This window comes from bacterium, assembly GCA_026708015.1.
In the GTDB taxonomy this organism is placed as follows: domain Bacteria; phylum Actinomycetota; class Acidimicrobiia; order Acidimicrobiales; family Bin134; genus Poriferisocius.
The window spans coordinates 1-56,662 of the sequence record JAPOVT010000057.1 but is presented as its reverse complement, the minus strand read 5'-3'; the positions used below and the strand labels follow the sequence as shown (position 1 = coordinate 56,662).

Here is a 56,662-nt window from a genome sequence, read left to right as displayed (position 1 = left end):
TTGGGGTGCAGGCTCGGGGGTTTGCGGACGCTGGGGAATGGCGGGAGTTGGCTCGACGGGCGGAGGGGTTGGGGTATGACGTCTTCAGCTTGCCTGACCATTTCGACCAGGGGCCGGCGCCGATGGTGGCACTGGCCTTTGCCGCTGAGGCCACCACCACGCTGCGGCTGGACGCCGACCAGGCACTGGCGTCGCCCCACAGCATGATCGGAACCGTGGAAGAGGTGGTGGACAAACTGGTTCGCCAGCGAGAGGAGCTGGATATCAGCTACATCGGCCTGTCGATCGAGTCCATGGAAGACATGGCCCCAGTTGTGGCCCGCCTAGCCGGAACCTGAGTTTGCCTTATCGGTGTTCCGGTCCAGCCCATTAGTGTTACTTCCCCTATGTCTGAGGTAGAGGCCACTGCCGAGGAACTTGTGGACGAGCCTGAACCTGCCGCGGAGCTAGATACCGAAACCGAAGCCGTCACCGAAGAAGCCGAGGCCGAGCCAACCCCCGAAGTCGCCGAAGAACCCGAGGCCGAAGAACCACAAGTGCCCGCCGCGGGTGCAGAGGAACCGAAACCAGAGGCGCCACCGGGGGAGCCAGCATCGCCGACGGTGGACGGGCTAACCGGCGGGACCATCGTGTCCGGGACGGTCAAGACCAAAGCTCCCCACGAAATCGAGCTGGATCTGGGCGGGGACCGCACTGGGGTCATCAGTCAGCGCTACTGGGGCGACGATCCGGCCGCCGATCTAACCCGGGAGTGCGTGCTGGGCGAGGTGGTCAACGCCGCCGTGCTGGTGCGGGAGGACCACAAGGGCCGCATCGTGCTGTCTCGGCTGTGGGCCATGCAGCAGATTGCCTGGGTGGATATCGCGCGAGCTGCCGCCGCCAACGAGGCCGTCACCGGCACTATCACCGCCGTAGTCAAAGGCGGCCTCTCATGCGACGTGGGGGTGCGAGGGTTCATTCCGTCGTCGCTGATCGATGTGGAGCCGGTGGAGAACCTCCAGGCGCTGGTTGGCCGGGAGGTGCAGTGCAAGGTGGTTGAAGCCGATCAGGTGTCGGGCCGCCTGGTGCTGTCCCGCAAAGCGGTGGTCCGAGCCGAGCAGCGCAAGGCGGCCAAAGCCTTCATGGAGACCATGTCGGCAGGCGACGAGTACACCGGCAAGGTGGTGGACATCCAGGACTTCGGTGCGTTCGTGGACATCAACGGCGTGCGGGGCCTGGTCCACACCACCGAGATGGGCTGGAAACGGGTGCAGCATCCCAACGAGGTGGTGAGCGTGGGCGATGAGGTGCAGGTGAAGGTCAAGTCGATCCAAAAACCCAAGCAGCGGGTGAACCTCACCATGAAGCTCACCCCCGACCCGCTGACTGCTCTCGAGGTGGGCGGTCTGATGACCGGCCGGGTGACCCGATTGGCCGACTTCGGCGCCTTCGTAGCCGTCAACGACGAGATCGAGGGCCTAGTCCACATCACCGAGATGGCCGAGTACCGGGTGTATCACCCCGAGGAGATCGTCCTCCCCGGCGAAGAGGTCTGGGTCAAAGTCCTAGCCGTCGATCGCAAGCGCCGCCGAGTAGACCTCTCCATCTCCCAAGCCATCGCCGGCTAGAGGCGCTTCCCTGGCGAATAATCGAAAAGATTTCGTTTTTTCGAATAATTTTTGGAGTATCCTGCCGACGCTGGCCATTGAGGGAGGACACCAAACATGTCTGGAGCAGTCGGAGTACGCCACTGGTCGCACGTGATCATTCATCCGGTGGACGTGGATGCCTCGCTGGAGTTCTACACCAAACTGCTGGGCTACGAAGTCTTGTCCGACGAGACCATCTCAGGACCGGGACTTGACGCCATCGTGGGCCGAGAGAGGGTCCAGGGGCGGGTCGTGGTCGGCCTGGTCGGAGGCCAGAAGGTGGAGTTCGTTTATCTCGGCGACCCAGACCTGGGCGGCTTTCAAGACAATGAGCGCGGCTTGCGGGGCTTCACCGTCCGAGTGGCCGATATCCACGAAGCAGCAGACGCCTGCACCGCCCACGGTGTTCCGATCCTCAGCGGGCCGTCGGAGATCAAGGGATTCTGGCAGTTCATGATCATGGACCCCGACGGCGTTGCGATCGAGATCTCCCAACCGCCGCCCGGCGTTGAATTGTCTGGACCGCTGTCATGAGCGAGCAGAGCCAGCAAGGGTCTAGCCCCGTTGCGCTGGTTACCGGAGCCAGCCGGGGAATCGGTCGGGCCAGCGCACTAGCCCTGGCTGACGCCGGTTTCGACGTCGCCATCACCGCCCGGACGGTGCGGGAAGGCGAGGGAACGGTCGCGCCGCCCACGTCGGATGGCGGAGGCGACGTGACCGTTCCCGGAAGCCTGGAGACGACTGCCGCGGAGATCACTGAGCGGGGCCAGCGATCCCTGCCCATCACCATGGATCTGCTGTCTGAGGAGTCGGTGCGGGCCGCGGCTGAAACAGCCCTCGATGCCTGGGGCCGGGTCGACGTTCTGGTGAACAACGCCATCTGGAGCGGCCCGGGCCTCCTCGACCCGGTAGGAGTACTCGATCTCGAAGCCCTCGACACCGCGTTTACCGCCAATGTGCTGCGCCAGGTGCTTCTCACGCAACTCATCCTGCCGTCGATGATCGAGCGGGGATCGGGGCTCATTCTGAATCTGACCTCGTCGGCCGGCCAGGTTGACGATCCCCCCTATCAGGTGGTCGAGCTGAAGATGCTCGGCTTTGCCCATTGCGCCTCCAAGGGCGCCTTCCACCGCATGGTGCCGCTGCTGCAAGCCGAGCACGAGTCTGACGGGATCACCGCGGTCAACATCGACCCCGGCTTCACCTGGACCGAGACCATGGCCGCGCTCGACCTGCACAATTTCGGCGGTGCGCCCCCCGAGGCCACTGGGAAGGTGGTGGCCTGGCTGGCCGAGGAACCCGAGCGAGCAGCCCAATGGCGGGGACGCACCCTGAACTCCCTGGAGTTATGCGCCGAACTCGGCCTAGTCGAGGGTTGGCCGCCGGGGAATGGACCATGAGGGACTGTTACCTTGAATTCTGACCCGACCGAAAGAGTCCTCGGTTTGGACGAATCTGAGAACCCTGAAATCCCGCCGACGATTCACCTCCGGAGCCTTCTTCCGAGCCTGACGCCGAAGCTGGCGGTGGTGGCCGAGGAGATCCTGGCCGACCCGGCCATCGTGGTCCGCCAATCGGTGTCGGAGCTGGCCCAGCGCACCGGGACTTCGATGTCGACCATTGTGCGCCTGTGCCAAGAGCTCGGGCTTCGGGGATTCCAGGATCTGAAGCTTCGACTAGCCGCCGAAGTATCGACGACTGGCGTCACCGACCCGTCAGAAAGCGACGACCGCGAGTCGATTCTCTCCAAGGTGCTCTCCTCAACCGTCGACGCCATCAGCCACACGCAACACACGCTGGACAGGGCCAGCTTCCACCAAGTCTCCGAATTGCTGGTCAACGCCCGCTCGATCATCTTCCTCGGTGCGGGAGCCAGTGCCGCGGTGGCGTTCGACGCCGCATTTCGATTCCGTACGCTGGGTCACCGAGCCGAGTTCCACAACGACTCGCATATGCAGCTCACCGCGGCCCGTTTCCTTCGACCGGGAGACGTGACGCTGGCAATCAGCCACTCTGGGTCTACCAGCGAGACACTGACCGCACTCGAAGCGGCCTCAAGTGGGGGGGCCCATACCGTGGCCGTCACGACGTTCGCCCGATCGCCGCTGTCAGAACTCGCCGACCACGTCTTGCTGGCCGGCGGAACTGAGTCGGAGTTTCGAATTGCCGCCGTTTCCAGTCGGCTGGCCCACCTGGCCGTGGTCGACGCCTTGTTCGTTGCCGTGGCACGACTGCGGCCCGAGCGAGCCCGCGCCGCTCAGGAGCTGTGGAGTGACATGATCGCCGAACACCGGCTGAGCCCTCCGTGGGCCACCCGGCGAGATTCTGCCGACTGACTCACGCTTCCAACAGCAGCTCCCGTAGAGCATCGACCTCGGCCAAGGAGAGTGAGAGCTGGTCCTGGGCGTAGGCCTCGATGCCCCCGAACTCACCGTCGATCACGTCGAGCGCCAGCTCGATGTAGTCAGATTTTGCCAATCCCAAGGCCAAGAGCACATCGCGTGACTCCTCGGGGTATTCGGCCAGCCGAAGCTGGAACGTGCTGGACTGCTCAGTCAGCCGATCATTGGTCAGCAAGTAGTCCTCGACTATCTGATCGCGGTCGACTCCGAGGATCGACAAGATGACCGCAGCCGCCACACCAGTCCGGTCTTTGCCCCCCGCGCAATGAAACAGGACCGGGGAACGGCCAAGGATCGAGCGGATCAGCGTGGTGAACGCCGGAATGCCGGCTTCAGCACTGCGCCCATAGGAATCGAGGAGAATCTGGTGAGCGTGCTCCCGGGTCAGCTCCCCGGCAACCAGCGACTCCATCACCTCGCCCGCAGTTTGGTCCCCTCGAGCGAAGGGAGCCGATACAACAGCAGCCCCTCGGGGGACCCTCGAAGGTCGAGCGTCGGCTTCTTTGGGATCTCGGAAGTCAACGATGGTCTGAACCGACCGCTTTTCAAGTTCAGCCAGGTCGAGGGCGCTGAGATCGGCAAGGTCGTCGGATCGATAGACGAGGCCGAATCTCACTTGCTGGCCGTTCGCGGTGCTCATACCGCCGAGGTCTCGGACATTGAGAGCGCCGTCGAAGTGAAGAATCCGGCGAAGCTGTAGCGGCGTCTGACTGGCAGCGCCATCGGGTTTGCTGGAGGCAGGGGGCATGGTCCTCACCAAATTCAAAGGTTGGATCGGGTGATGGCCCGATTATCTGTTCCCAGATAGCTGGCAATGACAAGGGGGTCGGAACGCACCTGTTCGGGGGTTCCGTCGGCGATCACCTGGCCCGCTTCCAAGCAGTAGACATGGTCGCTCACGCTCATGATCAGCGGCATGTCGTGCTCGATGATGAGCATCGACGACTGAAGCTCGTGGTTGATGCTCACCAGCAGCGGGCCGAACGCCTCGGCCTCACGCTGTGCGACCCCGGCGGTTGGCTCATCGAGGCACAGCAGGTGAGCGTCGAGGGCCAGGAGGCCGCCGACCTCCACGATTCGCCGCGTCCCGGTCGACAGATCGCCCACATAGGAGTCGCCGTAGCGGCCCAAACCCAAGAAGTCGATAATCTCGTCGGCGGCCGCCCTTTGCGCCCGGGAGATCCTGGCCGAAGGCGGCAGGCCTGCGGCGGCGGCCAGAATCGGAGTGCGATCCCGGGCTTCGAGGGCGACTTGCACGGTCTCGCGCACGGTGAGCTCGGGGAACAGCGTCGCCCCCTGGAACGTCCGCCCCAATCCGAGCAGTGCCCGGCGGTGTGGAGCCAGGCGGCTGATCTCCGTTCCGTTGAGACGCACTTCGCCGCCAGACGGCACGAATCCTCCGACGGCGTTCATGAACGTCGACTTGCCCGCGCCGTTGGTGCCGATGAGCCCGACGATGCGGTTGTGGGGAACAGATAGCGATGCGCCACTCAAGGCCTGGTTTCCCCCGAACGCCACGCTCAAGTTGTGCGTTTCGAGAACCGCCTCGCCGGTGTCGGCGCTAACCCGATGCGATGCCGGGAGCTGAACCGAGCCCCGGGCCCCCTTCGGCGGCCTCGACAGGCCGTAGCGGTTCTCCGCCCATCTCAGCCCCGACGACCGCCACGAATAGAGGATCTGGACGAAGCCGCCAGGGAAGTACATCACCACCAGCAAGAGCCCGATACTGGATGTGAACAGCGCCACCACACTGCTGTCGTCGAACAGCGACGGGAGTCCCTCGATCCAAAGGGCGCCAAGCACCGGCCCGATGATCGTGCCAAGACCTCCGATAACCACGATGCCGACCAGCCTGATCGAGTCGTCGACGGTGAAGAACCGCTCGGAAAGCGGGATGCTTTGGACCAAACCGGCGAGCACCGCCCCGCCGAGGCCCACGATACCGCCGGCCAGTGCGAAGGCCGACAGCTTCATGCGAGTGGGGCTAACGGTGTAGGCCGACGCGGCCTCGACGTTGTCTCGAATGGCAATGGTCCCCCGCCCGACTCCGGATCGGCGAAGCCGCGCCAAGATGAAGAGGACAACAGTGAGAAGTACCAGGCAGAAGTAGTAGTAGTTGCGCTGGCTGGCCAGGTTGATGCCGAACAAGTCGCCCCGCAAGAACGGGACGGTGCGAGCGTTGCCGTCGGTAAAAATCGGTCGCCGGAATATGTAGAGCGACGCGGCCAAGGCCAGCACCAGGGTGGTGACGGCCAGCATGAGTCCTTGCACCCGAAGAGCGCCCACGCCCACTACCGCGGCCAGCAACGCAGTAAGCAGGGGCGCGATGAACACGGCCAGCGCAAACGGTATGGGGTCGGCGTTGAAATCGATGAACCAGAAGTCCATCTCGATGCCGCGGGTTAACGCGGCGGCGGTCAGCGCGCCGATTCCGGCGAAGCTCATCTGGGCCAGCGAGACCTGGCCCGACCATCCGGTGACGACGGTGAGCGAACTGGCGCACAGCGCAAAGGCCAGAACCGACGCGTAGGCCAGATTCCGGCTCGGCTGGGTGATGATTAGCGGCAGCACAATCAACGCCAAGAGCCCGACTCCGAACCCGATCCGACTCATGTGGCGTATCCACCAGATTTGGCGGAGATGGTCGGGTACAGAGGGGACTTTCGGGGTGAACGAGAACGACTCGGTCGACAGGCGCTGGCTTCGCTGCAAAGCCACCGCGCCCAACACGGCCAGCAGCAGCAGGAATTCGAACAACCCCGGCTGCTCAAGGAAGTTGAACTGAATCGTGAACTCGATGATGCCCAGATACATGCCGGCCGCCATGGCCCGGGGAAACGAGGTCATCCCTGCGATCGCGGCGGCAACCAGGGCCCGAGCCAGAGTGGAAGCGCCAAGCCCCCCGAGGTTAGCCACGCTGCCGCTCTGCCCCGACAGCAGAACGATGGCAATCGTGGAGATGAGTCCGGCTATCACCCACACGAACGTTGAGACCACTTTCGGGTTGACGCCCGCGAGCCGGGAAAGGTCGGGGTCTTCGGCCGCGGCGGCCACGTTCTTGCCGAACCATGTGCGGTTGAGCACCAAATAGAGGCCAAGCGCCACAAGCGGGACCGCAACGAGGATGGTGAGCTGGGTACCGGAAACACGGATCCCCTTGGGCTCGCCCCCCCCCGATACCAGCGCGAGCACCCCGAAGGTCACCGCCAACCCGACGACCCATGTACTCAGCCAAGTGTTTCGCCGGCTCGAGCGGTCTTTGTGGGTACGGAGCGCCAGCAGCCCCCAGCCCACCGCGGCGATCACCGCCGGGGCAGCAAGCACCGTCCAGAGCTGGACTTCGCTCACCCCCAGTGCTTCGAACGGCCGCCAACTGGCCGAGGTCACCACCGGATAGCGTCGAATTCCCTTGACGTCGAGCTCGGGGTACGTCAGCGGGATCACCTGGCATAGCTGGGCGACCCCCACCGTGGCCACCAGCAAAATGACCCTGGGCGAGCGGAACAGCCGCCGGATGACGATGAGCTCGACGATTCCCCCGAATACCGCGCCCATCACCAGAACCAGGGCCACCGCCACCCAAAACGGGAAGTTGTATTGAAGCACGAGCAGCGGCAACAGCATTCCGCCGATCAGTCCCATGTTCCCTACTGCGAAGTTGATCACCTTCGTCGATCGAAACGTCAGCACGATCCCCATGGCCAACAGCCCAATGACGATGCCGGTGACCGCGCCGTTGAACATCACCTGGGGGTTGATTCGGCTGGCGGCGAGAACGGCCGAGAACATCGCTAGCCGCCCTCCTCTCCCAAGAACACCGCCCGGGCAATGTCGTCGCGCTCGGCCAATTCGGCGGTTCGCCCCTCGAACCGCACCTCGCCCTTCTCCAAGAAGACAGCCCGCTCGGCAATGGACAGAGCCACGTTCAAAGACTGCTCGACGATGATCATCGTCTGGCCCGTCTCCTTCAATGTCTCGACCAGCTCGAGAAGCTCAGCCACCACCCCCGGCGCCAGCCCGAGCGACAGCTCATCGATGAGCAGGATCTCGGGCTGGTGAAGCATCACCCGGGCCAGGGCCAGCATCTGCTGCTGGCCGCCGGACAGGTCGCCGGCCAACTCCTGTTGCCGGTTCTTCAGCATGGGGAACAGCTCGTACACGTAGTCGAGCCTCTGCTCCAGGGCAGCCCGATCCTGGCGGTAGTGGCCGGCGCCCACCAGGATGTTGTCGGCGATCGTCATCGACCGAAACACCCCGCCACCGCCGGGGAGCATCTGGATGCCCATGGCCACTCGCTGCTCTGGAGTGGCGAAGGTGATGGTGCGGCCGTTGAAGCGGACGATGCCCCTCTCCGGCGTGTTCAATCCGGTGACCACCTTGAGAGCGGTCGACTTGCCCGCTCCGTTGGTTCCCAAAAGGGCCAGGGTCTCGCCCTGTTGCACCTCGAAGCTGAGGTCGAACAGCACTTGCACTTGGCCATAGCTGAAGTCGACGTTGTGGAGTTGCAGCGCGGGTATGGTGGCGCCATCGGTGGCCCGACGCTGCTGCTCTTCCTCTTCTTCTTTGAGCTCGGACACCACCAGCGACAAGTCCCGCCGCATCCGGCTCGCCCCCCGCATGATGTAGAAGGCGCCGAGGGGCATGGCGATCACCGTGATCGTGATGATCGTGGACCGCTCCCCGATCTCGTCTTGCAAAAGGGAGGCGAGGAGACCACCGCCCACCGCGCCGATGGCGAACATGAAGAACAAGATGATGGCCATCCCCATGCCGCGCAGCCGGTAGGGAAGAACCGTCTGCACCGCGGGTCCGATCATCGAGAACGACGCCCCCAGAAGCGTCCCGTTCACCACTGCCCAAGCCACGAACAGATAGACGTTGGGCATGAAGTACTGGATGGGCACCGTTACCGTCAGCGGGAACAGCAGTAAGCCGAGAATGCGCAGAGCCCGGTTGGGATCGCGTTTGAACGTCTGGTCGAACCGCTTGCCGATGAACGGCAGGAACAGCAGCAGGCCGAAGGCGGTCGGCGATATGGCCAACCCCCGCTCAAAGGCGTCCAAGCCGAACTCCTCCTCCAGGAAGAAGCTCTCAATGGAACTGGCCGGAAAGAGCGCGAAGCCCAGCGCTGCCAGCGCGATGGTCATGTACCGGATGGTGTCGATACGCCAGATCCGGGTAAAGGCAGCTTCTACGGAGATCTCGATGCCGTCGTCGGTGTCGAGGCCCTTGCCGAGAACCTCGCGCTTTTCCCATTGGCCCCGCTCGGGCTCGGGTAGGCGCAGGGCATAGAACCCCATCACTGCTATGGGGATGCTGAGAACCAGATAGGCCCAGCGCCATCCCTCATCGCCCCCGGCAACTGTGGCCACCGCGCCCACCAGGATCGGACTGATCGTTCCGGCCACGCGGGAGATGCCCTTCTCCAAGGCGTACATGCGGCCCCGGATGGCAATCGGGTAGGCATCGGCCAGCAACGTAGGGTGGATGGTGAGGCTATTGGCCTTGGCGATGCCGGCGCCGAAGCGCAGCCAGAACAGCATGAATGCGCTCACCGCCAGCCCGGTGGCGAAGGAGAAGAACGAGAACACGATGGTGGCGATGGCCACGATGGGGGTTCGCCGCATGCGGTCGGCCAGCCAGCCCATGGGGGCGGCGCCAAGCATCAAGAAGGCAGCCGCCGCCACCGAGATGAAGGTGATGGTGCCGTCGGAGACGTCGAATGTTTCGGCAATGTCGGGGCCCAGAACGCTGAGCGCGACACCCTCCAGTTCGTCGAAGGCTTCGATGGCGGCCAGGGTGCCGAACGTGATCATCCCGCCCCGGCGGAGGCCGTCCCGCAGGCCCATCTCCTCAACGCCAACGCCGGGCAGCGCGGCATCCTCATACACCACATCTCGCTTGGCAGCCTGCGCGGCGTACAGCCGGGTCTCTTCGTTGTCAAGGATGGTGGAGCTCAGAAGGGAGGCGGCATCCTGATTCGGGTTGTCTGGGGCATTCCCTTCGACGGCCACGACAGATGGTTAGCACCTAAATCCGCATCGCGAAAGACAGACTTTCGATTTTTGTCTACACTCATCGAAAATATTGCGAAATTCGGGTGGACCGCGACGAGGAGTCGCCGTTTTTCGCTACGTTGTGACCACCACAGTGACTTTGGAGGTTCAAGTGTTCAAACGGCTTCTTGGAGTGCTCGTCGCTCTTTCGCTCATACTCACCGCCTGCGGGGGGGACTCCGACACCGACTCCGCCGACGACGCGCCGGCCGCGCCGGCCACTAGCGCACCCGAACCCGAAGCCGACGAGCCGGCCCCCGCGCCCGAGCCCGACGACGACGAACCCGCCCCCGAACCCGAAGCCGACGGGCCGGCCCTCGCGCCTGAGCCCGACGACGAGGAACCAGCCCCCGAACCCGAGCCCGAGGCGACTCCAGTGCCGCTGACCGCCTCATTCCGAGGGGTGACCGAAACAGAGATCCGCATCGGCATGACCTCCCTCGATGCCGAAATGTTCGGATTCGACCAGGGCGACCTGGCCTCCAAGTGGCAAGTTGCAGTAGACGCGGTGAACGCGAAGGGTGGCATCAACGGCCGGATGCTCGTTCCCTACATTGATGTCCTCAACGTCATCGGAACAGTGGAGGCCGACGCCACCTGCGTGAAGTTCGTGGAAGACAAGATGGTCTTCGCCTTCGTCGGTTGGCTTCGCGAGGACAACGAGCTCTGCTACACCGAGCGCAACAACACCATCGCCGTCAACGGCAACGATGTGACACCGGAGGCCATCAACCGCTCCAATGGCCTGCTCTTCGCCACCGAGGCCACCAAGTTGGGAATCCAGCTTAACTTGATCGCCGCTGCCGCGGCCGACGGGCTCATCGATGGCAAGAGGGTCCACTTCAGCATCTTGGCCAGCGAAGACTCTCTCACCGACCCCCTCATCGAAACGCTGGAGGCTCACGGCGCCACCATCACCTCGGTGAGCAGGGTGACCGCGGTTGACGACGTGCAGGCCGCCGAGGCCAACCACGACGTGATCGTCCAGCGGATCGCCGATGAGGATGCTGATTTGGTGTATTCGCTGGAGCCTGCGCTCATGTCTGGGGCCATGATCAGGGCGGGGATCGACATCCCGCAGATCACCAGCGAGTCTAACGAAGACATCTACCTGAACTTGGGCGTCGATCCCACCGCCATCCAGCTTCACGTGTACGCACCCGCGCAGATTAAGACGTTCTGGGACCGGGGGAACGATCCCCTGCTCAATGAGTGCGTCGAGAATTACAACAACGCTCAGATCACCGACGAGGACGGGAATGTCGAACTGGTCAACGTGACCGAAGATCCCAGCCAGCCCATCAACCTCGATCTGGTGGTCAGGGCCTGTCAGACGGTCTGGCTGTTCGCGGCCATTGCCACCGCCGCTGGCCCCAACCTCACCAACGAGACATTCCTGGAGGCGGCGGCCAACCTCGGGTCGTTCGACCTGCCGGGCATGTCTGCGGCTTCAATGAGCGAGGGCAAGATAGGCGCCGACGACTCCCCGCTGGTCAAGGTGATATGGGATGCCGAAGAAGAGGAGTTTGTGCCAGCCGGCTGATGGGCATCGACGTCTTCAAGCAGCTCGTTCCCGTTGGGGGCACCAAAAACCTGCGCGACCTCGGTGGCCTGCGAACCGCCGAGGGCCGCGTGGTTCGCAGCGGAGTCCTCTTCCGCTCCGACACCCTCCACGAGGCCGATAGCGACGACCTGGCCCGGCTCGGCTTGGCGTGCGTGGTCGATTTCCGCAGCGAGGCGGAGGTTCAGCGCCGTCCCGACCGACTCAATGGCCTCGACGTACGGTGGGTGAACCTGCCTATCGACAACCCCAGGAGCGCTAATTCGCTCTTCCTCGACCAGGAAGAGCTGTCGGAGTTGAGGGCCGAGATCATTCATCTTTGGCTCAAACGGGACTTCGACGCGGTGGTCAAGCTGGCCGATTCGCAGGGTCTCGACATCGCGGTCGACCGTGTGGGCCGGTATGTGAGCTTCGCCACCGATTTCGCCCCGACATTCGCGGAGTTCTTCGCCGAGTTGGTGGCGGCTTCGGACCGGCCCTTCCTGTACCACTGTGAAGGGGGCACCGACCGGACAGGAGTGGCCACCGCCTTGCTGCTGGGTGTGCTCGGTGTAGATCGCGAAACGGTGGTGGACGACTACCTGGCCACCAACACCGTGGTCGCCGACGAGATAGAGGAACTCCGCCGCTTAGCCCCGCCCTCACTCTGGCCGATTCTCGGCGCCCACGAACGCCAGATCCAAGCCTTCCTCGACCACATTGAGCTTGAGCTGGGTGGCATCGACCGCTACGCCCGAACTCACCTGAAACTCACCGACGAGACCATCGCCCTGCTCAGGTCGACCTACCTCAGCCCCGCCTAGTCAACCTCGAGGGATTCTCTAGTGGGTCTCCCGCCGGTGGCGGTGGGCGGCCAGTTGGGCGGTGAGCTCGTCGGGGGGTGTCTTGTTGGCCAGGGCCTCGAGCACCAGGTCTTGCTGTGATGGAGGGGTGAGGCCGCCGATGGGCACGTCGCGGTCGAGGTTGGTGGGGAAGGCATAGCCCTCGGCGCTAGCCGCCACCGCATAGGCAATGACCGAGGGATCAAGCCCCTCCTCCTGGCGGCGCAGCAGCACGGGGTAGATGGCGTTGACGATGCGCTCCCGGTCCACGGCCTCGGTGGCCCGGCCCATGGCCGAGGAGATCTGCAACAAGTTGGCCATCCGCCGCACGTCGTTGGTGCGGTTGTGGCCTCCGGCGTGGAACACCGCTGGGCTGAAGAACACCAGATCGCCCTTGTTCAGCTCGATCTGCACATGGTGCTCGGCGAAGTACTCGATCAATTCGGGGCGCCGCCACGCCAAATAGCCGAGCTCGTACTTGTGGGAGTGAGGCAACAGCATGGTGGCCCCCGTTTCCGGCGGCATGTGGCAGTGGGCTATGCCCCCTTGCAGGGTCAGAAGCGGCGACAGGCGGTGGGCGTGGATGGGATAGCGCTCGGCCACGTCGTCGGTCATGAACCCCACGTGGTAGTCCCGATGGGGCATCTGGGCGGCACCGCCGGGGTTGATGGCGTTCACCTGGGCAGTGATCTGGTAACCGGGGCCGAGCCAGGCCAACGAGGCCAGGTCGATCATGTCGCTCCCGTGGTAGTCCACAAAGGTCTCGGGGTCGGCCACGGCCAGCTTCTCCAGCGCATTCCAAAGCCGGTCGTTGGCCCCGGGCTCGGCGTAGTGGTCGCCCCCGCCGGTTCCGGCCTCACGCTCGTCGGCGATGATCTGCTCGAATTCCTCGGTGGCCCGGTCGACCACTGCGGGCTCGATGGCCCCGGTGATCACAATCACCCCTGGACCGTCGTGCAGCGCCCGGGTCAACTCACTGCGAACGGCGGCGGCCTGGTCCAGATCGCGTAGACCTCCCCGCAAATCCTCGGTGCGGTACACCAGCGCCCGATCCACCACCGCGTCGGCCAGGGGATAGTCGGGCAAGGCGACTTCAACCTCCACGATGGAGCGCAATTCGCCGAGGTCAAACCCCTCTCGGCTCGTGACCGCAGCCTCGCCCGCGGGACCTTGACGAGCTCCTAGAGGGGTGGGGGTCATTGTTGTGAAAACCTCATATCCGTTTTCTGGCAACGCTACTTCCGCTCTGTTAGCGTCGGCTCGGAAACCATCTCATCACAACAGGCAGTGACCTTGCAGGGGGATGTCATGAATCGCACAAAGTGGCGCAATCTCGTATTCGTCCTGGTCGCGGTATTTGCGCTGGTCGCAGCATCGTGCAGCAGTTCGGAGGATCCCGACGACGCTCCGGCTGCCGGACCGGCGCCCACCAGCGCTCCGGCCCCGGCCGAGGAACCCGCCGACGAACCTGAGCCTGCCGACGAGCCGGCCCCCGAACCCGCGGATGAGCCCGCTCCAGAACCGGCCGACGAGCCCGCCGATGAGCCCGCGGATGAGCCGGCCCCCGAACCCGAGCCGACGGAAGCTCCCACCCCAATCCCGGTGCCCGAGGGATCCACAGTGGGCATCACCGACAACTCCATCAAGGTCGCCATCTTGCGCAGCGATAGCAAGCAGCTTGAAGAAGCGGGCATCCTCCCCGACACCGGCGACATACCTCGCAACTACGAGGTCTTTGCCGAGCAGGTCAACGCCCGAGGAGGCGCGGGCGAACGCAACATCGAAATCGTGTTCCACCCCTATCCGCCGGGGGCGTCGGCCACCGACCAGCAGGCCGCCTGCATCGCCGCCACCGAGGACGACCAGGTGGCCATTGTCCACTTCGTGGGCGGGGTGACGGCCGAGACTGTGCTCTGCGCCACCGAGGGCCATGAGCGGATCGCCTACATGCTGTCGGGCATCCTGCCCCAGGAGATATACGACCGGTCCAACGGGCGGCTGTTCTCCCAGGCCATGACCACCGAGCGGCTGGTCGGGGCTTGGCCTGCCGTGGCCGAAACCCAGGGCCTGCTCGAGGGCCGCACGCTCGGCTTGATGCGAGGCGACATCGGCGAGCACGAGGTGGCTGCTGACGTGCTCAGAGCGGCATTGGCCAACGCCGGATACGAGCTGGCCGACGAAGTAGCCCTGCCCTGCCAAGGCACTACTTGTTCTCAGGTGGACATCGGCTTGGAGCGCATGCAAGCCGCCGACGTGGACACCTTGTTCTCCCTGGTGCCTCCCTCGCCGTTCGGGATCGCGGTTTACCTGGGAGCTCAGGATGACTACAGGCCACAGTGGCTGGTCAGCGATATCGAAAATCTGGTGTTTGCCTCAGTAGCCCAGGCGGTGTATCAGCGGAACCCCGACCCCACCGTTTTCTACGGCCTGTACGGGCTGAGCTACGGACTCGACCGACTGAGCCCCGACGAGCACACTATCGAGTGCAATGCCGTATTCACCGAGGTCACCGGCATCTCCTACGACCCTGAGGAAAACGAAGACGCCTGGAGTGCGGTGGGCAGCACCTGCCTGTTCATCAAGAACTTGGAGGCGGCGGCCAACTGGTCTCAGGAGACTTACGGCACCGTGAACCAGACCACGCTCATCCAGGGCTTCGAGTCGCTCACCGATTACCGTCTCGGCGACATCACCGGCTCTTGGAGCCCCACAAAGCACGACGCCCCTGATACAGTCACGCTCAAGGAGTATCGAGCCGACTGCGCCTGTTGGGTGGAGGTCGACGGCGCTCGCATGATGCTCGACCAATAGGCCAACTGCATTGAACTGACGGCGCGGTTGGCCCATCTGACGGGATGACCGAATCCCCAAGGTCGGAGACTCCGGCGGACCTGGTCGCCAGGGTCTTCGACGAAGAGGAGCGCCGCCAACGAGAGATCGCCGCCGCTGAGGCCGCCCAGCGCGGCCCGGAGGGCAGCTTCGACGCCGAACAGCTCACGCTGCGCCAAGGCCTGCGCCGGGGCGGTAAGGGGTTGATCGGGTTCATCGGCCTGCTCGGGTTCGTGGAGACGCTGGAAACGTCGGCCTTTGCGGTGATCGCGCCCGACATCCAGAAGTCACTCGACGTGTCCGACGGAACCATCGGCGCCATCGGGGGCGCCTTCGGCATCTTGTTCCTGCTGGGTTCCATCCCGCTGAGCTCGCTGGCCGACCGCATACCCCGCAAGCTGGTGGTAGGAGCAGCGATGTCGCTGTGGTCTATGGTGGTTATGGTCACCAGTGCCATCTCGAACGCGTTCTTGCTGTTCATCGCCCGCATGGGCGCGGGGCTCGGGCAGTCGTACTACATCCCGGTGGCCGGACCCATGCTGATGGACGGCTACCCGATCGGAGCCCGGGCCAAGGTGTTCGCCCTGAACGGCTGGTTCCAGATGGCCGGCCAAGCCCTAGGCCCCCTGGTGGCCGGGCTGGTGGTGCTGATCGCCACCGGCGACGAGGGCTGGCGGTGGGTGTTCCTCACCATGGGGATCATGGGTGTTCCCTTGGCCATCAGCGCCTTCTTTGTGCGCGAGCCCCGGCGGGGCAGCCACGAGATGCAGGCCGTGCTCGGCAAGGAGCTGGAGCAATCCGAAGACGAGCTGCCCATCTCGCTGTCGGTGGCCTTTGAACGGCTCCGCAAGATCAAGTCGTTCTACTACTACCTCACCGGGATGGCGGCCATCGGCTTCGCCATCTTCACCACCATCATCTTCATCAACCTCCATCTGGAGGACCACTTCGGGCTGACCGCGTTCGAGCGGGGCGTGTTCGGATCGCTGACCGTGCTGCCCGGCTTTGTGGGGGCCGCGGCGTCGGGTAAGCGAGCCGACGCCCTGTTCAAAGAGCACCCCTCCCGGGCCATGATCTTCATCGGCGCCCTGGTCGTCACCTTCGGCGCCATCCAGGTGGTGGGGATATGGATGCCCGCGGTGTGGCTGCTCGGGATATTCCTGGGCGCCTCCAATGCCTTTGCCCGGGCCGCCTTCGCCATCCTGCCCGGGGTGATCGCCTCGGTCATCCCCTACCGGCTCAGGTCCCGGGGCACCGCACTGGTGGGCATCTACATGTTCTTGTTCGGGGCGTTTCTGGGCGCAGTGATCACCGGCATGCTCAGCGATGCCCACGGCGAGCAGACCGCGATCACCGTCGTGATCCTGCCGGCCACGCTGGTGGGGGGAACGCTCATGGCCTATGGCTCCCGGTTCATCGAGGGTGACATCGCACTGGTCATCGAGGAGTTGCACGAGGAGCAAGACGAGGCCGAGCGCCTGAAGGGGGCCGATGCCGCCGACATCCCGGTGCTGCAAGTGCGCAACCTGGATTTCTCCTACGGCAAGGTGCAGGTGCTGTTCGACATCGGCTTCGAGGTGCGCCAGGGGGAGTCGCTGGCGCTGTTGGGGACCAATGGCGCGGGCAAGTCCACGGTGCTGAGGGTGGTCAGCGGACTGGGGGTGCCCCAGAGAGGAGTGGTACGGCTCCACGGGCGCACCATCACCTATGCCGACCCGGGGATGCGGGCCAAGATCGGGATCGTGCAGTTGGCCGGGGGCAAGGCCATCTTTCCCGGCTTGTCGGTGGAGGAGAACCTGCGCATGGCCGGGTTCCGCTACGGCCAAGCCGAACTAGAGCCCCGCCTGGAGCGGGCCTACGACCTGTTCCCGGTTGTCGCCGAGCGCCGGTCGGCCACTGCGGGAGAATTCTCCGGTGGGCAGCAGCAGATGTTGTCGCTGGCCATGGCGTTGATGCACGACCCGGAGATCCTGATGATCGACGAGCTGTCGCTCGGCTTGGCTCCCGTCACCGTGCAGTCGCTGTTGGAAGTGGTGGAGCGGCTCCGCGCCGACGGGCAGACCATGATCATCGTGGAGCAGTCGCTGAACGTGGCGCTGGCCGTGGCCGACCGGGCCATCTTCTTGGAGAAGGGGCAGATCCGCTTTGAGGGACCGGCCCAAGAACTGGCCGAGCGAGATGACTTGGCCCGAGCTGTCTTCCTCGGACAGTCGGGATCGGGCGGCTGAGCGTGCTGGCAGCCGCGCACGCTGTGTTGGGCACCGTGGACGGTGTTTTGGCCTTCACCGTCAGCCGCCAGCTCGTGTTCAACGGACTGGTCAAAGGCCTCACCTACGGGGTGATGGCCGTGGGCCTGGTGCTGATCTTCCGATCCTCGCGGGTGATCAACATCGCTCATGCCGAAGTCGGAGCGTTCGGCGGCGCGCTACTGGGGCTGCTGGTGGCCAAGTATGGCGTGCCCTATCCGATCGCGCTCATTGCCGGTTTGGCCGCGGGGGCCGCATTCGGCGGCATCATCGAACTCACCGTGGTGCGGCGCCTGGCCAATGCCCCCAAGGTGATCTTGTTCGTAGCCACCATGGGCGCCGCCCAAGTGGTGTTCCTCGCCGGCTTCTGGCTGCCCAACTACACCGCTATCGCCAGCTTCCCCACCCCGTTCGAGGGCCGCTGGGAGCTGTTCGACATCAGTATCCGCAGCGCGCAGTTGCTGGTACTGATCGTGGTGCCGGTGATCGTCGCCGCGCTGGCGCTGTTCTTGGAGCACACCAAGTACGGGACGGCCATCCGGGCCTCGGCTGAGAATCCCGACGCTGCCCGACTGTCGGCCATCAGCACCAAGGCCATGTCCACCGCGGTGTGGACCATCGCCGGGCTGTTGTCGGCCATCACCGCGGTGCTGGTCGCCCCGCTCAAGGGCCAGGGCACTGTCATAGAGGCAGCCACCCTGGGGCCGGGGCTGTTGCTGCGGGCCCTTGCCGCTGCCCTGATCGCCCGGATGCATTCGCTACCGGTGGCGCTTGTGGCCGGAGCGGTGATCGGCGGGGTCGAGACGGTGGTGCTGTTCAACTACTTGCAGGAACCTGGGCTGATGGACGCGGGGCTTTTTGTGGCCATGCTGGTGGCGGTGCTGTTGTACCACCGCCGACAGCGAGACAGCGAGGGGGCCCAGTCGATGTCGTTCGCCCCCCGGGTGCGGCCGGTGCCCCGCCAGCTGCAACAGCTCTGGTGGGTGCGCTATCTGCCCCAGATCACCGTCACCGTTGCGCTGGCGGTGGCCATTGTGCTCCCGCTGATTGTGACCCGCCCGTCGCGCCACTTCCTCTGGTCCCTCATGCTGTTGTTGGCCATCGTGGGGATGTCGCTCACCTTGCTCACCGGTTGGGCCGGTCAGCTCTCCCTGGGGCAGTTTGCCTTCGCCGGCCTCGGGGCCATGCTCACCACCGCCATGGTGCGGGGGGTGAACTTCTCCATCGGCGACAGCGAGTTCGAGCTGCCGGTGGTCCCGTTCGAGGGGGCGGTATTTCTGGCCGCCTTCGCCTGCTTGGTGACCGCGGTGGTGGTGGGTTTGCCCGCGCTGCGCGTCCGGGGGCTGTTTTTGGCCGTCATCACGCTGGGCTTTGCGATAATGGCCCAAAACTGGCTCCTCGAGCGCGATGTGCTCACCGGGGGCGACCTGGTGGTGCGACTGCCCCGGGCCCGGTGGGGCGATACCTTCGACCTTCGGTCGCAGCGCACCTACTACTACGTGTGCTTGGGGGTGCTGTGTCTGTGCGCCATCTTGGTGAGCCGCATCCGCCGCAGCGGGGTGGGGCGGTCGCTTATCGCGGTGCGCGACAACGAGCAGAGCGCGGCGGCGTTCACCGTGTCGCCCACCCGGATGAAGCTGGTGGCGTTCGCCATCTCCGGGGCGCTGGCCGGGTTGGCCGGCGGCCTCCTCGCCGGGCTGCGGGTGCAATTCGGGCCCACCGCCTTCTCCCCCGACGAGTCGCTGCGGGTGGTGGCCATCGCCGTCATCGGCGGACTGTCGTCGATCTGGGGGGTAGTCCTGGGCGCGTTGTGGGTGGTGGGCATCCCGTCGTTGTTCGCCGAGTCCGAGCAGGTACGCTTGCTCACTTCGGGAGCGGGCGTCCTGATCCTGCTCATGTATCTGCCCGGCGGGTTGATCCAGGTGGCCTATTCGATACGCGACGCCATCTTCGCCGCTGCGGCCAAGCGCATTCCCGACACCACCGTGGAGCGGGAACCCGCGCCCATCCCCGCCCGCGCCGTGTCGGCCGCTCTGGCCGACCGGTCTTCACCATCAGGGATTCCCGCGCTGGCCGCCACCGGGGTGTCGGTGCAATTCGGCGGAGTGCACGCGGTGGAAGACGTCGATCTCAGCATGCAGCCGGGGGAGGTGGTGGGACTCATCGGCACCAACGGCGCGGGCAAGACCACGCTGATGAACGCCGTTGGCGGTTTCGTGCCGTCGGTCGGCCAAGTGGAGATATTCGGCACCAACGTGACCAGGTTCTCCCCCAGCCGGCGGGCCAGCCTGGGGCTGGGTCGCACGTTCCAGCGGGCCGACCTGTTCCCCGATCTCAGCGTGCGGGAGACCATCCAGGTGGCACTTGAAGCCCGAGGCCGCTCCCAGGTCATCCCCACGTTGTTGGGGCTGCCCAGCGCCCGACGTCAGGAGCGAACCCGGCAGACTGAGGGCAATGAGCTCATCAGCTTCTTCGGTTTGGGGCGTTACGCCAACTCCTTCATCAGCGAGCTGTCCACCGGCACCCGCCGCATCGTGGAGCTGTCGTGCCTGATCGCGCTGGAGGCCCGGGTGCTGTGCCTGGATGAGCCCACTGCCGGGGTGGCCCAGCGGGAGACGGAGGCATTCGCCCCGCTGGTGCTGCGGATCCGTGAGGAGCTGGGAGCGTCGCTCTTGGTGATCGAGCACGATATGCCATTCATCATGGGCATCAGCGACCGGGTGTACTGCCTAGAAGCCGGGGCCATCATCGCCGAGGGAACGCCCGACGAGGTGCGCAACGACCCGCTGGTGATCGCCAGCTACCTGGGCACCGACGAGCGGGCCATTGCCCGAAGCGGCGCGGCCGCGTCCCGTGACAGACTCGATTCCCCACAGGAGACGAGCCATGACTGAGCTGGACAGCCGGAACTTCTTCACCGACCCCGAATTGGTGGCCGACCCCTACGGGTACTTCGACCACCTGCGCTCCCAGTGCCCGGTGCATCCCGAGCCCCACCACAACGTGATGATGATTACCGGCTACCGCGAGGCCATCGAGGTCTACAACGACAACCACGGCTTCTCAGCCTGCAACGCAGTGTCGGGGCCCTTCCCCGGATTCCCGGTGCCGTTGGAGGGCGACGACATAAGCGGTCTCATCGCCGAGCACCGCGACAAGCTGCCCATGTCGGATCAGCTCCCCACCATGGATCCGCCGGCCCACACCGCCCACCGGTCTCTGCTCATGCGGCTCATCACCCCCAAGCGCCTGAGCGAGAACGAGGAGTTCATGTGGCGGCTGGCCGACCGTCAGCTCGACGCCTTTATCGAGCAGGGCCAGTGCGAGTTCATCCGCGATTTCGCCCAGCCGTTCGCCCTTTTGGTGGTGGCCGATCTGCTGGGGGTGCCCGACGACGATCGGGACAACTTCACCCGGCAGCTCCTGCACCGACCCGAGGACCACGGCATCGGCTCGACCGACGAGCACGCCATGGCCCACAACCCCCTCGAGTTTCTCTACAACCAGTTCAGCGACTACATCGAGGACCGCCGGGCCAACCCCCGCGACGACGTGCTCACTGGCTTGGCCACCGCAACCTTCCCCGACGGCTCCACCCCCGAGGTGCTCGACGCAGTGCGTATCGCCGCCAACCTTTTCGCGGCCGGCACCGAGACCACCGTGCGGCTGCTCAGCACCATGCTGTATTTCTTGGCCGAGGATCCCGAGCTCCAGAGCCGAATCCGCAGCGACCGCTCGCTGATCCCCAACTTCGTGGAAGAGGCGCTGCGCATCGAGAGCCCGATCAAGGGCGACTTCCGCCTGACCCAGCGCCCGGTGACCGTCGGCGGGGTCGCTCTAGCGGCAGGCACCACGGTCATGGTGATCAACGGGGCGGCCAACCGCGATCCCCACCAGTTCCCCGATCCCCACACCCTCGACATCGAGCGGGACAACGCACGGTTGCACCTGGCCTTCGGCCGGGGCATCCACACCTGCCCTGGCGCCCCCTTGGCCCGGGCCGAGGCCCGGGTGAGCCTCAATCGCATCCTCGACCGCATGGCCGACATCCGAATGTCCGAGGCGACGCACGGTCCGCCCGGCGAGCGGCGCTTCGTCTACGTGCCCACCCACATCCTGCGGGGACTGGCCTTCCTCGGCCTCGAGTTCAACCCGGTGGGCGCCGATTCCTGATGAGGGTGTCGGTGGACGATGACGTTTGCGGTGGCCACGGCGTGTGTACAGCGCTGTGCCCCGAGGTCTTCGTGCTGGAGGACGCGGGCTATGCCCGAGCCGTGATGGAAGAAGTGCCCGCGGAGCATGAGGCCGCGGTGCGGGAGGCAGAAGTGCGGTGCCCCACCCGGGCTATCCGGGTGGATTGAGAGGCTTGGCGCGCTTGGAGGGACTCGAACCCCCGGCCTTCTGATCCGTAGTCAGACGCTCTAATCCAACTGAGCTACAAGCGCGGGCAGCAGCCAGTGTACCCGGCCCTTTGGACGTGGTTGCTACCGGATTGGCGCGATCACGCCTGTCGGATCGAGCGGGTGATTCATGACCCCACCCACCAGAGCAACCAGTGGACCAGAACCGAATGCGAAGAACCCCAACAACAGTGAGCCCAACACATTGGCGCCGGCGACTTGCCTAGTACCCATTTTTCGAAGGTTGCTAGCGGTGGTACCATATATAGCGTGATCAAAACAACCGTCTATCTGCCCGATTCTTTGAAGAAAGACGTGGAGCGCCAAGCTCAGCAGCGTTCGTGCTCTGAGGCTGAGGTAATTCGCCAGGCAATCCAAGACGCCGTATCGCGGCCCAAGCCACGGCCCGGCATAATCAGCGGCGACAGCGACTGGGCTGAACGAGTCGACGAACTCTTGGAAAGCTTCGGCGAACGGTGATAATCGCCGATACCAGCGGACTGATCGCCTTCTACAGCCAATCAGGGCAACAGCACGAACAAGTAGCGTCGTGGCTCGACAAGAATGACGACATCATGGTGGTCTCCCCCTACGTCATGGCCGAGCTGGACTACCTGGTCGCCACTCGCAAGAGCGTCGACGCTGAACTGGCCGTACTGGCCGAACTGACTGGCGGCGCTTACGAGCTGGCAGCAATGAGCGCAGATGATGTCGCCACAGCCAGGGACGTGATTGCCCGCTACCACGACCTCGGAGTCGGCCTGGCGGACGCCTCAATGGTGGTGCTGGCTGAGCGCTACCGGACGCGCACCATCCTCACCCTCGACCACAAGCACTTCAGCGTCATGCGCCCCCTCGGAGGCGGCCTCTTCAAGATCGCTCCCTAAAGGCAACTAGCCGGTCGAAGGGGACTACTCGGGCATCGGGCATCGCCTGGCAGTACGCCCACCAAGCCTCTATCGAAGGATCCACGCCAGCAGCCGCCCACCCGTTCGATCCCGTACCGTAGAGGAGCGTCCTCCTAGTACACGCCGGGGAAGATGCGGTAGGGCACCTTCTCCTGGTACTCGGCCCACTTCTCGGGGCCATACTTCTGGGCACATTCCTTGTCGTCGAAGCGCTGGCGGAAGGTGAAGAACGTGATGAGGAAGATGGCGTAAGTCCACGCCCAGAGAACTCCGAAGTGGCCGAACGACAGGGCGATTCCGATGCAGAGGAAGCCCTCGCCCAGGTAGTTGAAGTGACGAGCAGCACCCCAATAGCCACTGATCAAAATCTTGCGCTCGCCAGCCTGGATGTGCGTGGGCGGGATAAGCCCGAGGAAGTGGCGATCGGGGAACCGCTTGAACATGTACTTCTGCAAATTGGCCCCCCGCGAGATGCTCCATCCGATCACGAACAGGCTCGCCGATACCACGAGCCAGAAGTTCCTCCAGGCGTACGACATGTCGGGGTTGTCATAGGCGGCCATGCCCCACAGCGGAATGATGAAGATCCACCCGTAGACAACCAGTCCGCCCCACCACAGCTTGAAGCCGAGGTGCTCGTGGATCAGGTCGTAGGTGTAGAGCTGGACTCGCTCGAAGATGAAGTAGTCGAACACGTAGAACGTCATGAATGCCGCATACATGTAGACACCGGGGTTGGTGGCGGGGACGTTCTCGCTGTGCCACACGGCACCGGACAAGGCGTTGAGCGACAACATCGTGCCACCGACCACGTAGAACCACATCTTGATATCGATGCGCTCGCCGAAGAGCTGAAACTCCTTGGCCCTCCCTTCCCAGAGAGCCCACCAAATGTTCTGGATCTCACCTTTGGGCTGGCTCAACACCGACACGATGGCAAAGAGCGTGGTGAAGACCGTGCCCCCGAGCACTGCCCAGAGCGTGGACCGGTAGAACCAATCACGGTCCAGTCCGGTGACCTCTGTGGCCCACAGGATCTGGGCGATGACGAACACCAGCAGGCCGTTGAGCCGATAGGGGCGGGGCTGGCCGGTCTCGGGATTCTTGACGTAGCCGGTCACCTTCCTGGCCGGAAGTATGAGCTGGGCCGCAAAGAAGGCCGCGAAGAGGATCAGCGGCGTGAAGAACGCCCAAACCTTTTCCGATCCCGAGAGCTCAAATAGATGTTCGATGCCAAGTGCATCACCCATGGCCCGGATACTACTTCCGCATAGAGACATCCGTTTCCGCATAGAGACATCCGTCCGCGATGCTCGACGACCAAGCCGCCTACGGCGGCCGGGATGCCATGTAAAGATCGGCGGTATGCAGAGCAGTATTGATGTTGCTGAGGGCAATCGGCGCACCGAGATCGTGGAGGGCCCGGCGGGTCCCATAGAGGTGAAGATCGCCGGGGAGGGTCGTGCGGTGGTGCTGATCCCGTCAGTGGGCCGCGGGGCCGACGACTTCGACGCCGTCATCATCGGCGCCGGTGCTGCCGGTCTGTACGCCCTCCACCGGGTCCGCGGGCTCGGGCTGTCGGCCAAGGTCTACGAGAAGGGCGACGGGGTCGGCGGCACCTGGTACTGGAACCGCTACCCCGGCGCTCGGTGCGACGTGGAGAGCTGGGATTACTGCTACACGTTCTCCGAAAAGCTCGAACAGGAGTGGGAGTGGACTGAGCGGTTCCCCACCCAGCCGGAGCTGGAGCGCTACTTCAACCATGTTGCCGACCGCTTTGATCTGCGGCGGGACATCGAGTTCAACACCCGGGTGGATCAGGCCCGCTTCGACGACGACCAGAACCGCTGGCTGATCAGTACATCGAATGACGAGACAGTCTCGGCCCGGTTTCTCATATCGGCCGCGGGCTGCCTCTCAGAGGTGAACACGCCCCGGTTCGACGGCGCCGAGACGTTCGCAGGCCGACAAATCCACACTGCCCGCTGGCCCAAAGGCGGCATCGACGTCACCGGCATGCGGGTCGGCGTGATCGGCACTGGGTCAACCGCCGTGCAGACCATCCCGCAGCTGGCCAAACAGGCCGAGCACCTGTTCGTGTTCCAGCGCACCCCGCAGTTCGCCATCCCGGCCCGCAATCGGCCAATCGACGCCGACCAGCTTGAGGAGCTGAAGCACAACTACCGCGAGCGGTGGGAGCTCAAGAGAGCGAATCCGGTAGGCATGGGGCGTCGGCCTCCCGAAGTCTCATCGGCTCTCGAAGTCGACGAGACCACTCGTATCAGGATCATGGAGGAATCGTGGGCGCTGGGCGGGCCGGGCTTCGCCCGAACCTTCGACGACGTGATGACCAACGCCGAGTCGAATCAGCTCACGTCGCAGTTCGTCCGGGACAAGATCAGAGAGAAAGTCGCCGACCCGGCGGTGGCCGAGAGCCTCCTGGCCATCGATCACCCCCTCGGCGCCCGCCGCCTCATCGTGGAGATCGACTACTTCGAGACTTACAACCGGCCCAACGTGACGCTGGTGGACGTGGCGGCCTCCCCCATCACCGAGATCACCCCTCAAGGGCTGCGAACCGCCGAAGGCTCCTACGACCTCGACCTGATCGTGTATGCCACCGGATTCGACGGCATGACCGGAGCCTTGCTGGCCATGGACATCCGGGGAGTCGGCGGACTACCACTCCAGGCCAAATGGGCCGATGGAGCCGGGGCCTATCTCGGCCTGGTGGCGTCTGGATTCCCCAATTTCTTCATGATCACCGGCCCCGGCAGCCCCGCGGTGTTCAGCAACGTGATCTTCTCCATCGAACAGCACGTCGACTGGATTGCCAACTGCCTCGCCCACATGCTCGACCACGATCTCGACCGCATCGACGCCGACCCCGAAGCCGAGGCCCAATGGACCCAGCAGGTCCACGACATCGCCGCCCAAAGCATCGTCGGCAAGACGGATTCCTGGTGGACCGGGTCCAATATCGAGGGCAAGCCCCAAGGGGTCACCTTCTACCTCGACGGCACCCACACCTATCGCGAGATCTGCGAAGAAATCGCCGCCAACGGCTACGAGGGTTTCATCTTCAGCGAATCCACCAGCCCAGCCCGCACTTGAGGCCTTACGGGCCTTCGGCCGGATCGGAGGGCCGGATCGAGCGCACTAAGAGGATGCCGCCGGTCATCGTTATTCAGATGGAGTTGACAGAGTAGCGCATGAAGATATCATGCTAATATCATGCAATGGCGAATCTACAGGTACGGAACATGCCTGACCTCCTTCACGAACGGTTGCGCGAGCATGCCCGCGAGCGGAATTGCACCATGAGCGCAGCGGTACTCGGCGCTATCGAAAGGGAGTTGGCGCGATGGGAGTGGCGCAAGCACCTTGCCAATCGGCCAACTACAGACCTAGGGATGGACGTTGCCACCTTGATTGCCGAAGTGCGGGAGCTACGCGACGCAGAACTTGAATGACCGGCTACGTAATCGACGCCTCGGTGGCGGTCGAATACCTCCTGCGAACGCCGCTTGGGATCACGCTCGCCGACACCGTCGAAAACGCATCGTTAGCTGCCCCCGAATTGCTTGACCCAGAAGTGATGTCCGCACTGCGCCGTGCCGTGCTCACCGGTCGCCTTGACGAATCGCGAGCCGTGATGGCTCTGAGCGATCTAGCCCTATGGCCCATCGATCGCATCTCGCATCGGACGCTCGCCCTGACGGCCTGGGAGCACTACAGCAACGTCAGCGCCTATGACGCCTTCTATATTGCGGCCGCCCGCGCTATGGGAGTCCCACTGTTGACCGCAGATGGCCGACTGGCAAGATCAACCGGCCTCGACATCAGCGTCCACCACATACGAATGAGCTGAGACGCCCTGATTCTGACGGTGCGAAGGGTGCCGCTGCACCGTCGGCCGCTACGTGCCCACCCCGGCTCAGCAATGGAGTTCTATGGCACACTAAGGCCATGTTCCGGGTCACCCAGTTTTCGGACCTTCACTTCAGTACCGAGCCAGAAGGTGAGGCGCGCAACACCGACGACACCTGGGATGTGGTGTTTGCCGACGCCTTTGAAACGGGAAAGCCGTTACCCGATGTGGTGGTGCTTACCGGTGACATTGCGAATAACGGCACCGAAGCCGAGTACGCCAAGGTCGCTGACAAGATGGCCCGCCTCCCGGTTCCCGCCATCGTGTGCATTGGCAATCACGACAAGCAGCTTCCGTTCGATGCGGTATTGCCGCGGCCGGGGTTGAGCAACAGCCGCACGCTACGAGGCGGGAACTGGCTGTTCTTGTTCGCCGACTCCAACCTGGCGGGGCGGGACCAGCGCCCCGACGGCTCGCTGGTGGATTGTGCCGGGCGCCCCATCCACCAGTGCCCGTCGCTCTCGGTCAACATCGACTTTGAGAACTTCACCACGCTCCCGCCCGGATACCGCACCTACGAATTCTGCGACGACGGCTCGATCAACACCGAGGCGCATCTCGTGGGCGAAGACCGGTGGCCAAGCAGCCAGCTTCCCGAAATTGCCTGCCGCCTGCTGCGCGGCGAGATCAGCTACTGGGAGATGCAAGAGGAATGGCACGGCGTACACGCCCACTAGCTACGTAGGCGAGCGGTGGCCGAGCCGGATGGCCGCAACGGCTAGGACAAGCCGACAGCTTGCTCACGGCTGATACGGGAGCGACGAGTGATGGAGCACGATGCGCAGCACGCCGTCGGCGTCCTTCTTGTAGCCGAAGCTCTTGTCCACCGTGGTGACCTGGCCGTCCTTGTCGGTCATCGTCACCGACCCCATCCAAATGGCGACGTCGCCGTCAGTGAAGGTTGCCGCGGTCTCAGACTCGACGTCTCGCCATCCCTTGAGGCCGAACCCGCCGTCGAGGGGATACTCCGGGTCGTGGCCGACGAAATAGGACAGCGCTCCCCGTTTGGTGGGCCGGAACGTCTGCTCGCCGCTGGCCATGGTCGGCTTGAACAGCACCGGCCCCAGGTCGTACCCGTACACCTCATCCAAAACACGAGAGGCGACCGCACGGGCACCATCGATCCCGTCTGCCTCGTAGGCCTGAGCGATTGCGACCAGACCGATTCCCCAGGCATTTCGGGCCGCCGTCAACTCAGATTCAGCAATTGGCATGGCACGCTTCCTTGCTCATTGTCAGTCGTGTCCACGCCGACGAGGCTACCCAGACGCCATGGGCGTAACCCATCCATCCCACCGGCTGTCATCCTTGGCGGTGGGGCACGGGTGGCGCTTGGCTGAGTTCCGAAGTCTCCTAGAGTAGATGTGGATGAAGGCTGCATCGCAGTGGCCGGCGCCTACAGCTCCGATAATACGATCACCGTCGGCCCGCTGGCCAACGAGCTCGAAGTGCCCCTCATCAGCTGGTGCGGGACCGAGCGCTTCCACGGTGACTACTGCTTCCGGCTCGGCAATGGTGACTGTGGCGGCGATGCCGCATTGGTGGTCGGCTGGTTGAAAAAGCACGGCCATGAGCGGGTCGCCGTGATCAGCGAGATCTCGCCCAACGGTGAAGAGTATTTCCGCTTTTTTCGCCAGGAGTGTCGGCGCCGGGGTGTGTCGATTGCCGCAGTGGAGACCGTGACCCAGACCCCGGCTGATCTGGCCGCCAACTTGGCCCATCTCCAGCGGGCCGAGCCCGATGCCCTCATGTTCTATCTGATGGGATTCGACAAGTTTGAGGGCTGGGTTGGCATTGACCAGTTCCACCCCTACAACCCGCTTGTGAACGGATTCTATGTTGAGGAAGGCGTCGCGGATGAACACCACCTCGTGTTCCACAATGGCCTCGCGCAGCGACTTCTTGGCGTCGTCGTCCATCGAGACGAGGTCGACACCGGACAGCTCAGCCCCCAGCGACCCTGCAACGGGAGTGACCTTCATTCGGGCTTGCTCCTGGTCATGGCTCTCTCCTTGCCAGTCCGTCTACGAGCAGATCGACATGGGTCGCAAACAACTGGTCGGTGTCAATTAGCTCAGTCGGAGCCTTGGTGTGGCCCAGCTCGACAGCGGTGTGGCCGATCACCGACCACATAAGCAACCGGGCCAAATCAACAGCCCCGGGGCGGTCGTACCCAACAGTGCGGGTCTTCTCAATCAGCGGTTCGGCAGCGGCAACCAAATACTTGCGTCCGGCCCGCAAGAACAGCCGATGGTCAGGTACAGCTAGCAGACGCTCACGTAGACGATGGCACCACCTCCGGGCGTAGTCGGTCCAGTGCTCATACTCGCCAACCGGCAGGAAAAACTCGGAACCGATCCTGGCCGCCATGGCATCGAGCAGGGCGTCTTTGTTGCCGATTCGGTTGTACAGGGGAATGGGCGACACCCCCAGCTCAGCAGCGACCCGGCGCATGTTCACGTTGTCGAGCCCTTCGGTGATGAGCACGGTCATTGCCGCATCAACCATGTCTTCAGCAGTGAGGGCAGCCGCCGCTGCACGACTGAGCCTGGGCATTGGCACGCTCCTTAGATTACAGCGTTATCTATAGGCCGGACAATGGTGGATACCCATTGGCAGGTCCATCGATGGAAATCGCGAAGTTAGGTTAGCTCCGGTCGATGATGATGGATTCGTCGCCGGTCGGAAGGTAGGCGGTCTCCGGCTCGAGTTCGGGATAGGCCTCCCGGAAGACCGACATGCACCGCTCCTGGAAATCAGGGTTCTCGAACATGGCCTCTGAGGGGATAACGCCACAAGAATCGCGACGAGCGACCACTTCAATTTCCGTATTGGAAATTCCCCCATTCTCTTGCTCGTCTTGCTTCCTTAATTGACCGCAAGATCCTCGCGATCACGTAGTGAAAGACGATACTGGAATTCGCGGTAACTCGGTCATGCTCTCCATCCGGGCGAAGCTCACTCCGGTGGCTCAGATGTGAGGATGGCTGGAATGTCTCGTCGGGCGTGCAGGACGCGCCAGATGTCTATGTGATTGTCATCAGGCACGTAGAAGATGAGGTAGGGGAACTTGCGTAGAGGCCAACTCCGCAAGTCTGGAATCTCAAGTTCATAGGAGAATTGGAGCGACCCGGTGAGCGGGTGGCGACGGAGGTGCTCGATTGCAGATTCGAGTTGATCGATGAAATCGACTGCGGTTTCCGGGCCAGTTTGGTCGCGGTAGTAGCTCAACGCGGAGGCAATGTCGGCCGTCGCAGCGGCGCGGAGACTGGCTTGCACTGGCGTGAACTCAGGAGCTGGCTTGGGCCTGAGTTCGGAGCGCTGCGAAGTAGTCGGAGTCGGCGTTGGTGGCGACGGGGGAACGGGCGCCTTCAAGGAGGGCGTTGCGAAGCTGGAGACGGCCGTGGTCTCGTCGGATCAAGTTGCGCACGTATTCGCTTGTCGAGCCGTAGTTGCCGTCGTTGACTTGGGAGTCGACAAAAGACTTGAGGTCATCAGGGAGTGACACATTCATCGTGGTCATCACTCAAAGTGTACTGCTTTGGCAAAGCTTGCCAAAGCAGTACACGATCTCCGGCTACTCTTTGGCTGATAGGCGGAGTAAGCGAATTACCATTGTCGCGGAATTCACTAGTAGGCCGCGAGGGGGAAGTGATGCGTCGAGGGAGATGGCTGGCCCTTGTGGTTGTGGTGGGGATGTTGCTGGCAGGGTGTGGTGGGGATTCAGACGGGTCTCCGCCCGATTCGGCGGGCCCGAGCGACCCGACGGCAGCTCCTGAGCCCGCGACCGCCCCCGATAGCGACAGCGCCGCCCCAGAGGAGGCGGGCGATTCAGCCACTGCCGACAGAGATTCTGAGCAGAGCAGCACGGCCGAGAGCGGAACTACTGAGGAAGACACCTCCTCCGCGAACGATGGCTCTGAAGAAAGCGGCGCCGTGGAAAGCGGCGCCGTAGAGAGCGACGAGGCCGAAGAAGAAGTTGTCGAGCTGACGGCGACTGCTCGGGGCGTGACCGCCGACACCATCACGCTGGGTGTTGCCATCACCGACGTGACCGTCTTTGCCGATGTGGGCGACATCCTGGCTCGGTATCAGCCGTTGGTCGACACCACCAACGCTGCCGGCGGGATCAATGGGCGTCGGGTGGAGATCATCACCGAGCAGTGGGACATCCTCGATTCGGTGGCGTTCGAAGCGGCCTGCGTGGCTCTCACCGAAGACAACGAGGTGTTCTTGGTGCTCGGCTTTATGCCCGCTGGCTGGGGCAGCATCTTCTGCTACATCGACCTCAACGAGACCATCGTCATCAACACCGCCGACTTGGATCAGCAGGATCTCGATATGAGTGACGGGCGCTTGATCACCACCCGCCCGTACCAGTTCGGCTCGCTGCTCGCCGGACTGGAACTGTTGAGGCCCGAGCTTGAGGGAGCCAGGGTGGTCATCTACGGCGCCTCTGTCGACGGGCGGATCGAGACCGCAGAAGAACTGTTGCGCAGTTTCGGGGCCGAGATTGTCGAGGTCACCAGACAGCAGGTCGGCGGGGAGGATCTAATCGCTGCGGAGGCCGAGATCGACATCCACGTCGAGCGGTGGCGGACGCGCAATCCCGATTGGATCATCAACGTTGACGGCGCAGTGGCCGGAAGCCTGCACGGCCTTGAGCGGGCAGGGCTGACCGACTGGAACATCGTCACTCCGTCCAACGATGCGCCTAGCAATAACGCGATGGGCGCCGATCTGAGCGTGTTTTCCAATCTGATTGCCACCGGTGAGCCCGGCGCCGAAGAACTGGCCGCCCAAGGCCTTTATGGCATTCCCGAGTGCTTCGACATCATCAACGAGGCGACCGGTCAGGGCTTGGGGACATCGGGCAAACCCGAAGACGCCCAAGCCGGGACCGCGATCGAAGTTTGCGCGGCGTGGGACGTCTTTGTGGCGCTGGCCACAGCCGCCGGGCCCAACCTCACCCCGGAGAGCTTCCTCCAGGCCGGCTACGACCTCGGAACATTCCCCATGACGGGGTCGCCCAGCGGGTCACTCGCCCCCGACAAGCCGTGGGTGTCCAACGCCCAGCCGGCGCTCTTCGTCTACGACGCGGAGCTGGATGCCTTCGTTCCCCGCTGAGATGCACGGCGTGATCCCGATGAGCCTCATCGGCTGGCGCGGAAGGTGTGGGATTCGAACCCACGGTGACCCGGAGGCCACAACGGCTTTCGAGGCCGCCCCATTCGTCCGCTCTGGCAACCTTCCACTCTTCAGGATAGTGAGCGGTGTCGGCAGCCTCCCAGCCCATATCCTGACCCCGTGACCGATGATCGCCAGCTCATGGATCTGGCGTTGACCGAGGCCCGGCGGGCTGCTGAGCGCGGCGAGGTGCCCATCGGCGCAGTGGTGGCCATCGACGGGAAGGTGGTGGCGGCTCGTCACAACGAGCGGTTGAGTACCAACGACCCCACCGCTCACGCCGAGGTCCTGGCTCTGCGGGACGCGGCCGCGGCCCAGGGCACGTCTCGGCTCGACGGAGCGGTGCTGGCCACCACCTTGGAACCGTGCCCGATGTGTGCCGGCGCGGCAGTGATGGCCCGGGTGGCCCGGGTGGTGTTCGCCGCCGAGGACCCCAAGGCGGGGGCCTGCGGAACCCTCTACAACCTGGGCGCCGATCCCCGGCTCAACCACAACTTCGAGGTGGTTGCCGGCATCGGCCGAGACGAGTCCGCTGCCCTGCTCCGGGAATTCTTCGCCGAACGCCGCTGAATCAACGCCGCTTCTTGGTGCGGGCGCTCCTCCGCTGCTGGGCCCGGTCTGCCCCCCGGCGGCGGGGCCAGAACAGCCAGACGACTAAGACCACGGCCACGGGGATTATCACTATCAGCGCCACGGTGGCCCCGCTGATGCCGTCACCGCCGCCCGACCCTTCGGCCGCCGACTCGGGAAGCCACTCGGGTGGGGCGGCAGCCGGGTCGTAGGTGAACTCCCACTCCTCGGTGGCCCAGTCCCCGTCGCTTTGGTCCAGCAGCTCCCAGATCACCTTGTAGGTGCCAGGCTCGGTGAGCGGGTCGAAGTGGCCCCGCACCAGGTGGCCGTTCACCTCTATGCCCGTCAGAGCGAGGGTGCCGTCGGGATATTGCAGCGCCACTCCGTTCTGATCGTCGGGCTGAATGGGCTCTCGGAACTCCATCTCCACCCGGTCGACCACGCCGCCCACCGTTTGACCGGGCTTCGGGGCCGACCGGCGCATCTCGGCATGGGCCGCGGCGGTGTCACTGAACACGACCAACAGCGAGAGCAGCAGTGCCAAAACGATGGCGATGGCCACCACCAGCGCCACTGCCTTTTGGGTCCGAGCCCGCATTTCCCAACCCTACGACCCAACTTGGCCCTCCAAACAGCCGACTGTCACTGGTGGGGCGTATCGTGCAGACAGTGCATGCGATGGGCGGCGCCCACGGCGCCATCGGCCACGACCCAACCGGGGTCAAGGGCAAGCAGATAGCCGGGCAGACGATTCGCCGGGTGGCCGGCTTTGCGCGCCCCTACCGGGCCATGCTCATCGGGTTCGTGGTGGTGCTGCTGTTGGGGGCGCTGCTGTCGCTGGTGCCCCCGCTGCTGTTCCGACAGATCATCGACGAGGCCATCGAGAACCGCGACCGTGGCCAGGTACATCTGCTGGCCGGGATCATCGTGTTGGCCGCCTTCGGCGAGGCGGCGCTGTCGTTTGTCGAGCGCTACTGGTCGGCCCGCATCGGCGAGGGGCTGATCTACGACCTGCGGGTGAAGCTGTACGACCACGTGCAGCGGATGCCGATGGCGTTCTTCACCCGGGTGCAGACGGGATCGCTCATCAGCCGCATGAACAACGACGTGATCGGGGCCCAGCGGGCGTTCACCGGCACGCTGGGGTCGGTGGTGTCCAACACCATCGTTTTGGCCACGACGCTGGTGGCCATGTTCCTGCTGGAGTGGCGGCTCACGCTAATGGCGCTGGCCCTGCTGCCGGTGTTCATCTTGCCCACCAAGCGGGTGGGGCGAAAGCTCCAAGCCCTCACCCGGGAGTCCATGGAGCACAACGCCTCCATGAACACGGTGATGACCGAGCGGCTGAACGTGTCCGGGGCGCTGTTGGTGAAGCTGTTCGGTCGCCACAACCAGGAGCGGGACGGGTTCGGATCAACCGCCGGACGGGTGCGAGACATCGGGGTGCGCAGCGCCATGTACGGGCGGACGTTCTTCATCGCTTTGAGCCTGGTGGGGGCGGTGGGCGCGGCGGTTCTGTACTGGGTGGGGGCCCAGCTGGTGATCTCCGGGGCCATCACCGTGGGGACCCTGGCGGCCATGGGGCTGATGGTGGTGCGGATCTACACCCCGCTCACCAGCTTGACCAACGCCCGGGTGGACGTGATGACCGCGCTGGTTTCGTTCGAACGGGTGTTCGAGGTGCTGGACACCCCCAACCCCATTGCCGACCGGCCCAATGCAGTGGCCTTGCAACAGCCCAAGGGGCGCATCGATCTGGCCGATGTGACCTTCACCTATCCGCCCAGCGACGACCGGCTGGCCTCGCTGCAAACCGACACCGCCGCCCCGGAGGCAACCGGCCAGCCGGTGCTGCGCCACGTGTCGGCAGTGATCGACCCAGGGCAGTTGGTGGCGCTGGTGGGGCCGTCGGGAGCGGGCAAGACAACCTTGGCCGCGCTGTTGACCCGGCTTTACGACGTGGACACCGGGGCGGTGCTGATCGACGGAACCGACGTGCGCGACGTGGCCCAGGAGTCACTGCGGGCCTCAATGGGGGTGGTGCCCCAGGACCCCCACCTGTTCCATGAGACGGTGGGCGACAACCTGCGTTACGCCCGGCCCGGCGCCACCGACGCCGAGATGGAGGCCGCCTGCCGCTCGGCCCACATCCACAACCTCATCGCCTCGCTGCCCCAGGGCTACGACACGGTGGTAGGCGAGCGGGGATACCGCCTGTCGGGCGGTGAAAAGCAGCGGCTGGCCATCGCCCGGGTTCTGCTCAAAGACCCGGCCATCGTGGTGCTGGACGAGGCCACCAGCCACCTCGACAGCGAGAACGAGGCGCTGGTGCAGCAAGCGCTGGGGATTGCCCTTCAAGGTCGAACCGCAGTGGTGATCGCCCACCGTTTGTCCACGGTGACCAACGCCGATTTGATCTTGGTGCTCGACCAGGGGGAGTTGGTGGAATCGGGCCAGCATGAGGATTTACTGGCTGCCGACGGGCTGTACGCCGAGCTGTATCGCACCCTGGTGCGCAACGAGAAGCGGTCTCCCGCTGAGAGCACGGCATGAGCCTGTTCGACTCCGCTGATCCGAGGGCCACCGCCGGCCCGGTGACGTTCACTGTCGCCGAACTGGCCGACCGAATCAAGCGGGTGCTGAGCGACGCCTTCGGCGACGAGCTGTGGGTGGAGGGCGAGATCCGCAACCTGAGCCGGGCCCGCAGCGGGCACATGTACTTCGACCTGGTGGAGCCCGACCCCGACAACGGCGCCAGCAAGCAGCCCGAGGCGTCAGTGTCGGTGGCGCTGTTCCGATTCAACCGCGAGCGGGTGGAGGAGACGCTGCGCCGCCACGGCGGCATGGCCATGGAAGACGGGATGAAGATCCGCATCCTGGGCAAGTTGGACTTCTGGCCTCCCGGAGGCCGCCTCCAGTTGTACATGTCGGGCATCGACCCCAACTTCACGCTGGGTGAGATGGAAGCCGAGCGGCTGCGCCTGTTGGAAAAGCTGCGCGACAAGGGCCTGTTGGCCAAGAACCAGTCTGTCCCCTTCCCCGTAGCCCCGCTGCGGATCGGATTGGTGACCTCCAACGGCAGCGCGGCTCATCACGACTTCTGCGACGAGCTGGTGAACAGCGGCCTGGCCTGGGAGGTGTTGCTGGCCGATACCCCCGTGCAGGGCGCCGACGCGCCTCCGCTTATCGCCGCGGCTATAGCCGCGGTGGGGCGAGCCGGAGTGGACGTGATCGCGGTGGTGCGAGGGGGCGGGGCCCGAACCGATTTGGTGGCCTTCGACAGCGAGGCGGTGGCCCGGGCCGTCGCCAACGCCCCGGTACCGGTGGTGTCCGGGATTGGCCATGAGATCGACCGGACCATTACCGACGAGGTGGCCCACGAGGCCCAGAAGACGCCTACCGCCGCGGCGGTGTTCATCGTGGGCGTGGCTCGGGCCCATTTTCAGGCAACAGAGGTGGCGTGGGATGGAATTGCCGAGTGGGCCCAGCGGCTGGTGGATGACGCCAACCGGCAATTGATCGCGGTGGGCCAAACCACGGCTCGAACCGCCGAGGCCCATTTGCACCAGGCAGGCAACCGGCTTCAGGGCCGGGCGGGGCGGGTCCGAGACTCGGCCGAGACCCGAACCCGGGGCGAGACCCGCCGAGTGGACAACTGTGCGGGGACCATGCGCCACCGGGCCGCCGCGGCCATTGTCGATGGGCGGCGCACCTTGGAGCGGAAGAAGTCAGGTGTGGTTGCTCAGGCTCTGCGAATCCCGAGGGCGGCGACCAAGGAGCTGGTCAACCTGGAGGGCCGGGCTCGCCTCCTCGATCCCCGGGCAATATTGGCCCGCGGTTGGTCGATCACCCGTCATGACGGCAAAGTTGTGCGCAGTCCATCGGCAGTTGCCGCAGGCGATGAACTGGTGACCACCTTGGCCGAAGGCGAGCTGCACAGCACCGTGTCGGAAGACAAATGAGGAGCACGAGACGATGAGCACACAAGAGATCGGCTACGCCGACGCGCTGAGCGAGCTTCAGCAGATCCTGGGCGAATTGGAGGCCGAGGACATCGACATCGACGTGCTGGCGGTGAGGGTCGAGCGGGCCGCGGAGTTGATTCGGGTGTGCCGGGGGCGGATCAACGACGCCGAGGTGCGAGTGAAGGAGATCGTGGCCGGACTGGATCAAGAGGACGACGAGCCCTCCCTGAGCGAGGAGAGCGAACCTTGCCCATAGAGAATCTCGACTCAGTCGACGCCTTCATCGTCTTCGATTTGGCCGACGCACCCGAGTCAGTGGGCATCGTCCGGTCGGCCCGTAAAATCCTGCCCGGCGGAGCCAGCGACCTGGCCCGGTCGATGACCTACGCCTTCGCCACCTTCGAGATGCAACGCAGCGGGGCCTCGGCGGGGGTCAACGCCGTCGACGACGACCGGGCCGACGCGGTGGCCAAGTTCACCGCCGAGATTGCCCCCATGGTGGCCTCGGGCCGCTTCCTGCCCGAACCCGGCACCCGGGTACCTCGAACCGCCCTGGAGTCATTGGCGGAGGCCGACTCCCGGGCCGCGATAGGCGACGTGGCCGATCAGGCGACTGTTGCCGGCGTGGTGGCCGCAGCGGCATCTGCGGCCGGCGGGTTGGACGGCCGCACCGTGTCCATCGAGGGCTCAGGACCGATTTGCGACACCTTGACAGTCGCGGTTGAGGATCAGGGCGGCACGATGGTGGAAATGAACGGCCAGGTCGACGTGCTGTTCGCCGGCTCCAAGATGGGGGCCATCGACCACACCGCAGCCGAACAACTCCAAGTGGGCACCCTGGTCCCCTACGGTCCGATCCCGGTCACTGCTAGGGCCCTGGCCATCCTCGGCCGGGCCGGCACCATTGTGGTCCCCGACTTCATCGCCACCGCCGGATCGCTGTTCGCCTGGTGGCCCACCGGCGACCCTACCCCCGAGGCCATCGCCGCCAACGCCGCCGCCCAGATCACCGCTTCTCTTGAGGAGATCGCCGACCATCCCGACGGCCTCTTCCTGGCCGCCGCCTACCGAGCCGAGTCGTTCCTGGCCACCTGGCAAGACTCCCTCCCCTTCGGCCGCCCCCTGGCGTCGTAGGGGCTCAACGCTGCTAGCCGCTGCGGGGGATTTGATTGAAAGGGAGGTCTCGGTCGGCGGCGAGTTCGCGGGGCATGCCGAGGAGCCGCTCGCTGATGATGTTGCGGGCCATCTCGGTAGTGCCCCCGCCAATGCAGGTCTGCTGGCGCTGGACGAATTCCACGCCGTAGGAGCCGGTGTCCTCGCCCTGATTCCACACCAGAGCCCGATCGCCGTGCAGCTCCATGGCCACTGTCAACCGGTCGGCTCGGGACACGCCGTGGAACAGCCGCACCAGTGATCCGGCCGGCGCCGGGAAGTAGCCGCTCTCGATTCCCTTCACCACCCGGTTGGACAGCAGAACCTCCACCCGGCTGAGCGTCTCAGTCTCCCCCAGCTGCTGGCGCTGACGGCCCACGTTGCCGCCGAAGTCCCGGGCGATGTCAGCCAGATCATCGAGCCCGTCAGCCGACCGGCTCCGGTGGCGGCCTTGGGTGTAGGGAGAGGCATTGCCCACCGCGGCCCGCTCGTGGAACAGCAGTCGGCTGGCCACCGTCCACCCGTCGTCCACCTCGCCCACCACGTTCTCGGCGGGAATGATGACGTCGTTGAAGTACTCCTGGCAGAACTCCTCGGTGCCGTCCACCATCTGGATAGGGTGGATCTCGATGCCCGGGTGGTGGATGGGCACGATGAACATGGTGAGGCCCCGGTGCTTGGGCACCTCCCAGTTGGTCCGAGCCAGCATGAGGGCGTAGTCGGAGCGCTGAGCAAACGTGCTCCAAATCTTGGAGCCATTGATGACGAATGTGTCGCCGTCTCGGTCGGCCCGGGTCAAGGCCCCGGCCATGTCGGAACCGCCGCTGGGCTCGGACATGAACTGCACCCACAGTTCATCGCCCCGGATCCACGCCGGGATGTAGCGCTGCTTCTGCTCCTCGGTGCCGCACTCCAGAATGGTCGGCCCGCAGATCGACAGGGTGGGCACGCTGAACAGAATGGGCATGTCGAAGTCCATGCTCACGTCATCGATGATCCGCTGGTGGGCGATGGTCAGGCTCTGACCGCCATACTCCTTGGGGTAGCACACCGCGGCGTATCCCCCGTCGGAGAGCCGGCGTTGAAGCTCCCGATTTCGGGTGCTCTTCAAATCGTCGTCATGGGTGGGGTGCCAGGGGTTGACCGGGTCGCGCCGGGCCATGTTCTCGTTCATCCACGTCTCAACCTCGTCCCGGTACTCGGCCAACTCGGCGGGGTCGGTGGCGGCGTACACGAAGTCGTCCATCGTCTCCTCCTAATACCCGACCATTTCCGACAGGGCGTCGCGATGCTCGGCTGGGGTGCCGAACAAGCCCCGGTTGACGGTGGCCCGGCGCAGGTACAGATGCAGGTCGTGCTCATAGGTGACCCCGATGCCGCCGTGAATCTGCACGCAGTCCTGCATGAGCTCCACCGAGTGGTCGCCCACGTACGACTTGGCCACGCTCACCATCCGGGCTTCGTCGTCGCCGGCGGCCAGGGCATTGGCGGCCCCGTCCACCGCGGCCTGGGAGGCCTCCGACCACAGCTTCATGTCGGCGAAACGATGCTTGAGGGCCTGATACGAGGCCAAGGGCCGCCCGAATGAGTACCGGTCGAAGGCGTACTCCACGGTGAACTCCAGCACTTTGGCCGCCGACCCGGCGTTGTCGGCACACTGGAGCAGCACCGTCACCAGGCGCTGGCGCTCCACATCGGCTTCAACGGCCACCCCCGGTTCGCCCACCATAGATTCAGGCCCGACGGCTACTCCTTCGAAACGCACCTCGGCGAATCGCCGGCCCAGATCGAGCGAGTCCTGGGGGGTGACGGTGATGCCAGGAGCATCAGACGGCAGAAGAAACTGGGCCAAACCATCGGGAGTCCGAGCGGTGACCAGCAGGTGATCCGCCTGCGCTCCAGCCTCCACCGCGGTCTTGGTCCCGGTGAATGCATAGCCACCGTTCGACGGGACCGCTGCGGCGGCCACATGGCCGGCGGTCCAGTCGCCGCCCGGTTCGCAAAACGCCCAGGCCAGCACCACTTCGCCAGCCATGACCCCCTCAAGCAGCGATTGCTGATCGTCGGTGCCCGAACGGCCCAGGGTGTCGGCCACCACGTTGGTGGGCATGAATGGCCCCGGCACCACACCCCTGCCCATCTCGTCGGCCACGATAGTCAAGTCAACGATCGGGCGCCCCGAGATGCTGCCGCCGCCTAGTGGCTCGGGCACCATCAGCGCGGTCCAGCCCAATTCAGCCGCGGCCCGCCACCAACTCCGGGGGCAGCCGTCGGGCAGGTCGTGCCACTCCCGCACCACGCTGACCGGAACCTCGGCCTCGATGAACCGACGAGCCGTATCCCGGAAGAACTCCTGATCGTCGCTCAGATCGACTCTCACCGGGGCCATTCCACCACGACAGCGCCAACCGGTCACATCGAGACGGGTATTGGATCGCCCTCTCAGAATTGAGGCCATTACGATTGAAAGGTTCGGGGCTGTAGCTCAGCTGGCTAGAGCACCTGCTTTGCAAGCAGGGGGTCGTGGGTTCGAGTCCCATCAGCTCCACCAATGGCGACGACGTCCACCCTGCCCCCCTCTGCGCTCGACAGCTACCACGCTCAAGGGTTCTTCATTTTGGACGAATTTGCCCCGGCCAAGGTAGGCCACCGGATGCTCGACGACGTGATTGGCGTGGTGCGCGGGGTGGACGAGTCGGGGATCACCCCGGAGGGCATGCATGTCGCCCCTGAGTCCCAGGGGAACCTGAGCGGCGACCGCCCCGAAGACACCGTTTCGAAAGTGTTCACCCTGCACGACCGGCCGGCGTTCCTGTCGTTCCTGCACGATGAGCGGATTACGAGGATTTTGCGCGACCTGATCGGCCCCGATGTGGACTGCTTCTTGTCGCAGTTCATCTTCAAGAACCCCGGCGCCTGGGGCCAGCCCTGGCACCAGGACAGCTACTACTTCCCGTTCGAACCGCCCCGGCCCATCGTGGGTTTGTGGCTGGCGGTGACCCAGGCCACCCTGGAGAACGGCTGCCTGCACATCCTGCCCGGCAGCCACGCCGAACCGGTCCACGAGCACGTCCTCGACCGGAGGCCCAATGCCAATCTGGGCTATGTGGAGATCGTCGACCACGACATGTCCGACCGCCAGGCGGTCATGATGCAGCCGGGTGACCTGCTGGTGTTCGACAGTCACTTGATGCACTGCTCCACCGACAATGTCTCTGACGGCATCCGAGCCGCCATGGTGTACCACTGCTGCGCGGCGGGCACCGTCGACTTGGGTTTCGAGCATCTCGACGGGTTCAAGAACCCCATATACCGCTTCGACCCCCTGCTTCGCGACGGCCAGCTGGTGGTGTAGTGGCCACACCAACCGCCACCGTTCTGGTTGATTCCCGGCGTACCACGGGGGTGGTGGACGACCGGGTGTACGGGCAGTTCTTGGAGAACATGGGACGAGCGATCTACGGCGGGGTGTTCGAGCCGGGCTCGCCGCTGGCCGACGCCGACGGGTATCGCACCGACGTGCTGGAAGCGGCCCGGGAACTGGCCCCGCCGGTGCTGCGGTGGCCGGGTGGGAACTTCGCCTCGGGCTACCACTGGCGCGACGGCATCGGGCCGACCGAAGACCGTCCCGCCCGGTTCGATCTGGCCTGGTCGATGCTGGAGACCAACCGGTTCGGCACCGAGGAGTTCTTGGCCTACGCTCGACTGCTGGGCGCCCCTCCCTATCTCAACTTGAACGCCTCCACCGGGACAATCGACGAGGCCCTGGAGTGGCTCGCCTACTGCAACAGCGATCTGCCGGTTCCCGAGGTGGCGCTGCGGCAAAGCGGACCCCATCCCGATCGCCACGACGTGCCCATTTGGGGCATCGGCAACGAGAACTTCGGGTGGTGGCAGCACCTGCACACCTCGGCCGGTTCCTACGCCGAGTTGGCCCGGGAGTGGGGCAAGCTGCTGCGGTGGGCCGACAACCGCATCTCGCTGGTGGGGGTGGGCGCCGACGACCCCGACTGGAATTGGACCGTGCTCAACGAGGCCGGCGTGGTGCTCGACTGGTTGTCGCTGCACTTCTACTGGAACGAGCTCAGCTACGAAGGCGCTCTGGCCGGCCCGATGGCGTCAGAAGCCGAGATCTGCGACACCTGGGGGCTCATCGGCGCGGCCAAGCGGCGGCGCAAGCTCAACCATGATCTGCGGATCTGCATCGACGAGTGGGGGGTGTGGCCGGAGCCCTACCTGTCGATGACCAACCAACCCGAGGTGGTCAATCGGCGGATGCGGGCCGAAGTCGGACCGCCGGTGCATACCGAGCCCGTTCCCATGATCGAATACCACTTCGATCTCAAGGACGCCCTGGCCCACGCCACCTGGCTGCATGTGATTTGGCGCCACCCCGACAAGGTGTCGCTGGCCACCCAGGCCCAGATGGTGAACGTGCTGGGCCCGATCCTCACCACCACCGAAGGCGTTGTGCGCCAAACCACGTTCCACCCTCTGGCGGTGGCCCGTCGTTGTGCCCAGGGCACCGGCTTGGATGTCGAGGTGATCACCGTCGCCGGAATCGACGCGGACAATGCACCAGGGGGCGGGCTATCGGCACTGGACGCGGCAGGCACCTTCGACCCCGACTCCGGCCAAATGCACCTATCGCTGGTCAACCGCCTGCCCGACGACGAACTGCTGGTGGACCTCAACGGCATCGGTGGACCGGCTCAGCGCATCACCCTGTGGGCCGACGACCCGGCCGCGGCCAACACCCCCGAAAACTCCGATCGGGTGACACCGACCGAAGACCAAGTCGATATCGACGGGCCCCTAGTGATGCCGCCCCACAGCCACGTCACCCTGGTGTTCCCCGGTTCACAATGAGCAGCCAATTCACCCCCCACCCCTGGAATCAGGACTTCGCCTGGCAACCGGCCACCTCGACCCCCGCGGCCCTCACCCCCGAACAGACCGAGGAGTTCAACCGCCAAGGTTTCTTTGTCATGGAAGACCTGCTCGACGCCGACACCATTGCCGCAGTCACAGACGAGATCGACGCCATCGAAGCCGAGACTGAGGCCGGCCTTCGCCAAATCGAGGGCGAGCGGCTGATGATCGCCGAGGCTGGGGCCATCACCTTCACCCCCCACCTAGTGGCCCGGTCGAACATCCTGCGCCAGTTGGCCGCTGACCCGCGCATCGGCGCGGTGTGCCTCGACCTCGTCGGCCCCGACGTGAACCTGTACTGGGACCAGGCGGTGTACAAGAAGCCTGAGAAGCCCCGTCGGTTCCCCTGGCACCAGGACAACGGCTACACCTTCATCGAGCCCCAGCAGTACCTCACGGTGTGGCTGGCCCTCAACGACGCCACCGTCGAAAACGGATGCCCGTGGGTGGCCCCCGGGGTCCACCTCCACGGAACACTGGCCCACACCTATGTGGATCCCCTGGGCTTTGAGTGCTTCGAGCGGTGCGAGAACCCGGTGGCCGCCCCGGTGTCTGCCGGGGGAGCGGTTGTGTTCTCGTCGCTCACCCCGCACCTGACCGGCCCCAATACCACCGACAGGGTGCGCAAGGCCTACATCCTCCAGTACGCCCCCGCCGGAGCCGAATTGCTCACCGGCGATCCGACTCAGGGACCACCCACCGGTCGGGTGCCCTGCGACGCCCCCGAGCGCCAGTACGCGGTGACCCGTTCGGGGAGACCGAAAAGACCAAATCGAATATAGTCCCCTAGCCGGTCGGGCGGTCTGGGCTGATCCGATTTCGGCACCCGCGAGGGGCACAGAAGGGGATCGTCATGAAGACCAAGAAGATGCGCTGGCTGATCGGGGTGCTGGTGGCTCTGGCCATGGTTGCGGCGTCATGCGGTGGCAACGACGACGATGCCGAGGCCCCCGCCACCGAGGCCCCCGCCACCGAGGCCCCTGTCGCGGCCGAGCCGGAACCAGAACCAGAAGCGCCCGAACCCGAGACAGAAGAGGCCGCTCCCGCTGAGCCCGCGCCCGTGCTGGAAGATGCTCCCGAAGAGGAAGAGCCCGAGTTCCAACCGGCCCCCACTGAGGAGCCGGAGCCGGAGATTCCCCTCACCGCCACGTGGCGGGGCGTGACCGCAGATACCATCACCATCGGCGTCACCTATCTCGACTTCGAGCAACTCGTGGAACTGGGCTTCTCGCCAGCCACCTGGGGCGACCAAGAGCTGGTGATCCAATTGCTGGTGGACGACATCAACCAGCGGGGCGGCATCAACGGCCGCCGGTTGGAAGTCATCATGGACAAGTACAGCCCCATCGGTTCAACTGAGGCCGAGGCCGCCTGCCTCCGCATCACCGAGGACAACGAGGTGTTCGCGGTGCTATTCGGATTCCTCGGCCCCGCCGAGGTGGCCAACACATGTATCGTCGACCAACAGGAGACAATTCTGGTCGGCGGGACCATTACCGAGGAGCGTCTGGCCGTGGCCCGGGCCCCTTGGGTCAACGAGCGGGTGACGCGCGAGGTCAGTACCGGTGCCCTCTTCACTCTGCTTGATGCGGAGGGGATGCTTGAGGGAAGGTCGGTCGCGGTAGTGGCCGATCTTCCTGCGGCCCCGCAACTCGAGGACGTTGCCAACCTGCTTCGAGGTCGGGGAGTCGAGCCCGCGCTCGAGATCGCCACCTCCTCCCAGGTGGCCGATCTCATCGCCCAGAACCAGGAGTGGGCCGCATTGTCCGAACGCATCAGGTCGGCTGGTGCCGACACCCTTCTGCTCGTCGGCAACGCCTCGGCCGGCATTGAGAATGCCAGGCTCAACGGCCTCGAGGTGGATATCTGGGCCACCGACGCCTCCGGGCTGGGCAGCAACATCGGCAACAACGTCAACCCTGAGTCGGCCCGGGGTGTGATCACCGTGGGGGCCATGACCAATGCCCAGATATTCGAGACTGATCCCCGGTTCAAGGAATGCCTGGATGTGTTCAATGCCAAGCATCCCGATATCGAGATCAAGCACCCCGACACCCTCGAAGAGGGCGAGCCGCTTTGGTTTGCCGCCCTGTCCGCCCACTGCCGGTTCTTCCAACTCTTCGAGTTGCTGGTCACCGCGGCCGGGCCCAACCTGACCCACGAGACCTTCGCCGAGGCCATTGCCAACATCGGGGAGTTCTCGATTGCCGGCCAGCCCTATGCATCGCTGGGACCGGACAAGCTCTCCAGCAACGACTCCTTCCAACTCCTAGAACAAGACCCCGATCTGGGCTCACGAGGCCAGCTGGTACCCATTGGCCCGATGCGGGACGCCACCCCGTAGGCGGGCCAATTTCGGACTGACCGAATTCACATATCGGGGGATACGGTTGCGGCCATGAGCGACGCTGCAACCACATCCCACCCGCTGGCCGAAGCCTTCACTTCAGGACGCTCCGCGCTGGGTGCCTGGGCGGGCCTGCCCACGGCGATGAGCTGCGAGATCATGTCCCGGGCCGGCTTCGATTACGTGTGCATCGACATGCAGCACGGCTTTGCCGACTACTCCGACGCACTGGCGATGCTGGTCGCCATCGACCTGGGCACCGCCACCCCGGTGGTGCGGGTGCCGTGGAACGAGCAGGGCATCATCGGTCGGGTGCTCGACGCCGGGGCGCTGGGCGTCATCATACCCATGGTCAACAGCCGGGAAGAGGCCGAGGCCGCGGTGCGGTCGTGCCGCTACGCCCCCGAGGGATCCCGCAGCTTCGGCCCCACCCGGGTGGCGCTGCGCGACGGCCCCGGCTACTTCGCCGGGGCCAACCAAGCGGTGAAGTGCATCCCCATGGTTGAGACGGTGGCTGCCCTGGAGAACCTGGACGACATTGTGTCCACCCCAGGAGTCGACGCGGTGTACGTCGGCCCCGCCGACCTGTCGGTGAGCCTGGGCCTGCCCCCCGGCAACAACGACGGCGAAGCGTCGTTTGACGATGCCCTGGCCGCCATCGTGGCCGCCTGTCAGAACCACGGCGTTATCCCCGGCATCCACTCCACCCCCACGCTCACCCCCACCCGAGTCGCCCAAGGCTTCCGCCTCGTCACCGTCACCGCCGACAACGCCGCCCTCTCCGCCGGCATCACCACCCACCGCCAATCCGTCCTCGACACCCTCAGCGGCACCACCGACGCCGACGGCGATGCTGGCGGCGAGTCCCTCTACTGAGCACCTCTACGACAGCATCGCTCAGCTCATAAGCCGCTACCACCTGCCGAGCCGGGTCACAGGAGCTCTCGCTGATCTAGCGGTAGCGGCGGATGATGGCGGTGGTGTCTAGGCGGTTTTCGCCGGCGGCGGCGGTTGCTTGGGTGTAGCGCTGGCAGAGCTCGACGAGGGGGATGGGGGCGCTGAGCTCGGCGGCGGCGTCGGCCACTAGGCCCAGGTCTTTGATCATCCAGTCGATGGCGAAGCCGAAGTCGAACTCGTCGGCCACCATGGTGTGGCCCCGATTTTGCAGATACCACGAACCGGCCGCCCCTTTGGTGACCGCGGCTAGCACCTTCTCCATGTCGAGGCCAGCCCGTTCGCCGAAGGCCAGCGCCTCGGCTGCGCCCTGCACGGCGCCAGCGCACAAAATTTGGTTGACCATCTTGGTGAGCTGGCCGCTGCCGGCTGGTCCCATGAGGGTTACAGCTGAGGAGTAGGCGTCCATCACCGGTTTCGCGGCATCAAAGTGGCCGGGCTCGCCGCCGCACATCACGGTCAGCACGCCATTCTCGGCCCCAGCTTGTCCTCCGGAGATGGGGGCGTCCAGCCAGCCGATCGCCCGCTCGGCGCACACACCAGCCATCTCTCGGGCCACTTCGGCCGATGCGGTGGTGTGGTCCACCAGCACCGATCCGGCGGCCATCGTGGTCAGGGCGCCGTCGTCGCCCAGCACCACTGCCCGCAGGTCGTCGTCGGCCCCCACGCAGGTGAACACGAACTCGGCTCCGTCGGCTGCCTCCGAAGGGGTAGCGGTCACCACCCCTTCGTGCTGCTCTCCCCAGCGCTCGGCCACTGCGGCCGTCCGGTTGAACACCCGCACCTCATGGCCGGCGGCCGCCAAGTGCCCGGCCATGGGGAAGCCCATGTTGCCCAGTCCGATGAATGCACAAATGCTCACATCGGCCACGATACCCGTCCCATTGCCCAGCCCCTCCCCCCGGCGATGGGCGGCTGCAACAGCCTTCCCATAGCATCGGAGGCAATGAGCGACAACGGATTCGACGTATTCTCCGCCGACTCGCATGTGATCGAGCCCCACGACTTGTGGCAGATCTACACGGTGGAGGCGTTTCGGGATCGGGCCCCCCGCCTGGTACACGAGGAGACCACCGACCGGCTGGTGTGCGACCAGGCTCGGCTCCCCCCGATCGGGCTGCTGGCCGGGTGTATGCGCACCGACGACAACGTGAGGGCCAAGGGCCGCTGGGACGAGGACGTGCCCGACGTGGGCTGGGACCCCGAGGTCCGCATGGAGGCCCTGCGTACCGACGGGGTGACCGGCGAGGTGCTGTACCCCACCATCGCCATGCAGATGTACCCCATCCAAGACGTGGAGTTTCAGTGGGCCCTGTTCGAGGCTTACAACACCTGGGTCGGCGAGTTCGTGAGCCAGATCCCCGACACCTTCGTGGGCATCGCCCTCTTGTCGCCGGTGGACTTGGAGCGGGCCGCCAAGGAGATCAAGCGCTGCCGGGAAATGGGGCTCAAAGGGGTAATGATCCCAGTGGTCAGCGGCGAGGACAACCCCTACCAGGATCCAGCGTTCGACCCGCTGTGGGCCGCGGCGGTGGAGCACTCCATGCCGGTGAACCTGCACGCCGCCACCACCCGCGACCCCAAGAAGGCCTGGGACCAAGGCACGTCCACCCGCTCGGTGCTGCAAACGGTGGACATCCAGGAGGTGGTGCTCGACCTCATCTTCGGCGGGGTGTTCGACCGCTTCCCCGATCTCAAGATCGTATCGGCCGAGAACGACGTGGGCTGGGCCGGCAACCTGCTGGAGCGGGCCGACTACTGGTTCCATCGCCATTCCCAGCTCCTCAAGGACATGAATTGCGAGCAGGAGCCGTCGCACTACTGGCGCAAGAACTTCCGGGTGACGTTCATGCGGGACCTCACCGGCGTGGCCGCCCGCGACATCATCGGCACCGAGACCATGATGTGGGGCAACGACTTCCCCCACCACGTGTCCACTTGGCCCCACAGCCAAGCGGTGATCGCCGAGCACTTCGCCGACGCCCCTGATGATGTGCGCCACGCCATCGTGTCGGGCAACGTCCGCCGGCTCTACGACATCCAGGTATAGGAGGAAAAGGCCCATGACCAAGACCTGGACCGAAGACCATCCCGCCTTCCAGGTGGCCGCTTCCCGGCGCATCCTGGCCCGGGAGGGATGCGAGAGCCGGGTGGCGGGCCACGTGTCGGTGCGCGACGCCGAGCGCGCCGACGCCTTCTGGGTGTCGCCGTTCGGCTACTTCAGCGAGACGCTGCCCAGCGACGTGAACTGCTACGACATGGAGCTCAACCTGCTCGACGGCGACACTCCGGCCTCGCCTGCGGTGCGGTTCCACGCCGGGTTCTACGAGGCCCGCCCCGACGCCAACTCGGTGATCCACACCCACTCCCACTACGTGGAGGTGCTGTCGACCACCGGCAAAGACATCGGGCTGTACTCGGCCGACGCCTGCCTGTTCTACCAAGAGCAGGCCCACTACGCCGACAACGGCATCGACAACCCGGTGGACGGCCCCCGCATGGCCGAGGCGCTGGGCCAGCGGTCGGTGGTGCTCATCGGCAACCACGGCGCCTGCTTTGTGTGCCCCTCGCTGGAGGAGGCCACCATCAAGGCCATCGCCTATGAGACCTCGGCCCGGGCCCACTACGAGGCCCAGGTGGTGGGCGGCCACGAGATGCCCGAGGCCGAAGCGGCTCGGGCCAAGAAGGCGTACCACAAGTACTTCATCCCCATGATGTGGGAGGCCAACTACCGCCGCCTGCGCAAAACCGACGCCGACCTGTTCGAGACGCTCGCGGGCTAGATGGCCCCCGAGCCCGAAACCCACCCCATGACCCCTCACCCAATTGAGAGCATCGGGGTGGTCGACCTCATGCTGGGGGTGCCGTCTGACCGCGACGCCTGGTACGCCAACTTCCAGGGGCTGCTGAAAGACACCGAGAGCCGCAGCTTCGGCCACGGCGCGGCGTACATGTTCAAAGACCTGCCCCAGGTGGACGGCACGGTCGATTTCATCGCCTACCTGCTGGCCGAGATGGACCGCTGCGGCATCGACAAGGGGTTGTTGCCGGTGAACTTCGGCGACACCTGGGGCACCCGAGGGGTGGCCGAGCATCCCGACCGCCTCTACGGCAGCTATCTGGTGGACCCCAACCAGGGCGTGCAAGCGGTGCGGGACCTGCGCCGGGCCGTGGACGAACTGGGGGTGATCGCCGCGGCCTGCTTCCCCACCGGACTTCACCCCCAGGTCGACATCAACGAACCGCTGATGTACCCGATCTACGCGGCGTGCTGCGAGCTGGAGATCCCCATGTGCATCAACGCTGGGGTGCCCGGGCCGCGGTTCCCGTTCAACCCCCAGCACGTCGAGCACCTCGACCAGGTGTGCTACGACTTCCCCGAGCTGGTACTGGTCACCCGCCACGGTTCCGAGCCGTGGGAAGACCTCATGGTCAAGCTCATGCTGAAGTGGCCGGGCCTGCACTACTCCACCTCGGCGTTCGCCCCCAAGCACTACCCGAAGGCCATCATCAACTACGCCAACACCCGGGGCGCCGACAAGGTGATGTACGCCGGCTACTTCCCCTCAGGGCTCTCGCTGGAGCGGATCATGACCGAGATGCGCGACGTGGGATTTCGCGACCACGTCTGGCCCAAATTCCTGCGGGACAACGCCCTGCGGGTGTTCAATATGGCATGAGCATGATTGAGCACATCTTCCGCCGACGGGACCTGGGAATCATCGACTCCCTGATCGGGGCCGGCATGCTGGCTGTCGCCGTCTTCATGTGGGCTGAGCGATCGGTCGAAGTAGGCGCCAACGCCGAGGGGCCAGACAACTGGAAGTGGCAGCTCTGGCAGATGGGCTCCGTCGTGCTGGCCATCGTGGGCGTGTGGCTGATGTGGCGCAACACCAGCAAGGTGCCGTGGGTGCGCACGGTGTGCCTGACGGCCTTGGCCGTGGCCTACCTGCTCAACAACTACACCGACATCTTCAAGTACAGCGGCAATATCTGGAACACCGTCAATCCGCTGTTCATCGCCTGCGCCACCGTGGCCATCTGCACCGGCTGGCGCCGGGTTATGGCCCAGCGCCAGGGCATGGAACCGGCCAACCCGTTCGTCTTCATCGCTGCGGTCATTGCCACGGGGATGGCCGTGGCGGTATTCGTCAATGCCTACTTCACCAACGACAGCGGCGCGTGGAACGTCCTCGATCCGCTGATCATCCTGTCCCTATTGGTCTGGGCCTCGGCCGCCCGCCGCACCAATGTGGGCGACGCCATCTGAGCATCGCCTTCAAAGCAAGCAACCACCTCTAACCTCAGTTTCTCCCGGGAATTGCCCTGCGGGTGATAAAACGTTTCATGGGCAAAATCGAGCAGATCTTCCGACGGCGCGATCTGGGGGCATTGGACGCCATTGTCGGGATGGCCATCTTGGCCACCTCGGTGTTCATGTGGGCTGAGCGGTCGAAGGCGGTCGACCCTGATGTCGAAACGGCCGACAGCTGGGCCTGGCAGCTCTGGCAAATCGGGCCCCTCGTGTTCTCCCTGGTTGGCGTGTGGCTGCTGTGGGCCAACACCCGTCGTGTGCCCTGGGTCCGTACCCTGTTCCTGTCGCTGATCGCGTTGGCGATTCTGATCAACCGGTACACCGATGGCTTCGGCGATCACGTCTTCAACGTCTGGTACACCGTCGACCCGCTGTTCGTCGCCTGCGCCACCGTGGCTGCGCACACCGGGTGGTGCCGGGTTCTAGCCCAGCGGAAAGACACAGGATCGATCAACCTCTCCTCCTTGTGCGCAGCCGAAATGGCTGCGGGGCTGGGCATCGCGGTGCTCATCTGCAACTTCTTCTTCTTCACCAACGCAACCGTGTGGCAGATCCTCGATCCGCTGATGCTGCTGGCCCTATTGATCTGGGCCATCGGCGCCCGCCGCACCAATATGGGCGGCGCCGTTTGATTGTTGTCGCGTATCAAGACAAATAAATGATCTTCAAAATCGACACAGGAAGCCCGTCCAGAACAGGTGCTTCTTATCAACTTGACACGCACCGTCTGCTTTTTTTGGACTCCTGACCAGGGGTTTTATGCCAGATTGTCAAGTTTTGACAATCTTTTGCCCAAATTACAAACAAATGGACATTTGGATAAAAGATAGTGATATCTTTGTTGGGTGCCCAGGCCGCTACGCCTAGACGACATACCTGACACTCTGCCTATTGAGGAGTTCTGGCGCTTATTCGGCAGAATCGAGCACGCCAGTCTGGACTTCAAACGCGGGGTAGGCAATAGCGTGCTTGATGCAATTCCAGCAATGGCCATGACCTCCGGTGGACTGATCGTTCATGGCGTGGATAAGGATCTGAACATCACTGGCTGCCCTCTCAGCCAAAGGACTCAAGATCGGATTACCCGATTCGCCAACGAATGTGATGTGCCTGTTGAGGTTAGGGCTATCTCCGTTGGAGACATTGAGCTCACCGTCACTGAGGTGCCCGAGATTACTGGTCGAATCGTCACGACCCCAGACGGTCGCCTCCTTCGTCGCGTTGGCGGCGACTCGCAGCCGCTACGTAACGACGCATTTTCTCGATTCGTCATGGCCCATAGCGGCCACTCAGCCGAGGAAGCTGCTCTAGACGATTTTGAACCAGATGACTTTGACCTGCAAATGGTCAACAAAGCGCTAATCGCAGATGGCAAGAGGTCTACTCGTCGATCCGAAACCTCTCAGGCGCTCGTCGATCTCGAAGTCGCTTTGCCTGGTTCATCCTCGCAGAAAGCTGTGGCCTTGCAGGCCGCCGCGGTGCTATTCGCCAAGGACCCAGCCCGACATGTCGGAGGAGCAAGGGTACAGCTTGTCCGACGCAGTGGGGTTGGGCCTGGTCCCGGACCGTCCAAAGCCAGGAAAGAGATCTCTGGACCTCTGATTGCCGTTGTCGGCCAATGTCTAGGTTTCATAGCAGGCCACACTCAGCAGTACGAGGCTGTAACCGGCGTCTTCAGAGAGGCTGTCCCCGAATACCCCGTCGAAGCCCTGAGAGAGGCCATTGTCAATGCGCTGGCTCACCGAGACTATGGCTTGGTTGGATCTACTGTCGACGTAACCATCTGGGATGACCGGGTCGAAATCAAGAGCCCAGGGCCACTACCTGGCCACATCACTGTTGACAACATGCGAGATGATCACTTCAGCCGAAACCATCGGATAATGAAGATACTCAAGACAATGGAAGTGGTGGAGGAGTATGGCGAGGGCATCAATCGAATGTTCCAGGAAATGGAATCACGGCTGCTCGGACCCCCGATATTCGAAGCGACCCCAAGTTCGGTCACTGTCACGTTGCGCAACCATTCATTGGTCAGTGTTGAAGACCAAGTGTGGCTGAGGTTCTTTACTGACCATCAGATCACATTTGAAGAGCGTCGAGCTTTGGTTGCCGCTCATCATGAGGGCTCGGTCACTCCTAGGCGCTTGCGTGAATTGATGCCTGAAGTGGACATAACAGCACTCTTGGCCGGGGCCACCGCGAAGGGACTCTTGATCCGCGAAGGGACCCGGGGAGGCTCTCGATATGCACTCTCAGCTGAAGTTCTAATGCGAGCTGGCAGTGCGGGAATCTTGGCTCGCAACCGTCAACAACAAACTCTGCTTGACGAGATCAACCGTCTAGGGAGCATTTCTACGGCAGAGGCTGCCGATCTGTTGGGCGAAGATTCTCGAATTGTTCGCAATTTGTTGAATGACCTCGTTCAAACAGGCCTCGCCCGGGCTGAGGGGCAGACAAGGGGCAGACGGTATTTCCCGGCTGACTGACCGGAGGGTGCTCAGGCAGAAATAGAGTGGCGTGTTTCCTTAAGAGGACTGAGAAGGGAGAGCGACCATGCCCGAGGTAGACGGCTACGTCCATGGAGACTTCAGCTGGGTTGACTTGTGTACCGAGGAGCCTGACAAGGCCAAGGCGTTCTATTCGTCGCTCTTCGGGCTGACCTTTCGCGATGAGCACGACGGATCGCAGGTGGTCTACACCCTGGGGCTGAAGGACGAAAGGCCGGTGCTGGGGCTGCTGGAAAAGCCCCAGGAGATGTGCGAGATGGGGATCCCCAACGTGTGGGAGACCTACATCTCGGTGGACAACGCTGATGAGGCCCTAGCCAAGGTTGCCCCCGCGGGGGGCACGCCGATGGGACCGGTGATGGAGCCGGCGGGTGCGGGGAGAATGGTGGTGGTGGCCGACCCCACCGGCGCCGTGGTGATGCTGTGGGAGGCGATCGGCCAAGATGGCGCCGAGCTCAAGAGCGAGCACGGCACGCTGTGCTGGAACCAGCTCCTCACTTCTGATGTGGACAAGGCCCTGGCGTTCTACTCCGAGATGCTGGGCTGGACCCCGGTGCCCCTCGATATGGACGGTTCGGTGGGCATCAGGCACAACGGCGAGATGATCGCCAGCGCCGGCCCGCTGCCCGCGCCGCTAATTCCCGCCCATTGGGCGGTGTACTTCGCAGTGGACGACTGCGACGCCACCGCGGCCCAGTGCCAAGAGCTGGGAGGCCATGTGGTTGTGCCGCCCATGGACACTCCGCCGGGGCGAATGGCGCAGCTTGTGGACGACGCCGGCGCCATGTTCTGGGTCATCACCCTCAACCCCGACTTCTCGATGGATTGAGGAGAAACCGATGAGCCAGGAGACCGCACGACCTGAGCCCTACCAGGGGTGGGAGGGGCGAGCAGGGCGCACGGTGGCGGGGTCAGACCCGTGGTGGCCCGAGGCGGTGCGGGCACCAGAAGGGGCGCCCAACATCGTGGTGGTGCTGTTGGACGATCTGGGCTTCGCCGACTTGGGGTGCTACGGCTCGGAGATCGACACCCCCCACATCGACCAGATGGCGGCCGAAGGGCTGCGCTACCTGAACTTCCACGTCAATCCCATGTGCTCGCCCACCCGGGCGTCGCTGCTCACCGGGCTCAACCACCACGACGTGGGGGTGGGCCACGTGTGCCACTCCGACCCCGGCTATCCCGGCTACACCGCCGAGCTCACCGAGCACTGCGCCACGGTGGCTGAGATACTGCGGGCGGGGGGCTACGCCACCTTCATGGTGGGCAAGTGGCACCTGTGCAAAGACTCCAACCTGGTGGGCCCCCGGCACTCGTGGCCGCTCCAGCGGGGCTTCGACCACTACTACGGTTTCCTCGACGGGTTCACCAACTTCCACCACCCCCACCGGCTGATCCGCGACAACAGCGTGGTTCGCACCGACCAGTACCCCGACGACTACTACTTCACCGACGACATCACCAACGAGGCCATCGGGATGGTGCGCGAGCAGAAGGCGGCCCGGCCCGACCAGCCGTTCTTCCTGTACCTGTCGCACGGGGCGGTCCACGCTCCACTCCAGGCCAAGCAGGCCGACATCGAGAAGTACCGGGGGGCCTACGACGCCGGCTGGGACGAGATCCGCCAGCGCCGCTTCGACCGCCAGATCGAGCTGGGCATCTTCGACGCTGATACAACGCTGCCGCCCCGCAATTCCGAGGAACGCAACGACGTCCCGCCCTGGGACGAGCTGTCCACCACCCAAAAAGAGGTGTTCGCCCGCTACATGGAGGTGTTCGCCGCCATGGTGGACAACGTCGACCAGAACTTCGGGCGGCTGCGAGCCGCGCTCGAGGAGCTGGGCGAGTGGGACAACACGCTGGTGCTGTTCACCTCCGACAACGGGGCGTCCCGGGAGGGCGAGGACACCGGCTGTGCCCAGTACTTCGAGGTTCTGTCGCCCACCCAGGGCGACATCGACGACGACCACGCCCGCCTCGATCTATTGGGCGGGCCCCAGACCCTGGCCCACTATCCCCGGGGCTGGGCCATGGCCGGCAACACGCCCTTCCGGCTGTACAAGATCAACACCCACGCCGGCGGGCACCAGGTAGCCATGATCTCGTCGTGGCCGGAGCGGATTGCCGACCCCGGCGGCTTCCGCCGCCAGTACCTGCACATCACCGACATGCTGCCCACCGTGCTCGACATCGTGGGCCTAAACGCCCCTACCGAACGCAACGGCCAGCCGCTCAAGGGCCCGCTGGTGGGGGCCAGCTTCGCCCCCACGCTCGCCGACGCCGAGGCCGCCGAGCACCACACCGAGCAGTACTACGAGCAGATCGGCCACCGGGGCTTCTACCGCGACGGCTGGGAGGCGGTCACCCTGCACCTGCCGATGACCCCGTTCGGCGACCACGAGTGGGAGGTGTACAACCTCAACGACGACCCCACCGAGACGGTGGACCTATCGGAGGCCGAGCCTGGCAAACGCCAAGAGCTGATCGACGCCTGGGAACAGGCCGCCCACCGCTACCAGGTGTACCCGCTGGACGAGGGATCGATGCTCAAGTACGTGCAGCGGCCGCCTTCGGAGGAGGTGTACGAGACGTCGGTGCGGGTCGTGCCGGGCACCGACACCCTGGAGCGCTATCGGAGCATGAAGATGATCCAGGCCCGGTCGTTCACCGTGGACATCGAGTTCGACTTTGCCGCAGGCGACCAGGGCATGCTGGTGGCCCACGGCGACCAGGGCGGCGGCTACGCCTGCTACATGGAGGGTGGCGAAGTGGTCTACATCCACAACGGCTACGGCCACATGCGGCACCTGAACGGCGGCCCACTGGCCGAGGGGCAGCGCTCGGTGCGGCTCGACTTCACCATCACCGACGGCTTCGCCTGGGATCTGCGGGTGCTGGTGGACGGCACCGAGACCGCCGCCGGCGAAAACTTCACCGGCATGTGGACCATGGCCCCCTTCGAGGGCATCGACGTGGGCATCGACCGCCGCTCCCCCGTCTCATGGGACGTCTATGAGCGCCACGGCCCCTTCCCCTACTCCAACACCATCGACTCGGTCACCTACACCCCCGGCGAACAAGGCCGCATGGCCGCCATCCACACCACCCAAATCCTCCAACAAATGGGCGCCCGCTTCGAGTAGCCCTCCTCAGTCCCAGCGGGGGCGGGGGGATTGAGGGAGCCAGGTGTCGGGCTGTTGGGCGATGAGGTAGTTGTAGTCCCAGTATTCGCGCCAGTGGGCGATCTTGCCGTCGCGGATCTGGAGGCGGCACAGCACGGGGAGGCTGGCCACGGTGCCGTCGGAGTGGTGCCACACCTCGACTCGCTCCACCACCACGTTGGCGCCGCTCACCCAGATGTCGGACACGCCGAGCTCGAAGCGATCCAGCGCGCTCAGACCCACTTCCAGCTTGCCGATGATCCCGTCGTGGCCCACGGTGCCGCCGGAGTCGGTCTCGAACGGCATGTCCTGGTACACGCCGTCCTCGGTGAACAGCTCGGCCACCGCGGGCCAATCCATGGCCTCCAGGGCGGCGAACAGGGCCTCGGCCAGCGCTCGGTTCTCAGCTTCGCTCATGGGTGCCTCACTCGGAAATGGACGGGGAATTGACTGGCTATGGCAGGGCTCACTCGGGCTCGGGCATGCCCAGGTACTGGGCCAGCATCTGGGTGGAGGGGTTGACCCGCTCGTATTGGGCGCCGAAATCGGCGGGGAAGGCGCCGTACTTCACCTGCATGTTCACGATGGCCACCATGATGATGCAAAAGCGCAAGCAGCCCCAGGCCTCGAAGTAGTCGACATGCTCGGCTTTGCGGCCCATGGCCTGTTCCCAGCGGGCGATGGTGCCGTCGCGGTCGGCGAAGCCGGGCAGCCAGTCGATGTCGGCGCCCTCGCTCAAGAACCGGTTCATATACAAGAACCACCCCAGGTCCACCTCGCCGGGCCC

The 56,662-nt window shown here is 64.6% G+C and carries 53 protein-coding genes, 3 tRNA genes and 1 pseudogene (1 of these 57 cut by a window edge); 39 read left to right on the top strand and 18 right to left on the bottom strand.

Going from position 1 to position 56,662, the window contains the following annotated elements; translation table 11 throughout:
* The 5 genes from OXG30_15435 to OXG30_15415 form a co-directional block, all read left to right on the top strand.
* Positions 1-338, top strand: the 3' portion of a protein-coding gene (locus tag OXG30_15435; protein ID MCY4136280.1) for an LLM class flavin-dependent oxidoreductase. Its footprint begins 16 nt before the window's first position; only the last 338 of its 354 coding nucleotides appear in the window; its start codon lies off the left edge, out of view; the stop codon is at positions 336-338.
* Positions 339-386: 48 nt separating this feature from the next.
* Positions 387-1,607: a S1 RNA-binding domain-containing protein gene (locus OXG30_15430; protein MCY4136279.1), complete on the top strand. Its 1,221-nt coding sequence runs from the start codon at positions 387-389 to the stop codon at positions 1,605-1,607.
* A 96-nt stretch (positions 1,608-1,703) separates the two neighbouring features.
* Positions 1,704-2,162, top strand: coding sequence for a VOC family protein (locus OXG30_15425; GenBank protein ID MCY4136278.1), 459 nt, complete (start codon positions 1,704-1,706; stop codon positions 2,160-2,162).
* Positions 2,159-3,028, top strand: coding sequence for an SDR family NAD(P)-dependent oxidoreductase (locus OXG30_15420; GenBank protein MCY4136277.1), 870 nt, complete (start codon positions 2,159-2,161; stop codon positions 3,026-3,028). The genes OXG30_15425 and OXG30_15420 overlap by 4 nt, the downstream gene beginning before the upstream one ends.
* Positions 3,029-3,073: 45 nt before the next feature.
* Positions 3,074-3,964, top strand: a complete 891-nt coding sequence (locus OXG30_15415) for a MurR/RpiR family transcriptional regulator (protein ID MCY4136276.1) — start codon at positions 3,074-3,076, stop codon at positions 3,962-3,964.
* Position 3,965: 1 nt separating this feature from the next.
* Here the strand turns inward: OXG30_15415 and OXG30_15410 are convergent, their stop codons facing one another.
* Genes OXG30_15410 through OXG30_15400 form a run of 3 tightly spaced genes read right to left on the bottom strand, consistent with a single transcriptional unit; the run spans position 3,966 to position 10,044 of the window.
* Positions 3,966-4,778: a tyrosine-protein phosphatase gene (locus tag OXG30_15410; protein ID MCY4136275.1), complete on the bottom strand. Its 813-nt coding sequence runs from the start codon at positions 4,776-4,778 to the stop codon at positions 3,966-3,968.
* Between the two features lie 14 nt (positions 4,779-4,792).
* A complete protein-coding gene (locus OXG30_15405; protein MCY4136274.1) occupies positions 4,793-7,819 on the bottom strand; it encodes an ATP-binding cassette domain-containing protein in 3,027 nt (1,008 codons plus the stop codon).
* A gap of 2 nt (positions 7,820-7,821) precedes the next feature.
* Positions 7,822-10,044: an ATP-binding protein gene (locus OXG30_15400; protein ID MCY4136273.1), complete on the bottom strand. Its 2,223-nt coding sequence runs from the start codon at positions 10,042-10,044 to the stop codon at positions 7,822-7,824.
* Positions 10,045-10,180: 136 nt separating this feature from the next.
* Between OXG30_15400 and OXG30_15395 the strand changes: the two genes are divergently transcribed.
* Both OXG30_15395 and OXG30_15390 read left to right on the top strand, forming a co-directional pair.
* Positions 10,181-11,629 (top strand): hypothetical protein, encoded by a 1,449-nt coding sequence (locus OXG30_15395; GenBank protein MCY4136272.1) that lies wholly within the window; start codon positions 10,181-10,183, stop codon positions 11,627-11,629.
* A complete protein-coding gene (locus tag OXG30_15390) occupies positions 11,629-12,450 on the top strand; it encodes a tyrosine-protein phosphatase (protein ID MCY4136271.1) in 822 nt (273 codons plus the stop codon). The genes OXG30_15395 and OXG30_15390 overlap by 1 nt, the downstream gene beginning before the upstream one ends.
* Positions 12,451-12,468: 18 nt before the next feature.
* On the opposite strand, the gene OXG30_15385 is transcribed toward OXG30_15390, so the two are convergent.
* Positions 12,469-13,668, bottom strand: a complete 1,200-nt coding sequence (locus OXG30_15385) for a phytanoyl-CoA dioxygenase family protein (GenBank protein MCY4136270.1) — start codon at positions 13,666-13,668, stop codon at positions 12,469-12,471.
* Positions 13,669-13,776: 108 nt separating this feature from the next.
* Between OXG30_15385 and OXG30_15380 the strand changes: the two genes are divergently transcribed.
* Genes OXG30_15380 through OXG30_15360 form a run of 5 tightly spaced genes read left to right on the top strand, consistent with a single transcriptional unit; the run spans position 13,777 to position 21,904 of the window.
* The gene (locus OXG30_15380) at positions 13,777-15,279 is read left to right on the top strand and encodes an ABC transporter substrate-binding protein (GenBank protein ID MCY4136269.1); all 1,503 of its coding nucleotides are present in this window, start codon (positions 13,777-13,779) and stop codon (positions 15,277-15,279) included.
* Between the two features lie 44 nt (positions 15,280-15,323).
* Positions 15,324-17,525 carry an ATP-binding protein gene (locus OXG30_15375; GenBank protein ID MCY4136268.1) on the top strand — a complete coding sequence of 734 codons (2,202 nt, stop codon included), beginning with the start codon at positions 15,324-15,326 and terminating at the stop codon, positions 17,523-17,525.
* Positions 17,526-17,527: 2 nt separating this feature from the next.
* Positions 17,528-20,437: an ATP-binding cassette domain-containing protein gene (locus OXG30_15370; protein ID MCY4136267.1), complete on the top strand. Its 2,910-nt coding sequence runs from the start codon at positions 17,528-17,530 to the stop codon at positions 20,435-20,437.
* On the top strand, positions 20,430-21,716 hold the full coding sequence (locus OXG30_15365; protein MCY4136266.1) for a cytochrome P450: 1,287 nt from the start codon (positions 20,430-20,432) through the stop codon (positions 21,714-21,716). The genes OXG30_15370 and OXG30_15365 overlap by 8 nt, the downstream gene beginning before the upstream one ends.
* Entirely contained in the window at positions 21,716-21,904 is a 189-nt protein-coding gene (locus OXG30_15360) for a ferredoxin (GenBank protein MCY4136265.1), read from the top strand. The genes OXG30_15365 and OXG30_15360 overlap by 1 nt, the downstream gene beginning before the upstream one ends.
* Before the next feature lie 6 nt (positions 21,905-21,910).
* On the opposite strand, the gene OXG30_15355 is transcribed toward OXG30_15360, so the two are convergent.
* Positions 21,911-21,988: transfer RNA gene (locus OXG30_15355), tRNA-Arg, on the bottom strand.
* 225 nt (positions 21,989-22,213) lie between these two features.
* Between OXG30_15355 and OXG30_15350 the strand changes: the two genes are divergently transcribed.
* Positions 22,214-22,423, top strand: coding sequence for a ribbon-helix-helix domain-containing protein (locus OXG30_15350; protein ID MCY4136264.1), 210 nt, complete (start codon positions 22,214-22,216; stop codon positions 22,421-22,423).
* Complete coding sequence (locus tag OXG30_15345; GenBank protein MCY4136263.1) at positions 22,420-22,830, top strand: PIN domain-containing protein; 411 nt, start codon at positions 22,420-22,422, stop codon at positions 22,828-22,830. Before OXG30_15350 ends, OXG30_15345 begins: the two co-directional genes overlap by 4 nt.
* A 134-nt stretch (positions 22,831-22,964) precedes the next feature.
* On the opposite strand, the gene OXG30_15340 is transcribed toward OXG30_15345, so the two are convergent.
* The gene (locus tag OXG30_15340) at positions 22,965-24,101 is read right to left on the bottom strand and encodes a DUF1295 domain-containing protein (GenBank protein ID MCY4136262.1); all 1,137 of its coding nucleotides are present in this window, start codon (positions 24,099-24,101) and stop codon (positions 22,965-22,967) included.
* Positions 24,102-24,216: 115 nt separating this feature from the next.
* Between OXG30_15340 and OXG30_15335 the strand changes: the two genes are divergently transcribed.
* From OXG30_15335 to OXG30_15320, 4 genes are all read left to right on the top strand, one after another.
* On the top strand, positions 24,217-25,965 hold the full coding sequence (locus OXG30_15335) for an NAD(P)/FAD-dependent oxidoreductase (protein MCY4136261.1): 1,749 nt from the start codon (positions 24,217-24,219) through the stop codon (positions 25,963-25,965).
* A 149-nt stretch (positions 25,966-26,114) separates the two neighbouring features.
* Entirely contained in the window at positions 26,115-26,324 is a 210-nt protein-coding gene (locus OXG30_15330; protein ID MCY4136260.1) for a hypothetical protein, read from the top strand.
* Positions 26,321-26,722: a type II toxin-antitoxin system VapC family toxin gene (locus OXG30_15325; GenBank protein MCY4136259.1), complete on the top strand. Its 402-nt coding sequence runs from the start codon at positions 26,321-26,323 to the stop codon at positions 26,720-26,722. Before OXG30_15330 ends, OXG30_15325 begins: the two co-directional genes overlap by 4 nt.
* A 98-nt stretch (positions 26,723-26,820) precedes the next feature.
* On the top strand, positions 26,821-27,459 hold the full coding sequence (locus OXG30_15320) for a metallophosphoesterase (protein ID MCY4136258.1): 639 nt from the start codon (positions 26,821-26,823) through the stop codon (positions 27,457-27,459).
* A gap of 63 nt (positions 27,460-27,522) precedes the next feature.
* Here the strand turns inward: OXG30_15320 and OXG30_15315 are convergent, their stop codons facing one another.
* Positions 27,523-27,996, bottom strand: a complete 474-nt coding sequence (locus OXG30_15315; protein ID MCY4136257.1) for a phosphoribosyl-AMP cyclohydrolase — start codon at positions 27,994-27,996, stop codon at positions 27,523-27,525.
* A gap of 171 nt (positions 27,997-28,167) precedes the next feature.
* Between OXG30_15315 and OXG30_15310 the strand changes: the two are divergent.
* Positions 28,168-28,482: pseudogene (locus tag OXG30_15310) on the top strand (ABC transporter substrate-binding protein).
* Positions 28,483-28,780: 298 nt separating this feature from the next.
* Here the strand turns inward: OXG30_15310 and OXG30_15305 are convergent.
* The 4 genes from OXG30_15305 to OXG30_15290 all read right to left on the bottom strand — a co-directional run bounded on the left by OXG30_15305 (position 28,781) and on the right by OXG30_15290 (position 30,305).
* A complete protein-coding gene (locus OXG30_15305) occupies positions 28,781-29,338 on the bottom strand; it encodes a TetR family transcriptional regulator (GenBank protein MCY4136256.1) in 558 nt (185 codons plus the stop codon).
* 91 nt (positions 29,339-29,429) lie between these two features.
* Positions 29,430-29,555 carry a hypothetical protein gene (locus OXG30_15300; protein MCY4136255.1) on the bottom strand — a complete coding sequence of 42 codons (126 nt, stop codon included), beginning with the start codon at positions 29,553-29,555 and terminating at the stop codon, positions 29,430-29,432.
* Between the two features lie 185 nt (positions 29,556-29,740).
* The gene (locus OXG30_15295) at positions 29,741-30,061 is read right to left on the bottom strand and encodes a type II toxin-antitoxin system RelE/ParE family toxin (GenBank protein ID MCY4136254.1); all 321 of its coding nucleotides are present in this window, start codon (positions 30,059-30,061) and stop codon (positions 29,741-29,743) included.
* 10 nt (positions 30,062-30,071) lie between these two features.
* Positions 30,072-30,305, bottom strand: a complete 234-nt coding sequence (locus tag OXG30_15290) for a type II toxin-antitoxin system ParD family antitoxin (GenBank protein MCY4136253.1) — start codon at positions 30,303-30,305, stop codon at positions 30,072-30,074.
* A 413-nt stretch (positions 30,306-30,718) separates the two neighbouring features.
* Here OXG30_15290 and OXG30_15285 point away from each other — a divergent pair, with 413 nt between their 5' ends.
* Positions 30,719-31,909 carry an ABC transporter substrate-binding protein gene (locus OXG30_15285; GenBank protein ID MCY4136252.1) on the top strand — a complete coding sequence of 397 codons (1,191 nt, stop codon included), beginning with the start codon at positions 30,719-30,721 and terminating at the stop codon, positions 31,907-31,909.
* 39 nt (positions 31,910-31,948) lie between these two features.
* Here the strand turns inward: OXG30_15285 and OXG30_15280 are convergent.
* A tRNA-Ser gene (locus OXG30_15280) sits at positions 31,949-32,035 on the bottom strand.
* Positions 32,036-32,089: 54 nt separating this feature from the next.
* Between OXG30_15280 and OXG30_15275 the strand changes: the two genes are divergently transcribed.
* Positions 32,090-32,539 (top strand): nucleoside deaminase, encoded by a 450-nt coding sequence (locus OXG30_15275; protein ID MCY4136251.1) that lies wholly within the window; start codon positions 32,090-32,092, stop codon positions 32,537-32,539.
* 1 nt (position 32,540) lies between these two features.
* On the opposite strand, the gene OXG30_15270 is transcribed toward OXG30_15275, so the two are convergent.
* Entirely contained in the window at positions 32,541-33,137 is a 597-nt protein-coding gene (locus tag OXG30_15270; protein MCY4136250.1) for a copper resistance protein CopC, read from the bottom strand.
* A gap of 62 nt (positions 33,138-33,199) precedes the next feature.
* On the opposite strand from OXG30_15270, the gene OXG30_15265 reads away from it, so the two are divergent.
* Genes OXG30_15265 through OXG30_15250 form a run of 4 tightly spaced genes read left to right on the top strand, consistent with a single transcriptional unit; the run spans position 33,200 to position 37,638 of the window.
* The gene (locus OXG30_15265; protein MCY4136249.1) at positions 33,200-35,092 is read left to right on the top strand and encodes an ABC transporter ATP-binding protein; all 1,893 of its coding nucleotides are present in this window, start codon (positions 33,200-33,202) and stop codon (positions 35,090-35,092) included.
* A complete protein-coding gene (gene xseA / locus OXG30_15260) occupies positions 35,089-36,501 on the top strand; it encodes an exodeoxyribonuclease VII large subunit (protein ID MCY4136248.1) in 1,413 nt (470 codons plus the stop codon). Before OXG30_15265 ends, xseA begins: the two co-directional genes overlap by 4 nt.
* A 13-nt stretch (positions 36,502-36,514) precedes the next feature.
* Positions 36,515-36,760, top strand: a complete 246-nt coding sequence (gene xseB, locus OXG30_15255) for an exodeoxyribonuclease VII small subunit (GenBank protein ID MCY4136247.1) — start codon at positions 36,515-36,517, stop codon at positions 36,758-36,760.
* Complete coding sequence (locus OXG30_15250; protein ID MCY4136246.1) at positions 36,751-37,638, top strand: hypothetical protein; 888 nt, start codon at positions 36,751-36,753, stop codon at positions 37,636-37,638. The genes xseB and OXG30_15250 overlap by 10 nt, the downstream gene beginning before the upstream one ends.
* 13 nt (positions 37,639-37,651) lie before the next feature.
* Here OXG30_15250 and OXG30_15245 read toward each other — a convergent pair whose 3' ends face one another.
* Both OXG30_15245 and OXG30_15240 read right to left on the bottom strand, forming a co-directional pair.
* Positions 37,652-38,902 carry an acyl-CoA dehydrogenase family protein gene (locus tag OXG30_15245; protein ID MCY4136245.1) on the bottom strand — a complete coding sequence of 417 codons (1,251 nt, stop codon included), beginning with the start codon at positions 38,900-38,902 and terminating at the stop codon, positions 37,652-37,654.
* 9 nt (positions 38,903-38,911) lie between these two features.
* The gene (locus OXG30_15240) at positions 38,912-40,036 is read right to left on the bottom strand and encodes an acyl-CoA/acyl-ACP dehydrogenase (protein MCY4136244.1); all 1,125 of its coding nucleotides are present in this window, start codon (positions 40,034-40,036) and stop codon (positions 38,912-38,914) included.
* 94 nt (positions 40,037-40,130) lie between these two features.
* Here OXG30_15240 and OXG30_15235 point away from each other — a divergent pair.
* The 6 genes from OXG30_15235 (at position 40,131) to OXG30_15210 (ending at position 45,811) form a co-directional block, all read left to right on the top strand.
* Positions 40,131-40,207, top strand: a tRNA-Ala gene (locus OXG30_15235).
* Entirely contained in the window at positions 40,208-41,011 is an 804-nt protein-coding gene (locus tag OXG30_15230; GenBank protein MCY4136243.1) for a phytanoyl-CoA dioxygenase family protein, read from the top strand.
* Positions 41,011-42,525 (top strand): hypothetical protein, encoded by a 1,515-nt coding sequence (locus OXG30_15225; protein ID MCY4136242.1) that lies wholly within the window; start codon positions 41,011-41,013, stop codon positions 42,523-42,525. Before OXG30_15230 ends, OXG30_15225 begins: the two co-directional genes overlap by 1 nt.
* Entirely contained in the window at positions 42,522-43,370 is an 849-nt protein-coding gene (locus tag OXG30_15220) for a phytanoyl-CoA dioxygenase family protein (protein MCY4136241.1), read from the top strand. The genes OXG30_15225 and OXG30_15220 overlap by 4 nt, the downstream gene beginning before the upstream one ends.
* Before the next feature lie 71 nt (positions 43,371-43,441).
* Positions 43,442-44,932, top strand: coding sequence for an ABC transporter substrate-binding protein (locus OXG30_15215; GenBank protein ID MCY4136240.1), 1,491 nt, complete (start codon positions 43,442-43,444; stop codon positions 44,930-44,932).
* A gap of 54 nt (positions 44,933-44,986) precedes the next feature.
* A complete protein-coding gene (locus tag OXG30_15210; GenBank protein MCY4136239.1) occupies positions 44,987-45,811 on the top strand; it encodes an aldolase/citrate lyase family protein in 825 nt (274 codons plus the stop codon).
* A gap of 76 nt (positions 45,812-45,887) precedes the next feature.
* Here OXG30_15210 and OXG30_15205 read toward each other — a convergent pair whose 3' ends face one another.
* Positions 45,888-46,751 (bottom strand): NAD(P)-dependent oxidoreductase, encoded by an 864-nt coding sequence (locus OXG30_15205; protein MCY4136238.1) that lies wholly within the window; start codon positions 46,749-46,751, stop codon positions 45,888-45,890.
* 84 nt (positions 46,752-46,835) lie between these two features.
* Between OXG30_15205 and OXG30_15200 the strand changes: the two genes are divergently transcribed.
* The 8 genes from OXG30_15200 to OXG30_15165 all read left to right on the top strand — a co-directional run bounded on the left by OXG30_15200 (position 46,836) and on the right by OXG30_15165 (position 55,857).
* A complete protein-coding gene (locus OXG30_15200) occupies positions 46,836-47,939 on the top strand; it encodes an amidohydrolase family protein (GenBank protein ID MCY4136237.1) in 1,104 nt (367 codons plus the stop codon).
* Between the two features lie 13 nt (positions 47,940-47,952).
* Complete coding sequence (locus OXG30_15195) at positions 47,953-48,672, top strand: class II aldolase/adducin family protein (protein ID MCY4136236.1); 720 nt, start codon at positions 47,953-47,955, stop codon at positions 48,670-48,672.
* Positions 48,673-49,569: an amidohydrolase family protein gene (locus OXG30_15190; protein ID MCY4136235.1), complete on the top strand. Its 897-nt coding sequence runs from the start codon at positions 48,673-48,675 to the stop codon at positions 49,567-49,569.
* The gene (locus tag OXG30_15185) at positions 49,566-50,159 is read left to right on the top strand and encodes a hypothetical protein (GenBank protein MCY4136234.1); all 594 of its coding nucleotides are present in this window, start codon (positions 49,566-49,568) and stop codon (positions 50,157-50,159) included. The genes OXG30_15190 and OXG30_15185 overlap by 4 nt, the downstream gene beginning before the upstream one ends.
* A gap of 77 nt (positions 50,160-50,236) precedes the next feature.
* A complete protein-coding gene (locus OXG30_15180; GenBank protein MCY4136233.1) occupies positions 50,237-50,836 on the top strand; it encodes a hypothetical protein in 600 nt (199 codons plus the stop codon).
* A 333-nt stretch (positions 50,837-51,169) separates the two neighbouring features.
* Positions 51,170-52,693, top strand: coding sequence for a hypothetical protein (locus OXG30_15175; GenBank protein MCY4136232.1), 1,524 nt, complete (start codon positions 51,170-51,172; stop codon positions 52,691-52,693).
* 67 nt (positions 52,694-52,760) lie between these two features.
* Positions 52,761-53,543, top strand: a complete 783-nt coding sequence (locus OXG30_15170) for a VOC family protein (GenBank protein ID MCY4136231.1) — start codon at positions 52,761-52,763, stop codon at positions 53,541-53,543.
* Positions 53,544-53,553: 10 nt separating this feature from the next.
* On the top strand, positions 53,554-55,857 hold the full coding sequence (locus OXG30_15165) for an arylsulfatase (protein MCY4136230.1): 2,304 nt from the start codon (positions 53,554-53,556) through the stop codon (positions 55,855-55,857).
* Between the two features lie 6 nt (positions 55,858-55,863).
* Here the strand turns inward: OXG30_15165 and OXG30_15160 are convergent, their stop codons facing one another.
* The gene (locus OXG30_15160) at positions 55,864-56,292 is read right to left on the bottom strand and encodes a nuclear transport factor 2 family protein (protein ID MCY4136229.1); all 429 of its coding nucleotides are present in this window, start codon (positions 56,290-56,292) and stop codon (positions 55,864-55,866) included.
* A gap of 49 nt (positions 56,293-56,341) precedes the next feature.
* Positions 56,342-56,662: phosphotransferase family protein (locus OXG30_15155; GenBank protein ID MCY4136228.1), on the bottom strand; the 321-nt coding region annotated here is incomplete at its 5' end.

What these genes read in the sequence shown, in the direction of transcription:
- xseA (MCY4136248.1), top strand. Translation starts at nt 35,089, where the DNA reads ATGAGCCTGTTCGACTCCGCTGATCCGAGGGCCACCGCCGGCCCGGTG.
- OXG30_15335 (MCY4136261.1), top strand. Translation starts at nt 24,217, where the DNA reads ATGCAGAGCAGTATTGATGTTGCTGAGGGCAATCGGCGCACCGAGATC.
- OXG30_15230 (MCY4136243.1), top strand. Translation starts at nt 40,208, where the DNA reads ATGGCGACGACGTCCACCCTGCCCCCCTCTGCGCTCGACAGCTACCAC.
- OXG30_15200 (MCY4136237.1), top strand. Translation starts at nt 46,836, where the DNA reads ATGAGCGACAACGGATTCGACGTATTCTCCGCCGACTCGCATGTGATC.
- OXG30_15425 (MCY4136278.1), top strand. Translation starts at nt 1,704, where the DNA reads ATGTCTGGAGCAGTCGGAGTACGCCACTGGTCGCACGTGATCATTCAT.
- OXG30_15165 (MCY4136230.1), top strand. Translation starts at nt 53,554, where the DNA reads ATGAGCCAGGAGACCGCACGACCTGAGCCCTACCAGGGGTGGGAGGGG.
- OXG30_15405 (MCY4136274.1), bottom strand. Translation starts at nt 7,819, where the DNA reads ATGTTCTCGGCCGTTCTCGCCGCCAGCCGAATCAACCCCCAGGTGATG.
- OXG30_15315 (MCY4136257.1), bottom strand. Translation starts at nt 27,996, where the DNA reads ATGCCAATTGCTGAATCTGAGTTGACGGCGGCCCGAAATGCCTGGGGA.
- OXG30_15215 (MCY4136240.1), top strand. Translation starts at nt 43,442, where the DNA reads ATGAAGACCAAGAAGATGCGCTGGCTGATCGGGGTGCTGGTGGCTCTG.
- OXG30_15170 (MCY4136231.1), top strand. Translation starts at nt 52,761, where the DNA reads ATGCCCGAGGTAGACGGCTACGTCCATGGAGACTTCAGCTGGGTTGAC.
- OXG30_15380 (MCY4136269.1), top strand. Translation starts at nt 13,777, where the DNA reads ATGAATCGCACAAAGTGGCGCAATCTCGTATTCGTCCTGGTCGCGGTA.
- OXG30_15375 (MCY4136268.1), top strand. Translation starts at nt 15,324, where the DNA reads ATGACCGAATCCCCAAGGTCGGAGACTCCGGCGGACCTGGTCGCCAGG.
- OXG30_15180 (MCY4136233.1), top strand. Translation starts at nt 50,237, where the DNA reads ATGGGCAAAATCGAGCAGATCTTCCGACGGCGCGATCTGGGGGCATTG.
- OXG30_15185 (MCY4136234.1), top strand. Translation starts at nt 49,566, where the DNA reads ATGAGCATGATTGAGCACATCTTCCGCCGACGGGACCTGGGAATCATC.
- OXG30_15365 (MCY4136266.1), top strand. Translation starts at nt 20,430, where the DNA reads ATGACTGAGCTGGACAGCCGGAACTTCTTCACCGACCCCGAATTGGTG.
- OXG30_15210 (MCY4136239.1), top strand. Translation starts at nt 44,987, where the DNA reads ATGAGCGACGCTGCAACCACATCCCACCCGCTGGCCGAAGCCTTCACT.
- OXG30_15245 (MCY4136245.1), bottom strand. Translation starts at nt 38,902, where the DNA reads ATGGACGACTTCGTGTACGCCGCCACCGACCCCGCCGAGTTGGCCGAG.
- OXG30_15305 (MCY4136256.1), bottom strand. Translation starts at nt 29,338, where the DNA reads ATGCCCAGGCTCAGTCGTGCAGCGGCGGCTGCCCTCACTGCTGAAGAC.
- xseB (MCY4136247.1), top strand. Translation starts at nt 36,515, where the DNA reads ATGAGCACACAAGAGATCGGCTACGCCGACGCGCTGAGCGAGCTTCAG.
- OXG30_15420 (MCY4136277.1), top strand. Translation starts at nt 2,159, where the DNA reads ATGAGCGAGCAGAGCCAGCAAGGGTCTAGCCCCGTTGCGCTGGTTACC.
- OXG30_15195 (MCY4136236.1), top strand. Translation starts at nt 47,953, where the DNA reads ATGACCAAGACCTGGACCGAAGACCATCCCGCCTTCCAGGTGGCCGCT.
- OXG30_15390 (MCY4136271.1), top strand. Translation starts at nt 11,629, where the DNA reads ATGGGCATCGACGTCTTCAAGCAGCTCGTTCCCGTTGGGGGCACCAAA.
- OXG30_15300 (MCY4136255.1), bottom strand. Translation starts at nt 29,555, where the DNA reads ATGTTCGAGAACCCTGATTTCCAGGAGCGGTGCATGTCGGTCTTCCGG.
- OXG30_15320 (MCY4136258.1), top strand. Translation starts at nt 26,821, where the DNA reads ATGTTCCGGGTCACCCAGTTTTCGGACCTTCACTTCAGTACCGAGCCA.
- OXG30_15325 (MCY4136259.1), top strand. Translation starts at nt 26,321, where the DNA reads ATGACCGGCTACGTAATCGACGCCTCGGTGGCGGTCGAATACCTCCTG.
- OXG30_15330 (MCY4136260.1), top strand. Translation starts at nt 26,115, where the DNA reads ATGCCTGACCTCCTTCACGAACGGTTGCGCGAGCATGCCCGCGAGCGG.
- OXG30_15270 (MCY4136250.1), bottom strand. Translation starts at nt 33,137, where the DNA reads ATGCGGGCTCGGACCCAAAAGGCAGTGGCGCTGGTGGTGGCCATCGCC.
- OXG30_15290 (MCY4136253.1), bottom strand. Translation starts at nt 30,305, where the DNA reads ATGACCACGATGAATGTGTCACTCCCTGATGACCTCAAGTCTTTTGTC.
- OXG30_15190 (MCY4136235.1), top strand. Translation starts at nt 48,673, where the DNA reads ATGGCCCCCGAGCCCGAAACCCACCCCATGACCCCTCACCCAATTGAG.
- OXG30_15385 (MCY4136270.1), bottom strand. Translation starts at nt 13,668, where the DNA reads ATGACCCCCACCCCTCTAGGAGCTCGTCAAGGTCCCGCGGGCGAGGCT.
- OXG30_15360 (MCY4136265.1), top strand. Translation starts at nt 21,716, where the DNA reads ATGAGGGTGTCGGTGGACGATGACGTTTGCGGTGGCCACGGCGTGTGT.
- OXG30_15340 (MCY4136262.1), bottom strand. Translation starts at nt 24,101, where the DNA reads ATGGGTGATGCACTTGGCATCGAACATCTATTTGAGCTCTCGGGATCG.
- OXG30_15430 (MCY4136279.1), top strand. Translation starts at nt 387, where the DNA reads ATGTCTGAGGTAGAGGCCACTGCCGAGGAACTTGTGGACGAGCCTGAA.
- OXG30_15410 (MCY4136275.1), bottom strand. Translation starts at nt 4,778, where the DNA reads ATGCCCCCTGCCTCCAGCAAACCCGATGGCGCTGCCAGTCAGACGCCG.
- OXG30_15160 (MCY4136229.1), bottom strand. Translation starts at nt 56,292, where the DNA reads ATGAGCGAAGCTGAGAACCGAGCGCTGGCCGAGGCCCTGTTCGCCGCC.
- OXG30_15220 (MCY4136241.1), top strand. Translation starts at nt 42,522, where the DNA reads ATGAGCAGCCAATTCACCCCCCACCCCTGGAATCAGGACTTCGCCTGG.